56 protein-coding genes (2 of these 56 running past the window's edge) are annotated in these 57,671 nt (G+C 44.4%); 32 read left to right on the forward strand and 24 right to left on the reverse strand.

The window, feature by feature from the left end; genetic code table 11:
* Positions 1-1,365: the 3' end of a bifunctional proline dehydrogenase/L-glutamate gamma-semialdehyde dehydrogenase PutA gene (gene putA / locus JJQ94_RS19115; protein ID WP_099030185.1), read on the forward strand. The gene continues 2,439 nt to the left of window position 1, outside the view; the window shows 1,365 of its 3,804 coding nt (coding positions 2,440-3,804); the start codon falls outside the window, past its left edge; the stop codon is at positions 1,363-1,365.
* Between the two features lie 71 nt (positions 1,366-1,436).
* On the opposite strand, the gene JJQ94_RS19120 is transcribed toward putA, so the two are convergent.
* Complete coding sequence (locus JJQ94_RS19120; protein WP_010371972.1) at positions 1,437-1,691, reverse strand: helix-turn-helix domain-containing protein; 255 nt, start codon at positions 1,689-1,691, stop codon at positions 1,437-1,439.
* A 227-nt stretch (positions 1,692-1,918) separates the two neighbouring features.
* Between JJQ94_RS19120 and JJQ94_RS19125 the strand changes: the two genes are divergently transcribed.
* The 3 genes from JJQ94_RS19125 to JJQ94_RS19135 are packed head-to-tail and all read left to right on the forward strand — an operon-like array spanning position 1,919 to position 3,743.
* Entirely contained in the window at positions 1,919-2,602 is a 684-nt protein-coding gene (locus JJQ94_RS19125) for an XRE family transcriptional regulator (RefSeq protein WP_010371973.1), read from the forward strand.
* A gap of 5 nt (positions 2,603-2,607) precedes the next feature.
* The gene (locus tag JJQ94_RS19130; RefSeq protein WP_099030184.1) at positions 2,608-3,243 is read left to right on the forward strand and encodes a LysE family translocator; all 636 of its coding nucleotides are present in this window, start codon (positions 2,608-2,610) and stop codon (positions 3,241-3,243) included.
* A gap of 41 nt (positions 3,244-3,284) precedes the next feature.
* The gene (locus tag JJQ94_RS19135) at positions 3,285-3,743 is read left to right on the forward strand and encodes a methylglyoxal synthase (protein WP_099030183.1); all 459 of its coding nucleotides are present in this window, start codon (positions 3,285-3,287) and stop codon (positions 3,741-3,743) included.
* Positions 3,744-3,787: 44 nt separating this feature from the next.
* Here JJQ94_RS19135 and yegD read toward each other — a convergent pair whose 3' ends face one another.
* Positions 3,788-5,146, reverse strand: coding sequence for a molecular chaperone (gene yegD, locus JJQ94_RS19140; RefSeq protein WP_099030182.1), 1,359 nt, complete (start codon positions 5,144-5,146; stop codon positions 3,788-3,790).
* Positions 5,147-5,214: 68 nt separating this feature from the next.
* Complete coding sequence (locus tag JJQ94_RS19145) at positions 5,215-6,156, reverse strand: sensor domain-containing diguanylate cyclase (RefSeq protein WP_236596522.1); 942 nt, start codon at positions 6,154-6,156, stop codon at positions 5,215-5,217.
* Between the two features lie 287 nt (positions 6,157-6,443).
* Here JJQ94_RS19145 and JJQ94_RS19150 point away from each other — a divergent pair, with 287 nt between their 5' ends.
* The 9 genes from JJQ94_RS19150 (at position 6,444) to JJQ94_RS19190 (ending at position 13,642) form a co-directional block, all read left to right on the forward strand.
* A complete protein-coding gene (locus JJQ94_RS19150) occupies positions 6,444-7,226 on the forward strand; it encodes a sporulation protein (RefSeq protein ID WP_099030180.1) in 783 nt (260 codons plus the stop codon).
* A 289-nt stretch (positions 7,227-7,515) separates the two neighbouring features.
* Positions 7,516-8,454: a hypothetical protein gene (locus JJQ94_RS19155; RefSeq protein WP_099030179.1), complete on the forward strand. Its 939-nt coding sequence runs from the start codon at positions 7,516-7,518 to the stop codon at positions 8,452-8,454.
* A gap of 23 nt (positions 8,455-8,477) precedes the next feature.
* On the forward strand, positions 8,478-9,377 hold the full coding sequence (locus JJQ94_RS19160) for a DUF350 domain-containing protein (protein WP_010371990.1): 900 nt from the start codon (positions 8,478-8,480) through the stop codon (positions 9,375-9,377).
* Between the two features lie 87 nt (positions 9,378-9,464).
* Positions 9,465-11,117 (forward strand): polyamine aminopropyltransferase, encoded by a 1,653-nt coding sequence (locus tag JJQ94_RS19165; RefSeq protein WP_236596634.1) that lies wholly within the window; start codon positions 9,465-9,467, stop codon positions 11,115-11,117.
* An 80-nt stretch (positions 11,118-11,197) separates the two neighbouring features.
* A complete protein-coding gene (locus JJQ94_RS19170) occupies positions 11,198-11,611 on the forward strand; it encodes a DUF2170 family protein (RefSeq protein WP_010371994.1) in 414 nt (137 codons plus the stop codon).
* Positions 11,612-11,626: 15 nt separating this feature from the next.
* Positions 11,627-12,316 (forward strand): PspA/IM30 family protein, encoded by a 690-nt coding sequence (locus JJQ94_RS19175; protein ID WP_010371996.1) that lies wholly within the window; start codon positions 11,627-11,629, stop codon positions 12,314-12,316.
* A 65-nt stretch (positions 12,317-12,381) separates the two neighbouring features.
* Positions 12,382-13,020 (forward strand): DUF4178 domain-containing protein, encoded by a 639-nt coding sequence (locus JJQ94_RS19180; RefSeq protein ID WP_010606163.1) that lies wholly within the window; start codon positions 12,382-12,384, stop codon positions 13,018-13,020.
* A gap of 53 nt (positions 13,021-13,073) precedes the next feature.
* Entirely contained in the window at positions 13,074-13,343 is a 270-nt protein-coding gene (locus JJQ94_RS19185) for a hypothetical protein (protein ID WP_223193687.1), read from the forward strand.
* Positions 13,344-13,411: 68 nt separating this feature from the next.
* Positions 13,412-13,642: a hypothetical protein gene (locus JJQ94_RS19190; protein ID WP_099030177.1), complete on the forward strand. Its 231-nt coding sequence runs from the start codon at positions 13,412-13,414 to the stop codon at positions 13,640-13,642.
* A gap of 115 nt (positions 13,643-13,757) precedes the next feature.
* On the opposite strand, the gene JJQ94_RS19195 is transcribed toward JJQ94_RS19190, so the two are convergent.
* The 5 genes from JJQ94_RS19195 to JJQ94_RS19215 all read right to left on the reverse strand — a co-directional run bounded on the left by JJQ94_RS19195 (position 13,758) and on the right by JJQ94_RS19215 (position 20,668).
* Positions 13,758-14,237, reverse strand: coding sequence for an FKBP-type peptidyl-prolyl cis-trans isomerase (locus tag JJQ94_RS19195; RefSeq protein WP_099030176.1), 480 nt, complete (start codon positions 14,235-14,237; stop codon positions 13,758-13,760).
* Positions 14,224-16,653 (reverse strand): Lon protease family protein, encoded by a 2,430-nt coding sequence (locus JJQ94_RS19200; RefSeq protein WP_099030175.1) that lies wholly within the window; start codon positions 16,651-16,653, stop codon positions 14,224-14,226. The genes JJQ94_RS19195 and JJQ94_RS19200 overlap by 14 nt, the downstream gene beginning before the upstream one ends.
* A 71-nt stretch (positions 16,654-16,724) precedes the next feature.
* Complete coding sequence (locus tag JJQ94_RS19205; protein ID WP_099030174.1) at positions 16,725-17,183, reverse strand: zinc ribbon-containing protein; 459 nt, start codon at positions 17,181-17,183, stop codon at positions 16,725-16,727.
* 125 nt (positions 17,184-17,308) lie between these two features.
* A complete protein-coding gene (locus JJQ94_RS19210) occupies positions 17,309-19,444 on the reverse strand; it encodes a TonB-dependent receptor (protein WP_099030173.1) in 2,136 nt (711 codons plus the stop codon).
* Positions 19,445-19,624: 180 nt separating this feature from the next.
* The gene (locus tag JJQ94_RS19215; protein ID WP_236596635.1) at positions 19,625-20,668 is read right to left on the reverse strand and encodes a PepSY-associated TM helix domain-containing protein; all 1,044 of its coding nucleotides are present in this window, start codon (positions 20,666-20,668) and stop codon (positions 19,625-19,627) included.
* Between the two features lie 281 nt (positions 20,669-20,949).
* Between JJQ94_RS19215 and leuS the strand changes: the two genes are divergently transcribed.
* The 16 genes from leuS (at position 20,950) to JJQ94_RS19295 (ending at position 36,620) form a co-directional block, all read left to right on the forward strand.
* Positions 20,950-23,538 (forward strand): leucine--tRNA ligase, encoded by a 2,589-nt coding sequence (gene leuS, locus JJQ94_RS19220; protein WP_099030171.1) that lies wholly within the window; start codon positions 20,950-20,952, stop codon positions 23,536-23,538.
* Entirely contained in the window at positions 23,522-24,034 is a 513-nt protein-coding gene (locus JJQ94_RS19225; RefSeq protein ID WP_010606155.1) for an LPS-assembly lipoprotein LptE, read from the forward strand. Before leuS ends, JJQ94_RS19225 begins: the two co-directional genes overlap by 17 nt.
* A complete protein-coding gene (gene holA, locus JJQ94_RS19230; RefSeq protein ID WP_099030170.1) occupies positions 24,034-25,077 on the forward strand; it encodes a DNA polymerase III subunit delta in 1,044 nt (347 codons plus the stop codon). The genes JJQ94_RS19225 and holA overlap by 1 nt, the downstream gene beginning before the upstream one ends.
* Positions 25,074-25,709, forward strand: coding sequence for a nicotinate-nucleotide adenylyltransferase (gene nadD / locus JJQ94_RS19235; protein ID WP_099030169.1), 636 nt, complete (start codon positions 25,074-25,076; stop codon positions 25,707-25,709). Before holA ends, nadD begins: the two co-directional genes overlap by 4 nt.
* A 52-nt stretch (positions 25,710-25,761) precedes the next feature.
* Entirely contained in the window at positions 25,762-26,079 is a 318-nt protein-coding gene (gene rsfS / locus JJQ94_RS19240) for a ribosome silencing factor (RefSeq protein WP_010372036.1), read from the forward strand.
* Between the two features lies 1 nt (position 26,080).
* On the forward strand, positions 26,081-26,551 hold the full coding sequence (gene rlmH / locus JJQ94_RS19245) for a 23S rRNA (pseudouridine(1915)-N(3))-methyltransferase RlmH (protein ID WP_010372039.1): 471 nt from the start codon (positions 26,081-26,083) through the stop codon (positions 26,549-26,551).
* Between the two features lie 2 nt (positions 26,552-26,553).
* Positions 26,554-28,422: a penicillin-binding protein 2 gene (gene mrdA, locus JJQ94_RS19250; RefSeq protein ID WP_099030168.1), complete on the forward strand. Its 1,869-nt coding sequence runs from the start codon at positions 26,554-26,556 to the stop codon at positions 28,420-28,422.
* Entirely contained in the window at positions 28,419-29,525 is a 1,107-nt protein-coding gene (gene rodA / locus JJQ94_RS19255; protein WP_099030167.1) for a rod shape-determining protein RodA, read from the forward strand. Before mrdA ends, rodA begins: the two co-directional genes overlap by 4 nt.
* A complete protein-coding gene (locus tag JJQ94_RS19260; RefSeq protein ID WP_099030166.1) occupies positions 29,525-30,298 on the forward strand; it encodes a septal ring lytic transglycosylase RlpA family protein in 774 nt (257 codons plus the stop codon). The genes rodA and JJQ94_RS19260 overlap by 1 nt, the downstream gene beginning before the upstream one ends.
* A gap of 41 nt (positions 30,299-30,339) precedes the next feature.
* Complete coding sequence (locus tag JJQ94_RS19265) at positions 30,340-31,503, forward strand: serine hydrolase (protein WP_099030165.1); 1,164 nt, start codon at positions 30,340-30,342, stop codon at positions 31,501-31,503.
* A 424-nt stretch (positions 31,504-31,927) separates the two neighbouring features.
* Complete coding sequence (locus tag JJQ94_RS19270; protein ID WP_099030164.1) at positions 31,928-32,509, forward strand: hypothetical protein; 582 nt, start codon at positions 31,928-31,930, stop codon at positions 32,507-32,509.
* A gap of 130 nt (positions 32,510-32,639) precedes the next feature.
* Entirely contained in the window at positions 32,640-33,179 is a 540-nt protein-coding gene (locus tag JJQ94_RS19275; protein WP_099030163.1) for a hypothetical protein, read from the forward strand.
* 166 nt (positions 33,180-33,345) lie between these two features.
* Entirely contained in the window at positions 33,346-33,624 is a 279-nt protein-coding gene (ybeD, locus tag JJQ94_RS19280) for a DUF493 family protein YbeD (RefSeq protein ID WP_010606146.1), read from the forward strand.
* Between the two features lie 19 nt (positions 33,625-33,643).
* Positions 33,644-34,297 carry a lipoyl(octanoyl) transferase LipB gene (lipB, locus tag JJQ94_RS19285; protein WP_010372061.1) on the forward strand — a complete coding sequence of 218 codons (654 nt, stop codon included), beginning with the start codon at positions 33,644-33,646 and terminating at the stop codon, positions 34,295-34,297.
* Positions 34,294-35,259: a lipoyl synthase gene (gene lipA, locus JJQ94_RS19290; protein WP_010606145.1), complete on the forward strand. Its 966-nt coding sequence runs from the start codon at positions 34,294-34,296 to the stop codon at positions 35,257-35,259. The genes lipB and lipA overlap by 4 nt, the downstream gene beginning before the upstream one ends.
* A gap of 158 nt (positions 35,260-35,417) precedes the next feature.
* The gene (locus JJQ94_RS19295) at positions 35,418-36,620 is read left to right on the forward strand and encodes an aromatic amino acid transport family protein (protein WP_172439931.1); all 1,203 of its coding nucleotides are present in this window, start codon (positions 35,418-35,420) and stop codon (positions 36,618-36,620) included.
* Positions 36,621-36,645: 25 nt separating this feature from the next.
* Here JJQ94_RS19295 and JJQ94_RS19300 read toward each other — a convergent pair whose 3' ends face one another.
* The 3 genes from JJQ94_RS19300 to pomA all read right to left on the reverse strand — a co-directional run bounded on the left by JJQ94_RS19300 (position 36,646) and on the right by pomA (position 39,087).
* Positions 36,646-37,158 carry a hypothetical protein gene (locus tag JJQ94_RS19300; RefSeq protein WP_099030162.1) on the reverse strand — a complete coding sequence of 171 codons (513 nt, stop codon included), beginning with the start codon at positions 37,156-37,158 and terminating at the stop codon, positions 36,646-36,648.
* Positions 37,159-37,387: 229 nt separating this feature from the next.
* Entirely contained in the window at positions 37,388-38,317 is a 930-nt protein-coding gene (locus JJQ94_RS19305) for a flagellar motor protein MotB (protein WP_069022936.1), read from the reverse strand.
* A gap of 2 nt (positions 38,318-38,319) precedes the next feature.
* The gene (pomA, locus tag JJQ94_RS19310) at positions 38,320-39,087 is read right to left on the reverse strand and encodes a flagellar motor protein PomA (RefSeq protein WP_099030161.1); all 768 of its coding nucleotides are present in this window, start codon (positions 39,085-39,087) and stop codon (positions 38,320-38,322) included.
* A gap of 234 nt (positions 39,088-39,321) precedes the next feature.
* On the opposite strand from pomA, the gene xseB reads away from it, so the two are divergent.
* The 3 genes from xseB to dxs all read left to right on the forward strand — a co-directional run bounded on the left by xseB (position 39,322) and on the right by dxs (position 42,498).
* The gene (gene xseB, locus JJQ94_RS19315; RefSeq protein WP_010606139.1) at positions 39,322-39,561 is read left to right on the forward strand and encodes an exodeoxyribonuclease VII small subunit; all 240 of its coding nucleotides are present in this window, start codon (positions 39,322-39,324) and stop codon (positions 39,559-39,561) included.
* Entirely contained in the window at positions 39,561-40,460 is a 900-nt protein-coding gene (gene ispA, locus JJQ94_RS19320; RefSeq protein ID WP_099030160.1) for a (2E,6E)-farnesyl diphosphate synthase, read from the forward strand. The genes xseB and ispA overlap by 1 nt, the downstream gene beginning before the upstream one ends.
* A 166-nt stretch (positions 40,461-40,626) precedes the next feature.
* Positions 40,627-42,498 carry a 1-deoxy-D-xylulose-5-phosphate synthase gene (gene dxs / locus JJQ94_RS19325; protein WP_099030159.1) on the forward strand — a complete coding sequence of 624 codons (1,872 nt, stop codon included), beginning with the start codon at positions 40,627-40,629 and terminating at the stop codon, positions 42,496-42,498.
* 99 nt (positions 42,499-42,597) lie between these two features.
* On the opposite strand, the gene JJQ94_RS19330 is transcribed toward dxs, so the two are convergent.
* From JJQ94_RS19330 to thrA, 13 genes are all read right to left on the reverse strand, one after another.
* Complete coding sequence (locus JJQ94_RS19330) at positions 42,598-45,678, reverse strand: ligand-binding sensor domain-containing diguanylate cyclase (RefSeq protein WP_099030158.1); 3,081 nt, start codon at positions 45,676-45,678, stop codon at positions 42,598-42,600.
* Between the two features lie 24 nt (positions 45,679-45,702).
* On the reverse strand, positions 45,703-46,185 hold the full coding sequence (locus JJQ94_RS19335) for a phosphatidylglycerophosphatase A family protein (protein ID WP_010606135.1): 483 nt from the start codon (positions 46,183-46,185) through the stop codon (positions 45,703-45,705).
* 8 nt (positions 46,186-46,193) lie between these two features.
* The gene (gene thiL / locus JJQ94_RS19340; RefSeq protein ID WP_099030157.1) at positions 46,194-47,156 is read right to left on the reverse strand and encodes a thiamine-phosphate kinase; all 963 of its coding nucleotides are present in this window, start codon (positions 47,154-47,156) and stop codon (positions 46,194-46,196) included.
* A 43-nt stretch (positions 47,157-47,199) separates the two neighbouring features.
* The gene (gene nusB, locus JJQ94_RS19345; RefSeq protein ID WP_010372094.1) at positions 47,200-47,610 is read right to left on the reverse strand and encodes a transcription antitermination factor NusB; all 411 of its coding nucleotides are present in this window, start codon (positions 47,608-47,610) and stop codon (positions 47,200-47,202) included.
* 11 nt (positions 47,611-47,621) lie between these two features.
* Entirely contained in the window at positions 47,622-48,086 is a 465-nt protein-coding gene (ribH, locus tag JJQ94_RS19350; protein ID WP_010372096.1) for a 6,7-dimethyl-8-ribityllumazine synthase, read from the reverse strand.
* Between the two features lie 116 nt (positions 48,087-48,202).
* Entirely contained in the window at positions 48,203-49,315 is a 1,113-nt protein-coding gene (gene ribBA, locus JJQ94_RS19355) for a bifunctional 3,4-dihydroxy-2-butanone-4-phosphate synthase/GTP cyclohydrolase II (RefSeq protein WP_010606133.1), read from the reverse strand.
* A 28-nt stretch (positions 49,316-49,343) separates the two neighbouring features.
* Entirely contained in the window at positions 49,344-50,000 is a 657-nt protein-coding gene (locus JJQ94_RS19360) for a riboflavin synthase (protein WP_010606132.1), read from the reverse strand.
* Position 50,001: 1 nt separating this feature from the next.
* Positions 50,002-51,114, reverse strand: coding sequence for a bifunctional diaminohydroxyphosphoribosylaminopyrimidine deaminase/5-amino-6-(5-phosphoribosylamino)uracil reductase RibD (ribD, locus tag JJQ94_RS19365; RefSeq protein WP_099030156.1), 1,113 nt, complete (start codon positions 51,112-51,114; stop codon positions 50,002-50,004).
* A complete protein-coding gene (nrdR, locus tag JJQ94_RS19370) occupies positions 51,111-51,560 on the reverse strand; it encodes a transcriptional regulator NrdR (protein ID WP_010372109.1) in 450 nt (149 codons plus the stop codon). Before nrdR ends, ribD begins: the two co-directional genes overlap by 4 nt.
* Before the next feature lie 85 nt (positions 51,561-51,645).
* The gene (gene glyA / locus JJQ94_RS19375; protein ID WP_099030155.1) at positions 51,646-52,902 is read right to left on the reverse strand and encodes a serine hydroxymethyltransferase; all 1,257 of its coding nucleotides are present in this window, start codon (positions 52,900-52,902) and stop codon (positions 51,646-51,648) included.
* A gap of 257 nt (positions 52,903-53,159) precedes the next feature.
* The gene (gene thrC, locus JJQ94_RS19380; protein WP_099030154.1) at positions 53,160-54,443 is read right to left on the reverse strand and encodes a threonine synthase; all 1,284 of its coding nucleotides are present in this window, start codon (positions 54,441-54,443) and stop codon (positions 53,160-53,162) included.
* Positions 54,443-55,381 (reverse strand): homoserine kinase, encoded by a 939-nt coding sequence (gene thrB, locus JJQ94_RS19385; RefSeq protein ID WP_099030153.1) that lies wholly within the window; start codon positions 55,379-55,381, stop codon positions 54,443-54,445. The genes thrC and thrB overlap by 1 nt, the downstream gene beginning before the upstream one ends.
* 5 nt (positions 55,382-55,386) lie before the next feature.
* Positions 55,387-57,671, reverse strand: partial view of a bifunctional aspartate kinase/homoserine dehydrogenase I gene (gene thrA / locus JJQ94_RS19390; protein WP_099030152.1) — the 3' portion only. Its footprint extends 130 nt past the window's final position; the window shows 2,285 of its 2,415 coding nt (coding positions 131-2,415); its start codon lies beyond the right edge, outside the window; the stop codon is at positions 55,387-55,389.

The raw sequence follows: 57,671 nt of genomic DNA on the forward strand, positions 1-57,671 counted from the left end.
GGTCAACGCTGTTCAGCACTTCGTGTGTTGTTCTTACAAGAAGATGTTGCTGATGGTATCATTGAAATGATCCAAGGCGCGCTTAAAGAGCTACATATCGGCGACCCATCGCTACTATCTACAGACGTAGGCCCAGTAATCGACGAAAAAGCGCTGACCACTTTGACTAAGCACGTTGATTACATGAAGTCGAACGGCAAGCTACTATTCGAAGCTAAGATCCCTGATAACAGTGAGAACGGCGCTTACTTCTTCGCTCCGCGCCTATATGAGATTTCTGATCTATCCGTGCTTAAGCGTGAAGTATTCGGTCCGGTAGTCCACGTTATACGCTTCAAAGCAGATCAACTTGATAATGTGATCGATCAAATCAATGGTACAGGCTACGGTCTAACGATGGGTGTTCATTCACGTATCGAAGAGCGCTGCGAATACCTAGCTAAGATGTCGCGTGCGGGTAACGTATACGTGAACCGTAACATGATTGGTGCGATCGTTGGTGTTCAGCCATTTGGTGGTCGTGGCCTATCTGGTACAGGTCCAAAAGCAGGTGGTCCAAACTACCTACTTCGCCTTGTGAAAGAAAAAGCGTCACCAGACAACGTACAAATGACAGATCTGACGCCTGATGAGCTAGAGATCCACCACTTCCCAGGTGCCGTTGAGCAAGTTGAAAAACTGATGCAAAACTCTAAGCGTGATGAGAAGATCTGGCGTCGTACTGCGCTTAATGACCGTGTTTCGGCAGTGCGTCAGCTACTTGCAAAAGTGGCAACAGTTGACATCATTGATGAGCTGGCGGATGATTTGTCATTAACGCTTTCTGATGCGCGTGCTCAGCTAAACCGCTTAGAAAAGCGTATGCGTACTTACACAACGCTACCAGGACCAACTGGTGAATCGAACACGCTGCACTTAGAAGCGCGTGGTTGTGTAGTGGTATATGCCGATAAGAGTACTTCGTTCAACTTCTGGGCGATTTCAATTATCACAGCACTTGCTGCAGGTAACACAGTGATCACGGTAGCCTCTGACTTATTCTATGAAGAAGCATTGGCGTTTAGAGATAAGTTTATCTCAACTGGCGTTGCTGAAGGCGTATTCCAAGTAGCGAAGCAAAACCAGCTACAAGCGATTTTGGCACACCCTCACCTTGCAGGTGCTGTTGTGGCTGCGCGCTCTTCACGCCTTGGTTACTTCTCACAGCAACTTGCAGAGCGTAAAGGTGCTATCCTGCCTGTGATCAGTGCAGAGTACTACGATACGCTTATCAATCGTCTTGTGACTGAGAAAACCATCAGTATCGACACCACAGCTTCTGGTGGTAACACTTCACTGATGACGCTTGTTGAAGACGAAGAGTAAGAGAATATAAGTCGCTATGCTAGACATAGCGATTTTATTGAACGAAGCCAGCGTAAGCTGGCTTTAATTTTTTACGCAGCGCTTGATGTCCTTAATCCCACAATGACATTAACAATGTCCATTAAATAAACATCTTCAACCAAAGCAATCACATCATTCCATTTAGGGTTGTATTCGTTATTCTCCCAGCGCCTTAATGTTCGCTCCTCTATACCATAGCTTGCGGCTGATTCAGCTTGAGTAAAACCACGACTTTTACGTGCAAATCTAAGTATGGCCGCACCAAGCGGCGCGCGTTCAGAAATTAAAGGTTGGCTCATTAACATCACACTCATTCCTTAAAAAATTGCGCAAATATATGACGTTTAGAAAAATCACTTATTTACGCACTCACTGACTAAATGCATTCACTGCGTAATTTAATTAAGATGATAGATCTATTTTTTACGCACCACAACGAAAAAATGGATCTTTTTTGCGTCAAAAATGATTTTACTTCGCAAAAAATAGCCCATATAATGACGCACACGTATCATTATTTAAGAGGCAACGCATGGAACAAAGTCTCATGAGCCTAGCGGAGCGCGTAGAATATGCGATCAAGCCAGACAGTATTAGAGCTTTTGCGTTAAAAATTGATGTATCTGAAGGGACGCTGCGCAGAATATTAAAAGGGGAAGACCCAAAACTCAGTGTGATTGAACGCATTGCCAAACAGGCCAACGTAGATTTGATGTGGCTCGTTACAGGGATCCCACTTGATTGCAAAACCGAATCACCAATCATCCAGCAAAGTATTACCTTGGAAGACTTCAATGAGGACTTTGTTGTTGTGCCTGGCTACCATGTGTCTGTCAGCACGGGTTATGGTGCATTTAACCAAAGTGCCGAGGTTGCACGCTACCTTGCATTTAGAAAAAAGTGGATTGAATTTAAAAATCTAGATAAGTCACAGCTGGTCGTGGTGTTTGCCAAAGGCGACTCTATGGAACCCACTATTCACAATAACAATACAATTTTAGTGGATTTATCGGATAAAAAGTTAAGCGAAGGCCTGATCTATGTTGTCCGCCTTGGTGAAGAGCTTTATGCCAAGCGCTTACAACAAAACTTCGATGGCTCAGTACGCTTGATTAGCGATAATAAAGAATACCGGGAACAAGTTGTGATGCCGAATGAATTGGAGCAGCTGGAAATTCTCGGTAAAGTGGTATGGATTGGTAAAGATCTAATTTAATAACGATGCTAAATCTTGAATACTTATTCTCATTTTTAATCGCCAGCGCGGTAATTGCTGTGGCACCGGGTCCATCCAATGCGTTTTTAATGGCGCAGACCTTTACTAATGGCCGCGTAGCTGGCATGCAAAGCGCATTAGGCTTTGCGCTCGGAGGGGTGATCCACACACTCTTTGCCGTTGTTGGCTTATCGGCACTCCTAAAAGCTTCAGAGACCGCCTATACCGCAGTGCAATATCTTGGCGCGGCTTACTTGGCATACCTAGGTGTGATGACTATCAAAGCGACGCTTGGGAAGGGGCAAATAGCTTGCGAGGAAAAACCACACGTGAGCACCAAAAAGCCTAAAAACGTGATGTTCCAAGCAATGATGACGGAAGTCTTAAATCCCAAAGTCGCCCTGTTTTTTATTGCTTTTATTCCTCAGTTTGTCGATAGTAGCTTGGCGACCTCGACAACGATGCAACTGGCCATGTTTGGCTTACTTTATCCTATTTTAGCTTTTCCCATCGACTGCATGTATATCTACGGTGGTGATAAAATCGCAGGCTATTTTAGGCAGCATCCCGCAGCACCGGTGTGGATTGATCGTATTTCAGGCTTAATTTTTATCGCATTGGCAATCAATTTATTACTCTAAACGGTTACTCTAAACAGTCACGCAAAATAGGAGCAGTACACATGCAAAAACGTTCACAGCCACTGCCAGCTAAAAAGCATATTGCTTTGGTTGCACACGATGGCATGAAACCAGCCCTACTTGAGTGGTGTCAGACTCATTTAGATAGCCTAAAACAGCACAAACTTTACGCCACGGGCACAACGGGTAACCTAGTAGAAAAGCATACTGGTTTAGAGGTCACTAAGCTGTTTAGTGGCCCAATGGGTGGCGACCAGCAAATTGGTGCCAAAATCGCGGAGCAAGATGTTCATGTCTTGATTTTCTTTTGGGATCCGCTTGCGTCACAGCCTCACGATCCGGATGTAAAAGCACTGTTGAGACTCGCTGCTGTTTGGAATATTCCCGTCGCCTGTAATGAAGCGACAGCAGATTTACTGATGGCGTGCGATAAAATGAGTCAGCCAATCGCCAGACATTTACCTGATTATGAGCAGTACCTTGCTAGTCGCTTAGATTGATAAATAGAAGCGGCTTGTGACCGCTTCTTTGATTTTGACTTCGATTACTTAAATATTTTATCCGCCCACTTAGTCAAGCCTGCAGTAACACTACCAAAGTTATCCCCGTTCACCATTTCAATATCACCAATTTGCTGTGCAAGCGTTGCCTTGAGTAACGGTGATTGCGCGCTACCGCCAGTCAGATAAATTACATCGGGTTTTGATCCCGCTTGATGAATGGCTTCTTTCGCAAGCATGCCCATCTGTTCTAAGTTCGACATGACCGACTCGGCAAAATCTTGCTGCGTAAATTCAGAGGTTAACTGTGGCTCAATAAAGCCAAGATCGGCATTAAACTTTGCTTGCTCAGAGAGTGCTATCTTACCAAGTTCACCTTCACGAACCACTTGATGGGTAAGTTTGTTCTGTTGAATATGAAGTAAACGCGCCAGCTTTTGCGGCTCGGCGACATCTCGCAGCATGCTTTGCAATTCTCGCGCTAATTTATCGCTGTAGAAGTCTAGTTGAGACTGAATATCATTGATTTTACATGCCTGCCAATACAGTTGACTAGGCATCGGCAAACCAGAACTCATATTAGAGCCTAGACCACATAACGGCATTAATTGGTGATAAGTAAGCGCAATATCTAAGTCGTTACCGCCGATACGTTTACCCGTATGCGCTAAAAAGTCTTGCTGGCGCTCTGTGTTATTGCGATAGCTTGGCCCCATTCGGACAAACGAACAATCGCTAGTACCACCGCCGATATCAACTACCAGCACAAGTTTATCTTGCTGAAGACGGCTTTCGTACTCAATCCCCGCTGCGAGTGGTTCGAAGAGAAAATCCACTTCCTTAAACCCAGCTCTTTTTGCAGCGGTGGTCAGAATATTAACCGCTTGTTGATTACTTTCTTCTCCACCAACGGATTGAAAATTAACAGGTCGACCAATCACTGTGTCGGTAATGGACTGTTGCAGCTGCGACTCAGCACGGCGCTTAATCTCCACCATCATCGCCGCTGCAATATCTTCAAAGAAGGCGATTTGTTGAGGTTTAAGCCCCACCGCTCCAAAGAAGGACTTGGGTGATTTTACAAAAAAACCTTCTTCTGGAAATTCGATATACTCAGAAATTGCCGCTTGACCAAAAAAAACGCCCGCTTCATGTGCTTCTAAATCGAGATCGCGCTTAGCTTGCTGCGCTACCGTTAGCAGCCCTTGGCGAGACTGCGTATAGACTGGGTCTGGTTCACTCAGATGACGTTTAACAAATGCAGGAATTAACGCATTGTGCATCGCATACATAGTCGAAGGCAGGTAATATTTATCTTGCTCGAGACGCAGTAAGTCCACTTCACCATTTTGCACAACGCCTATCGCACAATTAGAACTTCCGTAATCAAACCCGACTTTCATTCTCTACCTCAAACTGCTGAAAAGTCGCGAAGTGTATCATGGTTGTCGTTATTGTCAGATGAATTTATCTAGGTTCCTACATCCTTAATTGACTTGTCGTGGAAAGCATAGCGCACACTGTCAGATTGCTTGGCTTGATACATAGCGGAATCTGCCTGTTGGATCCCAGTCTCGACGTCGAGGTTATTAAATAGACTGACACCGATACTAATCCGACAACTTAGCTTATTGCCTTCAAAGAGATATGGTTTATCTACCTTGTTGATTATTTGCTGGCAGATCCCAACCACATGAGATTCAGCTTGAGGCTGTTGTGGAGATAAGTGAGTGATTAAAATCACAAACTCATCACCTCCCCAACGGATCACCACATCATCCTGGCGTACACTTGCACACAAACGCTGGGCAACCGCCTTGAGTAGCTGATCCCCCACATGGTGGCCATGCAAGTCATTTACTTTTTTAAAATCGTCAAGGTCCAAAAACAAGATTGCGCTGTAACTACCAAACTGTTGACCTACACGAAGTTGCTCCGTCAACCCATGCTGGAGAACATGACGATTCGGTAATTCGGTTAATTGGTCATGATACGCCAGCTTCTCGGCTTCAAGATACTCCAACTTACGGTCATTGATATCCCGAGATAACACGATAAAACGTGTTTCTGCATGATTATCGCTTGCAGTCATAACCTTACGAGCGATAGAGACCTCAAACCAACGCTCACCAACAGGTGTAGACAAGTGAATATGGCTACCATGTGAATAGCCGTTAACTTTTGCTTCCTGTAATGCCTGCATCACTATTTTAGCGGCTTGCTCTGGCATCACTTCCGTCACCGTATGGCCAATCAATTGTTCTGCAGGCGCGACTAACAACTCAGGGCGGAGTATTCTGGCATCCCAGTGCCGTCCCTCTTCGTCCAGTTCAAACATCAAGTCCGGCATCGCACTTAATGTCGACGCCAATTCCTCATAGCTCGGTTGCGCCAAAGCTTGAGTGCGGGCCATACGACGCTCCTTAACCATGAGGCGTTGCAACATCCTGTTCCATAATTCTATAAACTTGAACTTTGCAATTTGAAACATGCCAATGAACACAGCTCATCTACGGCTATCGTTATAAAAATAATATACCAATTTTATGAATAATAGCTAATTACCGACTGCATCATAAAAAATATTTTCAAGTCATTGGCTTCGAAGGAGAAAAGCAATTGACGAATGGATAATAATTCCTATAATCGACACGGCAGCGCTTTCCATGATGGAAGGTCACAAGATATATAAGGATGACTATGTCTTTTTTCAAAAAAGCCCTTGGCGCAGTCGGTATCGGTGCAGCAAAAGTAGATACCATCTTTGAGACCCATCACGCCTCCCCTGGCGAAGAAATTTCTGGAACGGTTAAAATCATCGGTGGCAAAGTTGCTCAAGAGATCAACAAAATAGATCTTAACGTAATGTGCAACTACACGATTGAAAAAGAAGACAGTGAAGGTGAAACAACGACCATCACTAAAAACCACACCCTTGCTAAATTTCAAATCAACGAACGATTTACTATCGAACCCGGTGATGAAAAGCACATTCCATTCGCGCTTGACCTCGCTGAAGAAACCCCGCTTACTGTTGGACAATCCAAAACTTGGATCGCTACCAACCTTGATATTGATATGGCGCTTGACAAGTCAGATAGGGACTATTTACATATCGTACCTACCGAGCTACAACAGGCGGCTATCGATGCGATGGAAGCGCTTGGCTTTAAACTTTATGAATCAGACTGTGAAGGTATTGATGAAGTATCATTCTCACGCCTCCCATTCGTACAAGAACTAGAGTTTAAAACGGTCACAGGTGACTTCCATGGTCGCTTTGATGAGGTAGAAGTGGTTTTCTTTAATCGTGGTGAGCAACTCGAAATCATCTTTGAGATTGATCGCAAAGCGCGAGGCTTTAAAGGCTTCTTTGCGAAGGCGCTAGACCTTGATGAGTCAAAAGCCAGATTGTTGATAGATGAAGCAGATTTAGAAGACCTAGAAGATGCTATCTATGACATTCTAGAGGCGAATTGCTAAGGTATATTAACCTTATAGTATTGATAGATTTATATTGATGCTTTGGTGATCGTTGCATTCATACGAATGCAACTTCTATATGAACAAACTCTATTATTATCCCAGTCCACCTAACGCTATGGTTTATGTTAATACAAATGTTAAGGTGTATAGGTAATAACTTTCTAGACTGATTTATTGTTACAATTTAAGCCTCTTTAACATGCCGAGCACGGCACGTTTGAGTTGACTTAAACTCAATAAAACAGCACATTAAAACGAATGGTCAAGGTAGATTAGGTGACAATGAATGTCCAACTTTAGAATTTGGAAACTGGTTAGCCTACTGTGTGTTTTGAGCCTAATGCTGGGCTGCGAATCGAAAGAAGAACGTATCCAGCAAACCATTACACATACACTTCAAGAAGCTTCAACAGCGATAAATACGCTGGGAACCGCCCTTGATAAAAAGCAGGTGAGAAATGCCAACCTTTTGACTGAGTATGGCAAAGTACTTAGTCAGCAAAAACCTCAGCTCAGCGAAATTGCGAAAATTATTTCCCAAGACGCAACAAGCAGTGGAACCTTATATCAGAGTCTATTGACTCGTTATCAGTCCCTCAAGTCCCCCGCTCCAAGTATGAACAGCGACGACATTATCAACCAAGCAGTGTTGTTAAAAGAAGCAGCTTCCATCAGTTTGTTCAATGATGCGCTGACAGATCCAATCAATGTTTTAGCCGATATGTCGGATGGGAAGCTAGCGCGAGTCGGCGCAATCAGTCAGCAAGCGGAACAAACCGCAAATGGTCAGACCGGTGTCGGTAACCAGCTTGTTGGTAATGCCAACTATGGCGAATGGCAGACTAACTCTAACGGCACTAGCTTTTGGATGTGGTACGGCATGTATCGCATGCTTGGCGATATTGTTGGTGATGTTGAATATGGTCGCTGGAGTAAACACCGCAAATACAGTTACTACAGTGACTATGGTCGTCATAGATACACCAGTTATAAAAGCTACAAACGCCAAACTGAACTGGCCAAACGTACTCAACAATCGTATCAACGCCAAGGCAAACAGTTTACCAGTCCCTATGCCAAGAAAAAGTCTGGCGCGTCAGGGTTAAGCCGAAGTAGTAATACCCCATCAGCAGTAACTCGAAGCAGCTACTCTCGAACCTCAAGCTACGGCTCAGTTCGCAATAGCTCAAGTAGAACCTCCCGTGGCGTAAGCCGGGGCAAATAGCGCATATATAGCGGAGTTAACACATGTACCAATTTAACGGATTAACAGCTTGGACTTTTCAAGCATTGCTAATAGATATGGCGGTGATCGTCGCGTTGTTTGTTAGCTTAAAATACATCAAAGGTTGGGTATCCAACCTTCATGCAAACGATGAAATCACAGAAAAAGACAACTTTGCATTTGGCCTCAGTTTTGCTGGTGGTTTAGCAGGTTTGGCCATTGTGATTTCGGGCATTTCAAGTGGTGCTTTTGCCAGTTCTTTGGCTCAAGAAGCGCTACAAATGGCGGGCTATGGTATCGTTGGTATCATCCTTATCAAGCTCGGCCACTTTTTCCAAGACAAAGTCGCGCTACGCAAGGTGAATCTTCATGACGAAATCGTTAAAGGTAATGTCACCTCAGCACTGATTGATTTTGGCCATGTGGTGAGCGTTGCCATTGTGATCCGCTCAGCTTTGCTTTGGGTACTCACAGAGGGCTGGTATGGTTTACCGATTGTGGTTGCGGCCTTCATTATCGGTAATATTTGTATGCTGCTTGTGAGCCAATACCGAGTACAACTATTTAAGCGCACCAACAAAAGTGGCGACTGTTTACAGCAAGCAATCAAAGACAACAATATCGCGGTCGGGATCCGCTACGCGGGCTTTTTAATCGGCTCAGCACTGGCGCTGACTGCGGCGTCTGGTTTAGCGCCGTATGTAGCGGACAACATTAACTCAAGTCTACTGTACTGGAGTATTGCTGCACTGGGTAGCATTGTGCTTTTCATTGTCTTACACCTCATCATGATAAAAATTATTCTGGCGGGTAAAGATATTTCCGATGAAGTGAACAGACAAAAGAATGTTGGTGTTGCTGCAATCTCAGCCGCGCTTTCTTTTGCCATTGGTACGACTATGGCAAGTTTGTTAGGTGCATAACCCTTGAGCGCATCTGCACCACAAACTTCAGCAAGAGTGACCGGCAACTGGTCGTTGTTCGGTCACGACACTCTACTTATTGGCGTCATGGCCATTTTGGCCGGTTGCGGCCTAATCTACGAATATTTACTCTCCCATTATGCTGGCCGCGTTTTAGGCTCTGTAGAAAGCGCGATTTATGCCATGATAGGCACTATGATCGTGGCCATGGGCATTGGCGCATTTTTAGCACGCTGGTTCAAAGATCCTTTTACCGCTTTTGCATGGCTTGAAAGCCTAATCGCGCTACTCGGCATGAGCAGTATTTTGGTGATCGCCAGTGTTATTGCACTTACCTATACCCTGCCCCACACGCTTTCTAGCCTTTACAGCCTGCCTCCAGATAGTGTCTTAGATGGCATGCCATTTGCGCAATTACAAGCATTTGCCCGATTTTTACCTTATGTTTTCGGCCTCATCCTAGGCATTTTAATTGGCATGGAAATTCCGCTGATTGCTAGGATCCGTCAACAAGTGTATGGCCGCTTCCTTGAAAATAACGCGGGTACCATTTACGGTGCAGATTATATCGGTGCAGGTGTTGGTGCTGCTATTTGGGTCACGATTATGCTTGCGCTACCAATAATGCAAGCAGCCGCGTGGACTGCGCTATTTAATATCATTGCAGGACTTATCTTCCTATGGCGTTACCATGCTCATGTCCGTTTCGCTAAACTGCTGTTTGCTTGCCACTTTGTTCTACTTGGTATCTTTTTTGTCATCCTGAGTCATGGCTCTCTTTGGATGAAAGACCTCAGCAACGTGCTTTACAAAGACAAGGTGATCTATTCAGAGTCAACGAAGTATCAACATATTGTCATCACTGAGCGATTGAGCCGCGCACAACCGATGCCAATTAACGATTTATTCTTAAATGGTCGATTACAGTTTTCATCTGTAGATGAACAGATCTATCACACTATGCTCGTCTATCCTGCAATGTTGGCATCCAACCGTCGCGAAAAGGTATTAATCATTGGCGGAGGAGATGGTCTGGCACTTCGAGATGTACTGGAATGGCCTGTTGAAAATGCAACCTTGATCGATTTGGATGGACAACTACTTTCATTATTTGGACTACAAGGGCAGCCCTACCCTGCTAGACCACATATCACTAGTCAATTAACCCGCTTGAATGGCAACGCCTTAAACGATCCAAGAGCAACCGTCATCGTTGCAGATGCATTTTTAGAAGTAGAAAAAATGCTCGACCAAGGTAGACAATTTGACACTATCATTATCGACTTACCCGACCCTAATCACCCTGATTTGAATAAGCTATATAGCGACTACTTTTATAATCATGTGCGTCAATTACTGGCACCCGATGGCGCACTCGCTATTCAGTCAACGTCTCCCTATCACGCCAAAAAAGCGTTTATTAGCATAGCTAAAACGGTAAAACATGCCGGGTTTAAGCATGTTGAGCAGTACCAACAGAATATTCCCTCATTTGGCCAGTGGGGATGGACAATCGCAACGAGAGTAGGACAACCGGCAAGTGCTAGGATCAGGTCGGTCGAGTCTTTACCTGTCCCAAGTAACTGGATAAATAAAGAGTATTTACTCGCGACTTTCGCCTTCCCAAATCGCTTTTTTGATGGAGCAAAAGATATTGAAGTCAACCAGTTAGGAACAGGGAGACTATACGATTATTATCGCCAAGCATGGCAAACAGAAGATGAGTTGTATAAAAATTAGCGCACGGCCATTGACATATTATGTCTTACGTGCAACTCTTAACTCAGACATAATATGTCAAAACAAAAAGGTAAATGAAGATGGAATTAAATGAACTATCAATCAAATTAGCATCATTTGAAACGGAAGGTGCTAACTTCGAATCTTTCTTAATCGCCAATGAAGGCGAGCAAGATGTATTGCAAGTGATTGTTGACGGAAATGACGAATTACCAATTTTTGTGACTCAGACTGAAGAACAACTTGTATGCATTAGTTACCTATTTAAAGAGAATGAGGTAAAGCCTGAGTTGCTAAACGAGTTAAATGAAGCACTATTAAAACTGAATGTGCCGATCCCGCTGAGTGCGTTTGCTAAAATTGATGAGCAGTATGCGATATTTGGTGCTCTAGCCGTTTCCTCCTCAATTGATGAGATCACGCACGAACTGGTCACCCTTGCGGACAATGCAATCGAAGCATTAGATGCAGTGACTGTGTATTTGAATGAGTAATATTGGAGTTGTGAAATGAGTATTTTAAAGAAATTATTTACTGCTGTTCGTGGTGGCGCTAGAGAAGTTGGTGAGTCAATTGTTGACGCAAATGGCATTCGTATTTTTGAGCAAGAAATTGCTGACGCACAAAACGCATTAGCTAAAGCCAAAAAGAGCTTAACAGAAGTAATGGCGAAAGAGATGCAGACAAAACGCAAATTAGCTGCACTTGACGAAAGCATTATCGAACATGAAAACTATGCTGGACAAGCGCTCGAAAAAGGTAACGAAGCGTTAGCGGTAGAAATCGCAGAGAAAATCGGTGAATTTGAAGTTGAGCGCGCAGAGCATCAGCAAGTGCTAGACGGTTTTAGTAAACATGTGATCCTGTTAAAACAGCAGATCAAAGAAGCTGAAAAAACGATTAAAGAAAACCAACGCCAGCTGACAATGGTAAAAACCACAGATAGCGTTCAAAAAGCAACTATGGCAGTAAACAGCACGCTAAATACCAATGCGTCATCTATGGTAAATGCACGTCAGTCGCTTGAGCGTATCAAGCAACGCCAGCAAGATAGGCAAGATCAACTGGCCGCGGCAAAAGAACTTGAAGCCGCTGCAACGGGTGCAGATCTAAAAGCTAAAATGGCAGAAGCGGGAATTGGCTCTACGCAAAAGAGTAATGATATTCTTGAACGTATTAGAGCTAAACAAAGCAACTAATATTTGCTGATTAGAAAAAGGAGGCCTCGCCTCCTTTTTACCCTTTTTGATTATGTAGGTGCATTATGTTTGGCTTTTTTAAATCAAAAAAAACTCCTGAGCGACAACTTACTCATGCAAAAGATCTGCAAGTTGGGGATATGCTCACCATCATCGATTCGTTCGCTTACCCTAGCTGGCTCAAGGGACAAACCCTAAAAGTTGTTGGCGTACAAACTTACCAGTTTGAGCGCAGCGCTGCATATGAATTTGTTCTCGAAAGTGATTCAGGTAACATTACTTTTTTGCAAATTGAACAAAGTGACGGTGAGGAATACGCGAATTTCTCTATCAAAATCCAAAGAGAAGACGTCGATGCTATTTTTACGCTTGATGAATTTGCGCGTATTTTCGATGAAGAAGCACTGACCCACATCGACACCCACGCTACTCCAGAGATTTTCGAGCGATTTTTAGGTAAAAGCTATCAACAAAGTGAAGCGCCCTACGTTTGCTATTTTTACGATAGCGATTATCGCGGTCGCGCCTTGCCACGCTATCAAGATGAAAGTGGCGAAGTATGTGAAGTTATCGAGTTACTTAGTCCTGACGAAAAGTTCGCTATCAATATCGAGATCTGGGATGGGGGAGAAACTGACGTGTCACTAACCATGTGCCGCCCACTGAGCGATATTGTCGACCTATTTCCTGGAGCGAACTCGTGACCACAAGAGAAGATAAGTGGAAACGTCAAGAAGTGGCATTGAGGGCCACACAAATGGCCTTCGATTTAACCACTGAAGTACAAAAAAGCATTAAAAAACAGGCGATAGACGAAGAGCTAACGCCATCCGATATGATCAGAAAGATCCTTGATTTAGAAGTTAAATCGAAGAAAACTCGGCAACGCTTATCCTTCAATCTAACCGATGAAGAAATCGCACTACTGGCGGAACGTTTTGGCGTTGACCCCAACGACAAACGGGCCGTAAAGCAACAGGTCGCCAATATGCTACTCAGTCGCTACTCAGATAAAAGAAACAAGTAAGCAGTAATACCAATCCATTAATTCTCCAACTATTTTAAATAGTTAAAGCTACAACCTAAGAGGGAACGATGACAGAAGCAGAGATTAAGAAAAGTATTGATAAACATAGTGTGAAACCACTTATTTTCGTAGTCATTATGATGTTACTAATAGCATTATTGAATAACTACTTATTGGAAGATGACCCACTATCTCCAAACCTACTCATTTTCGGAGCATTAGCTGCTGGCATACACATCTTAAAAAATGTTCTCTGTGACGTCCTTGTCACAAAATCAGCACAGAATGGCTCTAAATAACCTGAGCTTAAATAACATCATTTCTCTCTAGCAGCCCACTTTAACAATTGTAGCGACGGTTAATCACGCTAGGGCAAATAAAGATAGCTGCTAGAGTCTCATCGCTTTGAGATCATCACTCTACCGCGAGCAGCTCAACTTCAAACACTAATAACGAACCCGGTTCGATTTTACCTGCTGCGCGGTCACCATAGCCTAAGTCCGGACCAATCCAGAAGCGGTATTTATCCCCTTCGCTCATCAACTGCACACCTTCTGTCCAACCCGGGATCACTTGATTAAGTCCAAAGCTGATGGGTTGGTCACGCAGTACCGAGCTGTCGAATACGGAGCCATCAAGTAAAGTGCCATGATAATGTACTTTGACTTTGCTCGTTGCATTTGGCTGTTTGCCACCGTCAGTTTGAGTGATTATTTCGTACTGAAGACCTGAGTCAGTTTTATGTACCTCTGTGCGCTTTTCGTTTTCTTGCAAAAAGTCAGCCGCTTGAATTCGATTAAACTGCGCAAGCTGCTTTTGTTTCTGACCGCCTCGAAAAAACACCACCGCAATCACCAATGCAACAATAACGAGGATAATATTAGTTGTCGTCATGGCTTTCTTCTCCTTTGTCGTCATCGCCGTTTACTACTTTTGCAATACGCTCAAGTTTCGCCATTGCAACTGCATTGATACTGTTTTCAGGATAGCCCTCTTCACTCAGCTCTCCTGCTGGTCTATCCATTAACAAGCTAAGCGCTTCATCCACCGTGGCAACGGCATAGACATGGAATAAGCCTTTTTCAACAGCTGCAATCACTTCATCATCTAACACTAAGTTGACCTTGTTAGATTCAGGGACGATCACCCCTTGCTTACCTGTGAGGCCTCGCATTTTACAGAGTTTAAAGAAGCCTTCGATTTTTTCGTTTACACCACCTATGGCTTGTACTTCACCGTGTTGGTTAATTGAGCCAGTGAGCGCTAATGATTGATCCACGGGGAGTTGCGTCACCGCCGATAGCAGTGCACAAAGCTCTGCAAGTGATGCGCTATCACCGTCAATAAAACCATAATTTTGTTCAATGGCGATATTTGCGCTGAGTGTCAGGCTAAAGTCTTGCGCATACTTATTACCTAGGTAACCCGTAAGCAGCATCACGCCTTTTGAGTGAATTGACTTACCTAAGTCTACCTCACGTTCAACGTCAATCACCCCGTCTGCCCCCGCGTATACCGTAGAGGTAATACGCGCAGGCGTACCAAAAGCGGTGTCACCAATATGCAGTACGGTCAGGCCGTTTACCTTACCAATTGCGGTGCCTTCAGTTGCAATCAAGGTATGCCCTTCTTGAATATCGCTGAGCATGTTTTCGCTTAATTGTCCTGTCCGATATTCTTTCCCAGCTATCGCCTCATCGATGTGATTAGCGGCAATTTGGTTTACGCCATCTTGCTTGGCATAAAAACTGGCTTCTGCCACCAGCTCCAAAACATCAGCAAAGCGCGCCGAAAGCTTACTGTGGTGCTCCGCTTGGCGATAGCTAAATTTAAGCATACGCGCCAGCGCCGCTGAGCTAAGCTCAATCTTCAAGGTATTATTACAGTATTCCATCACCTTAGTGATAAATTGATACTGCATTTTGTCCGAGCTTGGTAAATAGTAATCAAAATCAGCCAGCACTCTAAATAGCTCTGCAAACTCTTCATCGTATTCACCAATGGTGTAATACAGGTCTCGCGACCCCAAAAGAATAATTTTGACATCCAACGGAATTAACTGCGGCTTTAAGGTAAAACTGCTACCCACCGAATTGTCTTGATACGGTAGGTCATTTTTAATTTGGTGGGTTTTTAGCGACAGTTTAAGGCCATCCCACACTTGCGCGTTAGCCATGACCTTCTCAGCATCCATGATCAGATAACCGCCATTGGCGCGGTGCAATGCACCTGCTTGAATAGAGCGATAGCTGGTGATCAAATTACCTTGAGAGGTTGCATATTCCACCTTACCAAAAATATTACCAAAGGTCGGGTTTGGCTCGTACACCACAGGCGCAGGGTCGTCTTCTTTAAACTCAACCAGAATATTGGGCGCAAAAAAGTCCGTGAGCATTCCTTTAGAGTCAAAATCATCTTTGTTTTCGTCGCTGTTGCTACTATCGTCGTCTAGCCAATCTAATACCGCATCGACAATTTCAACCTTAAGATCTTTAAGATAACGCAGCACGCCAATGTGTGCGGCATACTTATGCTCAAGTGCTTTTAATAGCGGTTTGGTCGCCACTTCGATGGTGGTTTTTTTAAGATTACGCAAGCGCTCAGAAGATTCACGCTTCCACCTTGGCAGCTCAATAAGCGACTCAATTAGGGCATCTTCTAATGTTTCAATTGCCGTTAAAAAGTGTGCCTGAACATGCTCATCCAGTGCCGAAAACTCCGTATCACTGAGCTGCTTACCATCGACCACAGGAGCAAAGCCAACAGTCCCCGTATCTTCTATCAGTGCAACGCTCATATTCATAGCTTGCTGCTCAACAGCGGTGATCGCAGCATCGTATTTTTGTTCAAATTCTTTATCTAGCGACTTTTTCTTGCGTTGATAACCCGGATTGTCAAAAGCTGCAGGAAAAGTATCTAAGATCTCATCGATAAAGGCGTCAATATCAGCCTCAAGCTGCTTACTTTCACCCGCCTGCATAAATAGCGCGATGGGCTCTCGGTGATCGTCGTAGTTGTTGACGTACAACCATTCTTTAGGCGTTGGCTTAGTTTTACTGTGTGCCTCAAGCTTGTCTTTTACCATGGTAAAACGACCTAGCGCCGCTTCTCCCATGACATACACATTATAACCGGGTAGCTCCATTCCCAAGGCAAAGTCTAGCGCGGTTTGAGCGCGCTGCTGGCCAATAAACGGTAGCGCTTCTGGGTAAGGGTTTTGGATACAATTTTCTATGTGAGTCAACGAAACTGATGGCGCGAGCTGGCTCGCAGGCAGTGCTTTTTCAGACGACAATTTAGATTTGGTCATTCTAACTTCTTTGTATTATTCGCATACGTTAGCCTACTCAGCTTGGTGCTTCCAAGCTGAGCGCCCACACTTTAGGGCGCTAATGCTTTTCTAGTATATTCCCCATGCCCGCACTCGCTGCAAGCTGGGATCTTGATGGCATAATAAACATCTAATTTATAGCCACAATTCTTACACACTAATTGTCCCAAAGCTATCCATTCACCTTCTTTATAAATGCCTTGGTGTTCAAAATCTTTTAAAAGTGCGGACCACTCAAGTTGAGTTCTATCTTCTAATTGGGATATTTCAAATAAGATGTTAGCTTTGAGCTCGCTCCAAGCCGCTTCATCATAGAAGGATTTGTTTTCGAGAAGATGCTCCAAGTCACGTTTTAGATAGTAACTATAATCATCATAGGTTTGTTTGGTGTAGTCTTTCAGTGCACTCTGCACTTCCCAGAATCGCTTAGATAAATCGTCAATTTCATGTTCTTTGACGTCTTTGAGCCAATCGGAAAATTGATCCAGCCATTTTTGATAATCTGCCATTGCTACACTCCTGTTTCGCCAATAGATTAAGTGTAGACCAGATATACCATTCATTGTATTAGGGTTTGCTGAACTTGGTACTCAGCAACCCCATTTGGCTTCAGGTTATGAAGCCAAAAGTTAGCTTAGAAACGATACTTCACACCAACGGTTGCCGTCGTGCCAAGGCCTTTAATGTTATAGCCACCGTACGTATAGGCTTGTGCGCGAGCGGGGTAGTAGTCTGAGTTAAATAAGTTTTCAATACCAACAAAAGCTTGCCAGCTTTGGCCGAATTGATATTGACCACTAAAGTTAACCACGTTATAGCTGTCAATTGGACCTTGATCTCCAACATAGTTGCCTTTATCGTTCCGCTCAAAGCGTTTACGGTCGCCGACATGTAACCAGCTTAACGTCATCGATAGCGCATCAACTGGCTGCCAGTTTAGGTTTGCCGTAAGCTTTGGTGGGCTAATTTGCCTAGAGCCAAGATAAGTATCCGCTTTGGTATCTTTACCCTCTACATAGCTATACGTCGCAATGAGCTTTAGCGTGTCGTTGATCTTATAATCGACAAGTGCCTCATAACCCCATATTTTTTGTGGTGCTCGAACAGGCTCATAAACTCCGGTTACTTCATTGAATTTATTCGTTGTGCCAAACTCAGATGTACTTCTATATGCCGCAAATTCAAATCGTAACGTCTCAAATTGAGAGTTAAAACCGATTTCGTAGTTATCAACAATCGATGCTTCTGTTTGAATTTGACCAATGTCTTCTACCGTTGCACTGCGCAGCAGACGGCCAATATCGGAGATATCAGACCCCTGCGAATAACTGGCGAATGGGCTGAACTTTTCATTCGCGTTATATTTAATACCCACATTGTAAGTCGTGGCGTCATAGTCAATGGTGTCACCTTTCACGTTGAGTGGCACAGAGCACTGATCCGCTGAACGGCAAAGTTTTAGTGTTTGGTAATCTGCTACTGCAAGATCAATACTTTCTTGTCTCACTCCCGCTTTTAACACTAGGTCATCCGCAACAATCCACTTGGTCTGTAGGTAACCTGCGATGCTTTCCATGTCCATTTCTGGTACCCAAATACGACCATCGACAAGTGGCTGTGAGGTCACATCGTTCAACGCATCAATACCATAAATGAAGGTAGCTTGGACATTGTCAAAATCAACCAAGGTATTAAATGTCGCACGCGCGCCCTTTTTTTCTGAGCGGATGATAGATTGACCGCCACTGTACCCTTCATCAGGGTTTGCTAAGCTTGGAGAGAAGAAGAACACGTTCTCAATGTCTTGCATATACGCATCTAGCGTCATTTGTGTATTAGCAAAAACTTCTATATCGGTGTATTTCAACGTAATGTTTTCATTACCTTCTGGCCCTTGTGGCTTACCTTGTTTTTGCTGAGCTGGTGGCACGTGAATAGCGTAAGATTTTTCACCTAAATTGATGTTGCCAAACACATCACCTAGGTCCGTTTTTTGTTGTGAACTGTAGAAGTTGTAGCTAAATTGCAGTTGCTTGTCTTCATCAAAGTCATAGCCAAGCTTAGTAAAGTAGTTTTCTGTCACGGTATCCGACAGACCATACTGTAAACCTAGAATGTCGCCTTCAGCATCACGCTGAACACCGTTTTCTTCATAGCTTGCCGTGACTAAATAACTAAACTGGTCAACACGGCCATTAATCGCGCCCGCAATTCGAGCACCCGCACTCTCTGCAAGCTTTACTGCGCTAAAACGGCTAGATAGGCTAATTTCACCTTCTGGTTTGCCATCGCTTTTGGCCTGCTTGGTGATGTAGTTAATGATCCCGCCTGAAGCACCATTACCATAAATTGAGGTTGCTCCTTTGATCACTTCTATACGCGCGATGGCACTTGGATCGAGTGTTTTTACACCCAAAGAACCATTTCGCAGTGGTGTAGACTGAGGTACTCCATCAATCATCACCAGTGGCGCACGTCCACGCAATGATTGCCCTGTATTACTTGAACTACCCGTATCCGGAGCAAGACCAGGAACGATTTGAGATAACAAACTTTGTAGTTCTGGATTTACTTTTAAATGCTCTTCGATTTGTTTTTGATTAATAATCGTAATAGAGGCGGGCACTTCATCAATGCTTTCAAAAACACGACTGCCCGAGACCACGATATGCTCCATATCTGCAGCTTGAAGATCTTTAACATTGGTATCGTCTGCAATGGCTGCTGCGCTAACAGCCAACGCTACCATACTGAGAGTAGTTTTTAACATGGTTATCCTTGCTGGATTTAGAATAATAATGATGTAAAAAGCGGCAATATAATATTGCCAAACCTCAGTAAAAACAAGGCAAATGTGAATAGTTTGCATTACCTTTTACTAAAAAATCATTCTACTCTGCACCATTTTTTGCAATTATATCTACATAACAGCAACTTAGAGTGAAGTTAATTACCTCTTCCTACGATGACGTTGTAACCAAAAATACAGGCCGGATACCGTGAACAAGGTCGGAGCTAAGGCAAGCATTAACCAGACAAATTGCAAGATGGGACCGGCAAAATCACCAATATGAAACTTGTACTTAAAGTTCCAGACTTGCGTAGCGACTCCCGCTTTTGATGCATCATATTGCGCCACCACCTCACTGTTATAGGGATTTACCCAAACCCAGCTATAGGCGTGACTTTCGCCTGGGTTTTGAACTCTATAAGCGACGCTGTCCGACGCTTTGTCAGGCATATAAATACGGAACAGCTGACTGTCTGGGAAGGTAGATTTCGCGCGCTTTGTAGCGCTATTTAAATCATAGGGTAAGCCGTGAAAATTAACCGCAATAGTGGGCGGTTTTGGCCTTGCTTCGACCTCTCCAAAGCTCAACCACTCAACCACAGCCTTAGTTTGCGGCTGCCAGTTAAACGCTATACCACTGAAGGCAATGAGCAGTATAGGTAAAAGCAAATATACACCCAATACGGTGTGTAACTGATAAAGCAGGATCCTTAGCTTAGCTTTTGGTTTTATCACTAGCCGTTTCAAGCGATTTTTAGGCTTTACCCAAAGATAAAAGCCCAACACTAACTCAATAATGAGTACAAGTGCACAAATAGATACCCAATTTCTAAGCGGCTTTTTGTTGTCAGCATCTTCAAACAACAACCAACGGTGTAGCGCCATCGTAAAGCCGTATAGCGTAGAGTAATACTCGTAGCGATGAAGGATCTTGCCACTGTAGGGATTAACGCTAACATAATCACCGCTAGACAACTTCAGTTGCCATGCCAAATCCGGTTGCTGCTCAGGCATAAACAGTGAAACTTTTTCAGCGGTTGTAGATTCAACTGAGGTGACTATTTGCTCTACCCCAAGAGGCTCAGACTGCGGCTCAACTCGCCACAACTGAGGCTGAGTAAGATATTGAATGTCTTTGGCATAAATAAGCAGCGCCCCAGTTAAGCTTAAGCAAATAATAAATGCACCAGACACTAGCGCCATTACTAGGTGAGTACGGCGTAACCACAATTTTATCAAGGGAATTCTCAAACTTCTTTCGATATTTAGCAATAGTAAGTGATAATAACTCTTACTTGCAACAGCACAAAATTTACCCTTATACCGCAGCTTGTCTTCGCGTAATTTATCTCCACTTCGACACGACCTTTAGTCCGCAGCAATCGACTAAAATAATTCCACTTTAGGTGCTGTGATTGCAGGCCAATTTCGGGTATGCTATCGAGCAATTTTCTATTAATTTTGCCAGATGTTTGGAAACCTAGATGCAAGAGCAATATAACCCGCAAGATATCGAAGCCAAAGTACAGTCGTACTGGGAAGAAAACAATACCTTCAAAGTTGTCGAAGACGAAAGTAAAGAGAAGTACTACTGTCTCTCAATGTTCCCATATCCAAGTGGTCGCCTCCACATGGGTCACGTACGTAACTACACCATTGGTGATGTGGTTTCTCGTTTCCAACGCCTACAAGGCAAAAACGTTATGCAACCCATGGGTTGGGATGCGTTTGGTCTTCCAGCTGAAAACGCGGCAATTAAAAATAATACCGCACCGGCTAAATGGACCTACGAGAATATCGACTACATGCGCAACCAGCTCAAGTTGCTTGGTTTTGGTTACGACTGGGATCGTGAAATCGCAACTTGTCACCCAGAATATTATAAGTGGGAACAGTGGTTCTTCACTAAGCTTTACGAAAAAGGCTTAGTATACAAAAAGATGTCAACGGTAAACTGGGATCCAGTTGACCAAACGGTACTGGCAAATGAACAGGTAATTGACGGCCGTGGTTGGCGCTCTGGTGCCATTGTCGAGCAAAAAGAAATTCCACAATGGTTCATTAAGATCACCGATTATGCACAAGAGTTACTGGATGACTTAGACAAGCTTGACCACTGGCCTGAGCAAGTTAAAACCATGCAACGTAACTGGATTGGTCGCTCAGAAGGCGTTGAAATCGACTTTAAACGTGCCGACAACGACGAAAGCTTCACCGTATACACCACCCGCCCTGATACCTTTATGGGTGTGACTTATGTAGCAGTTGCGGCAGGTCACCCAATCGCTCAAGAAGCGGCAAAAAACAGCGATGCGATCTCTCGTTTTGTTGAAGAGTGCAAGAACACCAAAGTTGCCGAAGCGGATATGGCAACAATGGAGAAAAAAGGCATCGCAACTGGCTTTACGGCTATCCACCCAATCACAGGGCAACAAGTGCCAATTTGGGTAGCTAACTTTGTATTGATGGATTACGGCTCAGGTGCAGTGATGGCAGTACCTGGTCACGACCAACGTGACTATGAGTTTGCAACCGCTTATGGTCTTGAGATCAAACAAGTTATTCAGCCTCTAGCCGGCGCAGAAGTAGAAGCCAATCTGGCTGAAGCGGCATTTACCGAAAAAGGTACACTCATCAACTCTGGTGAGTTCGATGGCCTTGACTTTGAAGGCGCATTTAACGCCATCGCGACTAAACTAGAATCTCTTGGCGTGGGTAAACGTAAAGTAAACTTCCGTCTTCGCGATTGGGGTGTGAGCCGCCAGCGTTACTGGGGTTCGCCAATCCCAATGTTAAATAAAGAAGATGGTTCTGAGCTTGCTGCACCTGAAGACATGCTTCCTGTTCGTCTACCTGAAGACGTAGTCATGAATGGAGTAACTTCACCGATTAAAGCAGATCCAGAATGGGCAAAAGCAACAATAAATGGTGAAGCGGTATTCCACGAAACCGATACATTCGACACCTTTATGGAATCATCTTGGTACTATGCGCGTTACTGTAGCCCACGTTACGATGAAGGCATGCTTGAGCCAGGTGCTGCAAACTACTGGCTACCAGTAAACCAATATATTGGTGGTATTGAGCATGCTATCTTGCACTTGTTGTACTCGCGCTTCTTCCACAAGTTGCTACGTGATTTCGGTTTAGTGAACTCTGATGAGCCATTTGAGCGCTTACTTTGCCAAGGCATGGTACTTGCGGATACTTACTACCGCAAAGACGAGAAAGGCGGCGATATTTGGATCGCACCAACTGACGTATTAACTGAGACTGACGACAAAGGCCGCATCACTAAAGCGTGGCATAAAGAAGACGGCGAGCCGGTATTCTCTGCAGGCATGAGCAAAATGTCTAAGTCGAAGAACAATGGTATTGACCCGCAAACAGTTATCAAGCAATACGGCGCTGACACAGTTCGCTTATTCATGATGTTTACGGCTCCACCAGAGCAAACGCTGGAATGGTCTGACTCAGGCGTTGAAGGTGCGCACCGTTTCCTTCGTCGTATTTGGAAATACGCGGTTGACGTAAAGCAAGCTGGTACTGCCGAGCTTGATTTAAGCAAACTAAATGCAGCGCAAAAAACGCTTCGCCGTGATATCCACAAAGCCATTGCAAAAGTGACAGACGATATCGAACGTCGCCAAACGTTCAACACGGCAATTGCGGCGGTGATGGAGCTTTCAAACAAGCTTATCAAAGCGCCACTTAGCGATGAGCAAGACATTGCACTAGCAAACGAAGCTCTAGAAGCCATGGTGATCATGCTTGCGCCTATCACACCGCACATGTGTCACGAACTATGGACTGAGCTTGGCAAGGCTGGCGATATCTTGGATGCAGCGTGGCCTGTTGTCGACCAAAGCGCGCTAGTTGAAGATGAAAAGCTTATCGTTGTACAAGTCAACGGTAAACTGCGCTCTAAAATCACCGTGGCGGCAGATGCAACGCAAGAACAAGTTGAAGCGATTGCATTTAGCGAAGAAAACGTCACTAAGTTTACTGACGGCAAGACCATCCGTAAGGTGATCTATGTTCCTGGTAAACTACTTAATGTGGTTGCAAACTAAGATGCGTAGCCTATTTTGGCACACCAGCAAGCTAGCAGTTTTGCTAGCTTGCTTCTTCGTGGCGAGCTGCGGTTTTCATCTCAAGCAGGCCTCTTACCTTCCTGACGATCTAAAAGAAATCACCTTAAGCGGTGACGACAAGCGCTCAGCCTTGTTTGAACAATTACAGTCAGATCTTCAGCGTGCACAGGTATCCCTTACACCAAAAAATACCAAACAAGCTGCTGAGTTGTACTTGTACAATGACTCACTTGAACGTCAAACACTCAGTTTGTTCAAAAATGGTCAGGTTGCTCAGTATGAACTGGCGTATCGCGTGTCGTACCGTTTGAGTCGTCCGGGCCAAGAACCCGTTAAACAAATGTTCGAGCTGTATCGCAACTATCAGGACGACCCAGACAATGCGCTAGCAAAAGCAAAAGAGCTCGAGCTGATCCTAACTGAGATGCGCCGTCTTGCAAGCCAACGTATTATTCGTGAGTTGTCGCAGCTGTAATGCGTTGTTATGCCAATCAACTCTCCAATTACCTAAGTAAAGGGCTTGCCCCTTTTTATCTGGTCTTTGGTGAAGAACCCTTTCAGCAAGGCGAATGTGTACTTGCGATACGAACCGCAGCTAAGCAGCAAGGCTTTGACGAAGTCATTAAATTTGCTCTACTTCCGGGATTTGACTGGCAAGAGCTCAGTGCGCAGTACAATAGTATGTCTTTGTTCAGTGCACGTACGCTCATCGAGTTCGACTTTAATGAACAAAAAGTCCCTACACAAGGTGTCGCGGTTTTAAAGTCTTTGGCCGAACAAGTCAATCCAGATGTCGTTGTTATTTTTAAAGGGCTGGGTGCGGGTCAAGACATTCAACGAACCGCTTGGTTCAAAACATTAGAGCCTAAAGGCCTATTTGTCCCTTGCTATGCGTTAACGGGCCGTCATCTTGAACGCTGGTTTGATGATGAATGTAAGCGGCTGAAGCTATCTGTGTCACCTCAAGGCAAACGCGCCCTGCTCGTCGCCACAGAAGGCAACTTGCTTGCAACGCATCAGGAGCTCGAAAAGCTCTCCTTACTATTTGGTAAAAACCCGGTTGATGAACAGCAATTGCTGAGCGGCTTATTAAATCAATCTAAGTTCGATATCTTTGATTTAAATACCGGATTGTTAAGTGGTAACCCTAAACAAATTATCAAAGTATTGAACAAGCTCGCCAACGATAATGTAGAGCCCGCGAGTATTCTCTGGACCTTGCAAAACCAAGCACGCACCCTGCTGGGTGTTAAAACCTTGTGGCAAACCGGCACTACGCTTGCGGATGCCTATAAAAAGCATAATGTCTGGAAAAATCAGCAAACCATCACGCAGCAAGCGTTAGACAGATTAACGTTAGAGCAGATGAAACAGTTGCTCTGTATGATGGCAGACTTCGATACCGCATATAAAGAAGCAAGGCTCACTGCGCCATATCAAGCTCTCGCACACATTGCTCTGGCCTTTGCCACACCCATCGCAATGCCGTTACCAATTAGCCAGAGTGAGCATGTATGATTGCTTTGTTTGGTGGTACTTTTGATCCTCCGCATTTAGGCCATTTAAATATGGCGATGCGCTGCGTCGACGAGCTAAGTCTGGCTGAGTTAAAATTTTTACCTTGTGCCATACCGGTTCATAAACAAAAGCCCAGCATCAGTGACGAGCATCGCCTAGCGATGCTTGCAAATTTGCTATCAGGGCAACAAAAACTGGTTATTGATAGACGTGAGCTTGACCGACAAGGACCCTCTTACAGCCTGCTAACACTGCAAGAACTGCGTAACGAATATCAGGACCAGCCGATTTTATTTTTAATGGGTATGGACTCGTTTAATAGTCTGCACACTTGGTATCAATGGCAAGAAATCACAGAGCTGTGTCATCTAGTGGTGTATCAACGCCCGAACGAACATTGCTCACCAGATGCTAAAGTCTCGGCTTATTTAGCCAAAGCACGCACAGATAACTCAAATAAGCTCCAAACCACCAACGCTGGACATTGCTATTTCCTTCACGGTGAGCAAAAAGACATTGCATCGAGTACAATAAGGGCTGCAATTGCGCAACAAGATAAAGAATATTTGGAACATTGGCTGCCCGCTTCTGTCATAGATTATATAAATAGCCATGGCTTGTATGCTGATTAACCCCACAAAGCATGTTAAAATCGCCGATTATTTGAAATACAGAGACAAAAACTTGGATTCACAACAGTTATTAGATTTCGCGCTAGACAAAGTAGATGATATGAAAGCGCGTGATATTGTTAAGCTCGACGTTCGCGAAACTTCTTCAATCACCGATTATTTAGTGATCTGTACAGGCACCTCAAAACGCCATGTACAATCGATTGCCGATCATGTCGCAAAAGAAGCACGCCATGCTGGAGAAACACCTATTGGCCAAGAAGGTCAAGACGTTGGTGAGTGGGTATTGGTTGATTTGGGTGACGTTGTTGTACACGTAATGCAAGACCAAACCCGTGATTTTTATGATCTAGAAAAGCTGTGGGGCTAATGTGAAGATCCAACTCATTGCAGTAGGTACCAAAATGCCGAAGTGGGTTGAAACTGGCTTCACCGAATATCAAAGACGCTTTCCCAAAGATATGCCACTGGAGTTAATTGAAATTAGCGCTGGCAAACGGGGGAAAAACGCAGATATCAAACGCATTTTGCAACAAGAAGGTGAAAAAACCTTAGCCGCTATCCCAAAAGGCAATCGGATCGTAACCTTAGAAGTGACCGGTAAGCCATGGGATACACACCAACTTGCGAGCAATATGGAAAAGTGGCAGTTGGACGGTCGCGATGTTAGCTTACTGATTGGCGGCCCTGAAGGGCTTGCACCAGAATGTATTGCTGCGGCTGAACAAAAATGGTCATTATCAAACTTAACCCTACCCCACCCTTTGGTGCGTATAGTGGTTGCCGAGAGCTTGTATCGCGGCTGGAGTTTAAATAACAATCATCCTTACCACAGAGAATAATAATGATAAAAAAACGGCCGACGATTAGGGATCATTCTGCCGAGGCTAACCTCTTTGCGAGACGAGCCTTTGTCGGCTTTGTTTTTGTCGTCATTATTGTTGGGATCTTGTTTCACAATGTCTATAAGCTTCAGGTGACCGAACACGAGACCTATCGTACCCGCTCCAATGATAACCGTATAAAGGTCATTCCGGTTGCCCCTAATCGTGGTCTGATTTACGACCGCAATGGTGTCTTGCTCGCCGAAAACCGCCCTGTTTACAACCTTGAAGTGATCCCAGAAGACGTTGAGGATCTCGAAGCATCATTAGCTGCGGTACGTCAACTCATCGAGATTTCTGAGCAAGAAGTAGAAGATTTCAAAAAGGAAATCAAGCATAACCGCCGCTTCAAAAGCCAAGTACTAAAGGGTCGCTTGAATGAAGAAGAAGTCGCAATTTTGTCGGTTAACCAACACCGCTTGCCCGGCTTTAGCGTTGAAGCTCGCTTATCCCGTTATTACCCTTATGGTGATACCCTCACTCACGCCCTTGGCTATGTAGCAAAGCTCAATAAAGAGGAACTCTTTGACCTAGAACTAGAAGGCAAAGACACGAACTATCGGGCCACCCATGATATCGGTAAGCTCGGTGTCGAGAAGTTTTATGAAGAACAGCTACACGGTATTGTTGGCTCTCGTCGCGTCGAGGTGAATAATCGCGGTCGTATCATTCGCACATTAAGCATGGAAACGCCACAACCGGGTAAAGACTTGGTGCTAACGCTTGATATCGGCTTGCAACAAATCGTTCAGCATGTGCTTAAAGACACCCGAGGCGCTATCGTCGTTATGGATCCTCGCGACGGGGGAATTTTAGCGCTCTATTCCAATCCAAGCTACGACCCGAATCTGTTCGTTCATGGGATCAGCGGCAAAGACTACCGAGCGTTGCTCAACCCAGATAGGCCACTTATCAACCGTGCAACTCAGGGCCGTTATGCACCAGCTTCCACAGTGAAACCTCATCTCGCTGTGCTTGCTCTGGAAGAAGGTGTCGTCACCGAAACAACCAAAATTTGGGATCCCGGCTTTTTTCAAATTCCAAATGTAAAACATAAATGGCGTGACTGGCGTCCTTGGGGCCATGAGCATGTTGATGTATATAAGGCTATTGAGCAATCTTGCGACACCTATTTTTACGAAACCGCATATAAATTGGGCATAACCAAAATTAGCGACTTTATGAACCAGTTTGGCTTTGGTGAGCTTTCGGGTATCGATATACATGAAGAAACCTCCGCTATTTTGCCATCCGTTGAATGGAAAAGAGAACGTTTTAAAGAGTCGTGGTACCCGGGAGATACGATTTCTGTTGGGATAGGACAAGGCTACTGGACTGCGACCCCGATGCAGATAGCTAACTCACTGAGCATTTTGGTCAATAGAGGTATACACCGACAACCTCACTTAGTACAAATCTCTAAGCAAGACACTGAAGTAGAACAACTATTTACAGAAGAGAAACCACCCGTTGTGTTGAAAAACCCTTATCACTGGGATATTGCATTAAAAGCCATGCATAACACGGTAAAAATAGGTACCGCGAAAAATGCGTTTAAGGGCGTAACTTATGACCACGCAGGTAAAACAGGTACCGCGCAAGTTGTCAGTATTGCTCAAGGCGAAAAATATAATGCCGAGAAACTAAAAGAAAAACACAGAGACAACGGTATCTATGTTGGTTTTGCACCTTTTGATGATCCTCAAATTGTTATCACTGTGGTTGTAGAAAACCAAGGTGGTGGTAGTGCTATCGCAGCGCCAATGGCAAGACAAGTGATGGACTATTATTTTTCGGCCTACCCGCTTGAGAAGGAGCAACAGCAATGAGCCCGCTGAATAAGCCGCGTTCGCTATTCGAAAAAGTCCATATCGACCTACCGTTATTTGCAGCCTTGATCACCATGATGGTTGCTAGCCTCGCAATTGTGTATAGTGCTAGTGGACAAGATATGGGCATGATGATGCGCCATGGCACACGCATGTTTGGTGCATTAGTCGCCATGTTATTTATGGCGCAATTCTCCCCGAATACGCTTAAGCGTGTGGCTATTCCCGTTTACCTCTTAGGTCTTGGCATGCTCGTTGCCGTGCTGTTCTTTGGTGTCAGTAGTAAAGGAGCTCAGCGCTGGCTCGACTTAGGCGTTACACGCTTTCAACCTTCTGAAATAATGAAGTTAGCAGTGCCCATGACGGTCGCTTGGTTTATCGGTCGTTCACACTTACCTCCTAGTATTTTGAATTTAACAATCGGCTTTGTGATTGTGTTAGTACCAACCATTCTGATCAAAGAGCAGCCGGACCTTGGTACCTCTATCTTAATCGCCAGCTCTGGTATTTTTGCGCTCTTTTTAGCTGGGTTAAGTTGGCGTTTAATCGGCTCTGGTTTATTACTCGCGGTCCCCGGTGGCTATGCGTTTTGGCATTACGGAATGCATGCCTATCAAAAGCAGCGTGTACTGACCTTTTTAGATCCAGAAAGCGACCCGCTGGGCTCTGGTTACCATATTATTCAATCGAAAATTGCGATAGGCTCTGGTGGCGTTGAGGGTAAAGGCTGGCTGCATGGAACGCAATCTCAATTAGAATTTTTACCCGAGCGCCATACCGACTTTATCTTCTCGGTGTTGAGCGAAGAATTTGGCTTGTTGGGTGTCACCATTTTACTCAGCTTGTATCTTTTTATAATTGGTCGTGGATTGTATATCGCAGTTCAAGCACAAGACGCTTTCAGTAAACTGCTTGCGGGAGCACTGACTTTGACCTTCTTCGTCTATGTCTTTGTAAATATCGGAATGGTTTCTGGTCTCTTGCCAGTAGTCGGTGTACCACTGCCCCTAATTAGCTACGGTGGCACATCGATGGTGACCTTAATGGCCGGTTTTGGCATTATTATGGCAATCGCAACAGATAAGAGGATGTTGTTAAAATAATGACAGTTCGTATTACCCTGATTTCAAAATTGGTTTTAGTATTTGCCCTGTTAAGCCTGCTCAGCGCTTGTGGTAGCCGTTATCATATTCGCCATGATAAAGCGCCACTGCGCGAGCCTACCGAACTGGAAATGCAGGATGCCATTGTCACCAACGAGAAAAAAAGCGTCAGTGCCAATCGCCCCTACACGGTACTTGGAAAACGTTACACGCCAATTTCGGACGAGCATGGATATCAGCAACAAGGCATCGCCTCTTGGTACGGCCGTAAATTCCACGGCTACCACACCTCCAATGGTGAAATTTTTAATATGTTCGATATGACAGCGGCACATAAAACGCTGCCACTACCTAGCTTTGCCAAAGTAACAAACTTAGACAACGGACGCTCTGCCATCGTTAGAATTAACGACCGAGGTCCATTCCACGACGATAGATTAATCGACCTATCTTACGCTGCTGCCTTCAAGCTAGGCTATCACCTTCAGGGTACAGCGCGCGTTAAGGTCGAAGCCATTACTCTATCGCGCGAGTCTCCAAGGCTAACCTATGTACAAGTTGCTGCTGGTAGTAAACTTGAGAACATACAGTTATTAGCAGGTCAGTTAAAACAAGAATTGGGGTTAGGTACACCCATCACGTTTGAAAACAACCTGTACAAGCTTAGAGTCGGCCCAATTACCGACGACAATCAAGCACAATCTCTACTAAAAACCTTACAACAAGGTCAATTTAGTCGTGCTTTCTTGCTTTACAGTGAGCAGGAACTTTAGAATAACCGCAATGAATGCCGATAAACAAAAAAGCGAGCATAATGACTTCTATCAAACCACAAATCGTTAAAAAAGTCCTTGGACTGGTGTGCACTTTCTCTATTATGAGTGCCAGCGCACAAATTATTCCTTCGCCGCCGCAGATCAATGCGAAAGGCTATTTCCTTGTAGATTTCACTACTGGAAAGGTGATTGCAGAGGGTGAAGCCGATACTAAGCTAGCGCCAGCAAGTTTAACCAAAATGATGACCAGTTATGTTATTGGTACTGAAATCGCGGCAGGTAACATTAGCCCATCTGATCAAGTCACCATTAGTGAAAAAGCGTGGGCTAAGAATTTTCCTGGTTCATCGGTAATGTTTATCGAAGTGGGTAAGCAGGTCAGTGTTGATGACTTAAACCACGGGATCATTATTCAGTCAGGCAATGATGCTTGTGTTGCAATGGCCGAGCACATTGCCGGCAGCGAAAGTGCGTTTGCTGACCTGATGAATGCGCATGCAGAAAAGCTGGGCATGACCAATACTCACTTTATTAACAGCCATGGTTTGGATACTGATGAGCATTACACCACTCCAAGAGACATGGCGACTCTTGGTGCCGCGCTTATTCGTGATGTACCTGATGAATACGCTTTATACAAGAAAAAGTCTTTTTCATACAACGGTATAAAGCAATATAACCGTAACTCACTACTTTGGGATGCAAGCCTTGAAGTGGATGGCATTAAAACAGGCCACACCTCGGATGCAGGCTACAGCCTGGTTACTTCAGCGGTTAAAGATGATATGCGTCTTGTTGCCGTAGTCATGGGCACAGAGAGTGAGCGCGCACGTAAAGTTGAAAGCAAAAAGTTGCTTAACTACGGCTTCCGTTTCTTTGAAACCATTACCCCTTACCAAGCTGGTGACGCTTTTGCCGATCAGCGCGTATGGATGGGTAACAAAGAAACCGTATCGCTTGGCATTATGGAAGACACGCCAATTACTATCCCACGCGGTCAAAGCAAGAATCTAAAGGCTAACTTTGAGTTAGATAAAACACTCGAAGCGCCGCTAGCGAAAGGCACTAAAGTTGGAACTTTGTTCCTACAACTTGAGGGTGAAGACGTAGCACAATACCCGCTGGTTACGCTTGAAGAGATCCAAGAAGGTGGATTCTTTAGCAAGATCTACGACTATCTACGTTTACAGATCTCGCAGTAATTCCTTATCTGATAGGCCAGCCGAGACAGACTGGTTGGCTTATCTTTTCTATAAAGCTTATTTATTTCCCTTCGCTTCCCAGACATTCATACTTTCTAATCTAAGACCCCTTTTCAACATATCTCGCGCTGAAAACCCACTCAAAGTTTACAATTTAGAAACACCGTGTCAAAATACATTTGAGGTACAAAACTCAACTTATAAATATAAGGATATTTAAATGATGATGGCGACAATAGCTGTACTAAATTGGGTGGAGTTACATAGAAACTCCTTATGACTGAGGAAATAATGACAGCGGTCCCAGTAGCTCTTCGGAGATTTTTGTTCAGTAGAATATTCTGTCTGTACAGGTGGTGGCTGTTATGAGTGGGAAGAAGTAGAGAGATGTTAATCTAATAGGTGATACACAAAAGGCTTTCCTATGAACTACATGGATCATATATACCTAAAACCAAGCTTACCAGTAGCCAAGTTGACTATTGCAGTATTACTGCTTTTCTCTGCTATTTTATACAAATCAAATATACTTTTGTATATTGGTTTTTATATGGCGCTAATTATAGTTGCTTGGGATTTGCTATCCGTAGTGGCAAAAGAACAAGGAGCTTGTGCAAAAGTTACGCTCATAGCTTACTGTAAACAGCACTGGATACAGTTACTACTTATGCTAGCGTTTGCTTGTATAGGTATTGCCGGGCTACACCTTGAATACCTACTACTCACACTTTTTAATATTGCATTCGCTATGTTATTAGCAGCCCATGTTATAAGAGTTGTGTATAAAATAAGAAAACTGTCCGCTATTGACGCGATAAAGGAGAGGTTAAAAACCAAGTCGAGGTTTATTCTTTCTGTTAACCTGCTACTCATTTTTGTTATGTGTGCCATACCATTTCTAACAATGTCTTTAGGAACGTGGGCTGCTAGTTATATGGTTATTTTTAGCTGCTACATACAGTACTTAAACCATATCATTAGTGAGAATATTTTTGCGCCTGATTAAACTAGTTTGAGTTCTCGCAATAATCTATTTAGATAAAAGTCAATCAGTGGTTAAATACTGATTGACTTTTTACACCCCAAGCAACAATTTCCAAAGTCGCAGGGAAAGCGAGAAAAAGGGAAACGACGCAATGGCCATTACTCAATACTTTAAAGAATCTCCTACCTATATCCACATTAGCATGGCTGTATTTATTGTCTGCTTCATACTAAGTGACTATTTAAATAAACCTGTACTATTGTATCTTGGTTTTTATATTGCTCTGTACGGTGCACTTTATCAACTTGCTACGCAGCTTAACAATACCCAAGCAGAAAAAGCCGATATGAAGCATTTGGGATACATTCCAATATTTATTCTGCTATTGGTTAGTATTGTTACTCTCTCACCTCCCTCAATGCTTATTACCGGCATCAATCTTGCCGTAGTTAGTATCATCATTTATCAGCTGGTACGAATGCTTAGCGCTAGAACCAAGCAGTCTAAAAGAAACATAGTAAAGACCTTGAAACGCAACAAAACAGCGCTTTTGATACTACTATTAACAACGACTGCATTGCGACTTTTCTTTGACTCGGAAGGCTTAGCAATTAGCAATCACTGCTTCCTTCTATTAGCTACTTTAGCAGTTTTTGATGATTGTAAAGACGTAATCAATAGTGAAAGCTAGCTTCAAAATGACTCAACAAAAACGTCCTTATCGTGGACGTTTTTTTTTGCGCCAAAAATGATAGAATGCGGCCAATCAATGACGACCTTGGCAACTCAAGGCTTGAAAGAGCCCCTAAGTGACCAAATACAGGCGTCAGCAAGTAGTTCGTTGTGAGGATACCGTCGTGGTAAAACCAGTTAAAAATACTAAGTTTGATGAATACTTAGAATTTCCTTGCCCATTTACATTCAAGATTATGGGCCTAGCAAATGTCAATTTGACGGATCAGATCCTAGCCAAACTGCAGGTTATTGCACCGGGTGATTATGCACCAAAGGTTAAACCAAGCAGCAAAGGCACCTATGAAGCCGTATCTCTTGTTGTTACTGTAACCAGCAAAGAGCATATCGAGCAGATTTATACCGAGATCGGTGGCATTGAAGACGTCCGTTACATCCTGTAGTTGGTAAGGACCCCTAGTTATGGAATCTCGTAAGTTAATTGTGCGCCAACTCGGCCTTTGTAGTTACGAGCCAATTTGGCACAAAATGCAATCTTTTACCGATGAGCGTGATGACACCACAGCGGATGAAATCTGGCTGGTGGAACATGAGCCTGTTTTTACGCAAGGTCAAGCCGGTAAAGAGGAGCATGTCTTGGCGCCAGGTGATATTCCTGTCGTAAAAGTGGATCGCGGCGGTCAAGTCACCTATCACGGTCCCGGGCAACAAATGCTTTATGTGCTGCTCAACTTACGACGATTGAAAATAGGGGTACGTGAGCTCGTCACTTGGCTAGAAGAAAGCATTATCGACTCCCTTAAAGAATATGGGATAGAGGCTTACGCTAAAGCCGATGCACCGGGTGTATACGTCAACGATAGCAAGATAGCATCTCTTGGACTTAGAGTCCGCCGTGGCTGCTCGTTTCATGGACTCGCACTCAACGTCAATATGGACCTAGGTCCATTTTTACGGATCAACCCTTGTGGTTATGCGGGCATGAATATGGTGCAAAGTAGCGAAATTAATGGACCTCAAACCGTCGCTGATGCGGGGGCTGGTCTGGTAAAACACATGCTAAAACGCATTAATGCTGAGCATGTCGAATACACTGAAGGGTTTGAAAACGTATGAGTAAACCAGTCAAAATGGAGCCCGGGGTAAAGCTCCGCGATGCTGAAAAAATGGCATTGATCCCAGTTAAAGTCATGCCAACAGAACGCGAAGAAATGCTGAGAAAGCCTGAGTGGTTAAAGATCCGTTTGCCAAAATCAAGTGAACGTATCGATGGCATCAAACAAGCAATGCGTAAGCACGGCTTGCACTCTGTTTGTGAAGAAGCATCCTGCCCTAACCTTTCTGAGTGCTTTAATCACGGTACAGCAACCTTTATGATTTTAGGTGCAATTTGTACTCGCCGCTGTCCATTCTGCGATGTGGCCCACGGTCGTCCGCTAAAACCTGACGCCCAAGAGCCGGAAAAGCTTGCACTTACCATCAAAGACATGAAGTTGAGCTACGTTGTTATTACCTCTGTTGACCGTGATGATTTACGCGACGGTGGTGCACAGCACTTTGCTGACTGTATTCGTGAGATCCGTAAGCACAACCCAGGTATCACAATCGAAATTCTCGTGCCTGATTTCCGTGGTCGTATGGATAGAGCGCTTGAAATTTTGAGTGAAACACCACCGGATGTATTCAACCATAACCTTGAAACTGCACCAAGACTTTACAAGCTAGCGCGTCCAGGAGCCGATTATAAGTGGTCACTCGAATTACTACGCCGCTTTAAAGAGGCGCATCCAGAAGTAAGGACTAAGTCAGGCCTGATGGTTGGACTAGGCGAAGAAATCTCTGAAATTGAAGAAGTCTTAAGAGACTTGCGCGAGCATAACGTAGATATGCTTACCGTAGGCCAGTACCTGCAACCTTCTAAGCACCACTTGCCAGTAAAACGCTACGTGCCACCGGCAGAGTTTGATGGGCTAAAAGAGTATGCCGACGAAATAGGCTTTAGCCACGCAGCTTGCGGACCATTTGTACGCTCTAGCTACCATGCGGATCAGCAAGCTGCGGGTAAAGAAGTAAAATAAACAGTGTCATTAAATTCACTGTTTTGAAAGCCGTATTCCTATACGGCTTTTTTGTGTCCGCAATTCCCCATCTAACGACCATTAACAGCAAAACGGTTTCAATTCCGCGCTATTCGTTATATCTTGCCTCACCAGATAATAATAATCAGGGGCAAAACGTGCTTAAGAATAAAACTTTGGGCAGCATGCTGATTGTAGCAGGTACTACAATTGGTGCTGGTATGCTCGCCCTCCCTATTGCATCCGCAGGACTTGGCTTTTCTACCGCCATCGTGTTACTCGCAATCACGTGGCTGTTAATGACTTACACCGCTTTACTTATGTTAGAAGTGCATCAGTACGCAGATCAAGACGCAACACTAAATACACTGGCGAAAAACTTACTTGGTAAAACGGGGCAGTATGTCGCAAACTTTTCAATGGTATTTTTGTTTTATGCATTATGTGCAGCTTACATCGCAGGTGGTGGCGCACAGCTTCAAACCAAGCTTGTTGGTATGATGGGCGACGGAATAACCCCTCAACTAGGCTCTGTACTGCTTGCTGTTATCATAGCGACCATAGTGACATTAGGCACAAGTACCGTCGATAAGCTCAATCAGTTACTATTTACCATCAAAGTTATTGTGCTTGCCAGTCTGTTCTTTATTTTAACGCCTTATGTTCACGGCCAGCACCTAATCGATATGCCAGTAGAGCAAGGGCTAGTAATTGCAGCAATTCCGGTAATTTTCACTTCCTTTGGCTTTCATGGCTCAATCCCATCAATCGTTAAGTATGTGGGCGTAGATATTCGTCAACTACGTAAAGTCATGATGTTTGGTGCTTCTCTGCCCCTTATCATCTATGTGTTCTGGCAGTTGCTCAGCCAAGGCGTTATGGGACAAGAGAGTTTAATGGCAAGTGAGGGGCTGCCGGGTTTTGTCACCCGTATTTCCTCTATCGCACACAACGACAACGTACAGTTATTTGTGACGATTTTTGCAGATCTTGCTCTCGCGACTTCATTCTTAGGTGTTAGTCTCGGCTTATTCGACTTTTTTGCAGATGCCTTTAAAAAGCAAGATACTAAGAAAGACCGGATCAAAACGGCGTTCATTACCTTTTTACCACCGCTTGGCTTTGCCCTCTTTTATCCAAAGGGCTTTATTATGGCACTGGGGTATGCAGCAATTGCGCTCGTGGTATTGGCGGTATTTCTACCAGTTGCTATGGTATGGAAACAGAGAAAAGTTAGAGGTAATGATGGATATCAGGTTAAAGGTGGTACGCTTGGACTAGGACTTGCCGCCATTTTCGGTGTGATGATCATCACCTCTCAGCTAATGCAAATGGCTGGCCTTATTCCAAGTTTAGGGTAAGCATTATCAAGACGACGTAGGTCTATTAACGGCCTACTTCGATACTCTCCAGCGCACCGTCTTGCATTCGTTTATGTTTCAGTTGAAAATAAGCAATTACAGGTACAAATGCTAAGCATAGAGTAGCAAAGTTAACAATTGGGATAATTGTGACGTAGAGATAAGACGAATAGCTAAGTTCCATTAAATGCCTATCAACCAAACGGAACATCTGTAAGATTGGTGCAGGTATAATAATGAGTTGAGCAATTACACTCTGCCACATATAAACTTTGTCCTTAATAGCCCAAACAGCAATTATAGCCATAAACACAATATCGTTAAATGCCCAAAATATATAGCGATAAACCAACTCATCGTCTATCGCTCTAATAAAATCACCAGTAAAAGAGCCAATAATATAAAATAAAGCAATCAAAATCGCATAACGAGCGGCTTTTATATCTCTTAAAACTAAACAGGAAAACACTGCAATTAGCGATAGTGGAATGCTGTATTGGATATAAAAAAGCCTAACCGACTCCCAAGCCTCTAACATATTTACTCTTCTAATTATTAGTTAAGATGATTTTTTAATGGGTCAAGTAATTATTACAATCGGTTACGGTTAAGACGGCTTTTTTTCCGCCTCTTCATCACCGCCTTCACCATTACCGCCAGGTAGTCTAAAATTTTGAAGTTTTTTTATTGAAATCATTCTATTTCTCCTTTAAGTAGAACCAAACGGAACAATAGCGAATTCCCTGTAACTTGGCAATAAACTGTAATTAATTTTGCCTCACTTCAATAGGATCTGACTCTTTAGGTTTACCCTGTAAAATCGAGATTTCAACGCGCCTATTGCGGCGTCTATCAGCATCACTGTCATTAGGAACAAGCGGTCTAGTGTCTGCATGACCAACTACGACCATTCTGTTCTTATCAAAACCACGAACGCGCTCCATCACAGTCGCAACAGCGACCGCTCTCGTCGCCGATAAATCCCAGTTATTGGAGTAGAGTTCGTTAGTGACCCTAAAATCGTCTGTGTGACCCGAGACAGTAATTTCACCGGGTACATCTTTAAGTAGTTCTGCAATTTCGGCAATCACAGGTTCAAACTTAGGTTGTAAAAACGCACTGCCTGCAGGGAAAGAGCCATTCTCTTGGATACGAATAATGATTTGCTGCCCTAGAGACTCAAGCTCAATCGCACCATCCATTATTTGCTTCTCTAGCTGCTGCGCAATCTTTTTAACAAGCTCATTAACTTGTTCTTGATCTGCGGATGCGATTGCTTGAGTTGACGCCATTTCTTGAGCAGTACTGGCTGATTCACCACCACGCTTATTACCCCGTTGCTCTTGTCGACCACCCGCAGATGATTCATCACCAGCCTGAAACTCAAGCATCTGTTGCGTCATTTCTACGGTTTGCTGTTGGATAGTTTCAATTGGTGTTGGCTCTGGCTTACCAGGAGTAAATTCCATCGCAATCACACTGGTACCTTTTGGGATATCCTTTACTTCAATTTTGTTTTGCACACCAAAAGCAAACTTCATCGACCCTGCGATTTGCTTAAACTTCAGCACGTCCATTTCAGAAAATGCCAGTAGCAGTACAAAGAAGCACATCAGTAATGACATCAGATCAGCAAATGTCCCCATCCAGGCCGGAAGACCTGGGGGAGGACATTTACATTCGTTCTCGTCTGACATGGTTATTCCTCAGCCTCAGCGCCACGTTTAGACTCAGGCAAATAATTTTTCAAAATGCCCTCAATGACTTTCGGGTTTTGGCCATCTTGAATACCTAAGATAGCATCTAAAATGAGCCGCTGGTTTCGCTCTTCTTCATCTTTACGAAGCTCAAGCTTAACCTGAATTGGGATAGCAACCACGTTAGCTAAGAATGCACCATACAAAGTTGTTAAAAGTGCAACAGCCATGGCAGGCCCGATTGCTTTTGGGTCATCCATGTTAGACAACATAGCTACTAGGCCGATGAGTGTTCCGATCATCCCCATCGCAGGCGCAATATCGGCAAGGGATTTAAATAACCCGGCGCCCAACTGGTGTCTTGAAGACGTCAGGGCAATATCTTTTTGTAGCGTGGCACGCACAACATCAGCGTCATGACCATCAACTAGCATATCGACGCCTTTGCGCATAAACTGGTTGGGAATTTCAGCTTCTTCTAACGCTAAAAAACCACCTTTACGCGCAGAATCAGCAAGCTCAACGGCTTTTTCAATCAACTCTTCTGGAGTTTCAATCTTGAACATAAAGGCCTTTGCGGCCACTTTACCAATCCCGAAAAATTGTCCAAGCGTAAAGTTAGACAATACGATAAAGATTGAACCACCAAATACGATAACGACGGAAGGCGTGTTATAGAACATAGCGATCTGGCCATCACTACTTAGTACCATGGACATTACAATCAAACCTATGGCACCCAGGATCCCTATTACCGTTGCTAAATCCACATGTCCTCCGGGGGAAGTTATTTGTGATAAATCACGCAGTTATTATTGTTTGAGTTATCGGCAAGTTTTTCTACAACTTGACACTATTATATTAAAAAGTGTTTAAAATGCGAGTTTATAGCAGATCTTGTAATGCCGATACTCGGTCAGATCAAAAAGTCTCTGGTTTTTTTGACCTTGACGCGCAATCCCCCTAAAATTGCCACACTTTTACTTTACGGGTCAGCGTGACATATGGCGGTAAAAAAACCTGATAACTTGAGCTTTGAAGAGGCCATGCAAGAGCTGGAACAAATCGTTGCGGACATGGAAAACGGTAGCCTACCTCTAGATCAAGCACTTAAACAATTTGAGCGTGGGATAAAGCTCGCAAAAGCTTCAAACCAAAAACTTCAGCAAGCTGAGCAGCAGGTCGCTATTTTAATGGGCGAAGATGAGCAAGCACAATTACAGCCATTTGATAACGAAGCCTGATGTCAGAAAAATTACAAGAAAAGCTCCAGTTTGCTAAAACTCGTGTAGAGAACACCGTTTTACACTATTTTGATAATGTGCTTGATACTGAAGAGAATATCAAAGCCGCAACGCGCTACAGTATAGAAAATGGCGGCAAACGTCTGCGGCCATTTTTAGTGTACTGCACTGGTGAATTATTTGGTGCGGCTCCAGAAGACTTAGACAAGGCCGCTGCAGCAATAGAATGCGTGCATAGCTATTCGTTGGTGCACGATGATTTACCCGCGATGGATGATGATGAACTTAGGCGTGGTCGTCCAACTTGCCATATTCAATTCGATGAAGCGACAGCTATCTTAGCCGGTGATGCCTTACAAACTCTGGCTTTTGAGCTATTAAGTGAGCATCAATTCGCAGTAAACCACCATGCACAAATAAAAATGATTTCTGCACTAGCCAAGGCATCAGGTCTACAGGGCATGGTTGGCGGTCAAGCGCTTGATATAGCCGCTACCGATCGTTCAATTACCATAGATGAACTCGAACGTATTCATAAGCTAAAAACAGGTGCACTGCTGAGCTGTGCTGTAGAGCTTGGGATCTTATGCGGCAACCCGGAACGAGTTACGGAGCAAGCATGTAAAGCAATACGCACTTATGGTCGTGCAATTGGTCTTGCATTCCAAGTCAGAGATGACATTCTTGATGTAGAAGGTGACACGACAGTACTTGGTAAGCCACAAGGCTCTGACATAGAACATAATAAGTCTACCTACCCTGCGTTGTTAGGTTTAGAGCAAGCAAAAGAAAAAGCCGAACAGTTGATAGATGAGGCACTGGATGCGCTTACGGCAATAGATGGTGACACAGAAATACTTGCAGATTTAGCAAAATACATCATAGATCGAGAATATTAAGCTGACGTATAAAATAACTACGCCAAGCTAAGAAAATATTCACAAGTACTTTGTAATTACTGGCGAACATAATATTATGGTCAGTTGGTGAAGAATTTTAATAATTATGAAGTGAGCTGCGCGAGTAAGCACTCAGCAAAGACTCACTAGGACTCTGATAAATACCATGAAACTTGATAGTAGCAAGTATCCCTTACTCGCGTTAATTGACGAGCCAAGTCAACTTCGTCAATTACCCCAGCACAAGTTAACCGCGTTTAGTGATGAGCTTCGCGAGTATTTGCTGAACTCAGTCTCTCAAAGTAGCGGTCATTTTGCCTCTGGCTTAGGCACTGTAGAGCTTACCGTGGCGTTGCACTATGTGTATAACACACCAAGCGATAGGCTAGTTTGGGATGTAGGTCATCAAGCCTACCCACACAAGCTACTGACAGGCAGAAGAGATCGGATGCATACTATTCGCCAAAAGGATGGTTTACATCCTTTCCCTTATAGAGAAGAAAGCGAATACGATACGTTTAGCGTAGGCCACTCTAGTACCTCAATATCAGCGGCACTTGGTATGGCAATTGCTGCTGAAAAAGAAGGCGTTGGACGTAAGACTGTCGCCGTTATTGGTGATGGTGCAATGACCGCTGGCATGGCATTTGAAGCAATGAACCACGCCGGCGACATCAATCCGGATATGTTAGTGATCCTAAACGACAACGAAATGTCTATCTCGGAAAACGTTGGCGCACTTACCAACCATTTCGCGAAGATCCTCTCTGGTAGCTTTTACACCAATATTCGCGAAGGCAGCAAAAAGCTGCTGTCTGGCGTGCCTCCAGTTAAAGAGCTTGCAGGTCGCATGGAAGAGCATTTAAAGGGGATGATAATCCCTGGTACCTTCTTTGAAGAGCTAGGTTTTAACTATATTGGGCCAATTGACGGACATAACGTAGATACTTTGGTAGATACGCTACGTAATATGCGAAATCTAAAGGGTCCTCAACTGTTACACGTTAAAACCCAAAAAGGGAAAGGCTATAAACCAGCAGAAGCAGATCCAATTGGTTATCATGCAGTGCCGAAGTTCGATCCAAGCGTGCACAGCTTACCCAAATCAAAACCCAGCGCACCGACCTTTTCAAAGGTGTTTGGTGATTGGCTCTGTGATATGGCGGCACAAGATATTAAGCTCATGGCTATCACGCCAGCAATGCGTGAAGGCTCAGGCATGGTGCGCTTCTCTAAAGAGTACCCAGCTCAATATTTTGACGTTGCCATTGCTGAGCAACATGCTGTGACGCTTGCTGCGGGTTTTGCTTGTGAAGACTTGAATCCTGTTGTTGCTATTTATTCAAGCTTTTTACAACGTGCTTATGACCAATTAATTCATGATGTTGCACTACAAAACCTGCCAGTACTTTTTGCTATTGACCGTGCAGGCGTCGTTGGTGCGGATGGTGAAACACACCAAGGGGCTTATGATCTAAGCTTTTTGCGCTGTATTCCTAATATGGTGATTATGGCACCAAGCGACCTTAATGAGTGTCGCCAAATGCTCTATACTGGCCACCGCCTAGATAAACCTGCAGCGGTAAGATACCCTAGAGGCAGTGCGGGAAGTGCAGAGATTAGTGCAGAAATGAACGAACTGGAAATTGGTAAGGGCAAGGTAGTAAGAGAAGGTGAAAAGCTGGCTATTTTAAGCTTTGGTACTTTGCTTGAAAACGCTCAAGCCGTTGCCGAAGAGTTAAATGCCACGCTTGTGGATATGCGCTTTGTAAAACCTTTAGATACAGCTCTTATCGAAGAGTTAGTGGTAACTCACGAGCGCTTTGTAACACTTGAAGACAATGCGATTGCTGGTGGTGCAGGCTCTGCGGTGAGCGAATATCTAATAGCTCAAGGCCATCTAAAGCCAATCAAGCTACTAGGTCTACCTGATAAGTTTATTAAGCATGGTTCACAAACTGAGATCCACGCCGAACTGGGCTTAAGCAGCGAAGGAATAAGTCAGCAAATTAAGGCTTGGCTAAATCCACAGTCTTGACTCTGAGCAGTTCTAAAAAAGGCTTCCATTTGGAAGCCTTTTTTATTCTTCGTCTCTGGTCCTGAAATACGTTAACCGTTTAAGAACTAGTGACGAGCTTCACCTCATCCACACTCTCACTTCCGCAAGTCCATTACTTTGCAGAAGTTGTAACTGAGACTCTATGTTCGCGCTTTGCTCAAATTCGAATGCATCCAATTGATCGTCAAAGATAATTGTCGCAGCACCATCACCGCCACGTTGTTTGACCTGATGTAATGCGATATCAGCTAGGTTCACAGATGATTCCCAACCAATGACCTTACCACCTAGTAGTGGCAATGGATAATAAGACCAACCCATCGACACCGTCAATTTAGTTGTTTTACCATTCGGTAAGCGGTAATCCGTTTCAGCAATCGCCTTACATAAGTCGCTGACATACTCTTCGATATAGTCTCTGCGAAAGTCGCGCAGTAGTAATAGGAATTCATCACCGCTCCAACGGACGACATAATCAGAACCTTGCGTTCGTGTATTGAGTAACGTCGCTAATTGCTGCAAACAACTATCACCGCCAATTGGACCATAAGAATCATTAATTTTGCTGAAATCATCAATGTTCATAATCATCAATACCAAACTCTTATTTTGAGCCTGTAGCGACTGTGCATTGCGCTGATAATGCTCGACATCTTTTGGTAACTGATCAAAGAGGAAGCGACGACTACGTAGCCCCGTCAACTCATCTGAGTGACTTACAAGCTTAAGCTGAGTATTGACCTGGTTGAGTTTTTCATTTGCTTTTCTGAGTTCTGTTGTACGCTCTGCTATCAACGCTTCTAGCGCGGCTTGCTTCCTTCTTTCTTGTGCTCTAAATACCCAGAAAATGAGATAGAACATAAATATAAACGCACAAGTGATAAACAGCCTAAAGTAAATAGTCTCATCGAAACGGCGCGGTAACGTAATGGATAAGTTAAGCACCTTCGCCTGCTCCCAATCTTGCCCTTGGCGCTTAACTTCTAAAACAAAGGTGAAGTTGCCTGGTGGTAAATTGGTATAAATTGCTTCGCGGCGTGACTGAGCATCACGCCATTGCGTATCGTGCCCTTCTAGCTTGTATCTAAATTCAATGCTATGCGGCGCGTAAAAATCAATTGCAGTATAATTAATGGTTAGATCACGCTCAGATGTATCAAGCTGGATCACTTGATTTAATGATTCTGTACTAAATACTCTATCGTGGGTAGACAATGACTCTAGCCTTGGCAATAAATCTCCACCACCAAAAAGCTGGACATTTTTAGGGATTTCAACAACGCCTTGTAAGCTGGGGTAAAAAATAGCTGACTCGGTTTCAATCACGGCATCATGCCCAAGTCCTGAACAACATTGGCTTGGTCTGCCATCAAGCTGCCTATCGAATGGGCTTATTACTTGTTCAACTTGCAAACTCTCTATAACGTGACCAAATTGCGCAACGGGCATGCGATATACCCCTTTCATTGTGCTCACCCAGATGAGCTGATTGCTTTTGTCATAATGCAGCGAAAATATCGATCCGTAAGGCAATCCATTTGAAGCATCAAGCTGATACCAATCACCGTCTGAGGTACGATAGAATAACCCATCGTTGAGAGAACCAACTAAAGTCGTCACGGTATCCAAATGCAAAATACTGGTGATATAAGCGGTATCCAACGACGTTTGAGAACCTATTTTTTCGATCCCCTTATCATTGTAACGATAAGCCCCTTTGTTTGTACCAATGAAGCCGTATCTAGGGAAGTCTTCAACAAAAGTGACGAATTGGCTACCGAGAAAGGCATTATAGGCAAACGGCGTTATCCCCTTGTAATCAAGACGATACAAGCCCCTGCCAGTACCAAACCACATCCCCCCACGATTTGAAGGGCTGAGAGAAAATACCGGATTTTGCCTGAGCTCACGCTCATTTAACTTTTGCAGTGTGCCATCTTCATAGATAAGCGCACCACGATCAGTGCCAAGAATAAGCTTTTCACCGATAAATTCTAAGTCGTGTATTACAGAGCGATTTAACTGAGCACTGGTGAGCACGGGCTGATAACTATCATTTAACCCGATAATACCAAGACCTTCTCTGCTTGCTACCCACAATTGACCATTGGGGCCTTGAGTAATGGCTGAGATAGCTTGATTTGTCCGTTGACCGATATGATGACGCTCAACCTTACCTGAATGAGCAAGCCAAAGCCCCTCATTTAAACTAGCGAGCCAGATATTATTATCGTTATCCATAAAAATATCAGCAAACCAGATGCTCTGATCTAGTTGAATTGGCTCAACAGCTTGCCAAATGCCATTATTTTGTCGGTATAACAATCGCCCATAAGTGGAAACCCACAGGCCACCTTCTTTATCGTTAAGAAACTTATATACCGCATTGTTACCCACTTCTTGGTAACGACGTAGTACTTCATCAATATCTAGAAAATAGGCGCCCAGCTCTGATGCTAAGAACAACTTACCATCGACCCAAGCTAAGTCATGTATGATGGTTTGCGCTAACTGTTCAGGTAATGACACTTTACTTGCCAATTCAAGCCGAACCCCATCACCAGTGCGATTGCTTGATTCGCTGATTTTAAGTAAGTGACGCTCATTTACCAACCAAATACCATCTGGCACCAGCGCCATTTTAGTCACTGAACCTACAATTTGATTGATTTGGGTAACGTCTAACGTACTTTGTTCGATGTTATTGGCGGCTAACGTCAGCTTTTTCGCAGAAACATAATACAGACCATTTGCAGCAATCCAGATCCCGCCGTCTTCATCTTGCAAGATATCTCGTACAGGCCCCTGCAGATCGAAACGTCGAGCTTCTAAGGTTTTGGGGTTGAGTCTTAACAGCCCTCGACGCGTGCCAACCCAGAGCATGCCAAATCGATCCACCACCAATTTATTAATGGCATTGCTATTTAAAAATTCGGTATTTTGGGTGTTGAAATTTTGGAATTGATGACCATCAAAACGACTTAGGCCAAACTGAGTTCCGAGCCAAATGTAACCCTGGTTGTCTTGAACAACACTCTTAACGCTTTGTGACGGTAATCCACTTTGGATATTCCACTGTTTAACTACGTAATCATCTATCGCCGCAAAGCTCGTAATTGGTAGCAGCAAAGTGAAAATGAAAAACAATAGCCTTGTCATCTCGATTCCATCACATCAGCACAGTTAGACTAAAATGCCAGTTTTAAACAAAGCTTGCACGCAAATCAATGAAAAAATGCCAGCTAATACATCATCTAGCATAATCCCCGAGCCACCGTGCAAACGTTTATCGAGCCATCTTATCGGACCCGGTTTCAAAATATCGAAAAAGCGGAACAAAATAAACCCAACGATTAATGACTGCCAGCTAAGTGCCGCCCCTATCATGGTTATATAAAAGCCTGCCACTTCATCCCAGACAATGGCTGGATGGTCATGAACATTAACATCGTCCGCTGTTTTACCACACACCCAAATCCCAAATAACGTCATGACAATCGCGACAAGACATTGCAGCCAAATTGGTGCACCTTGGGTTGCAAAAATAAACGGTAATGCGGCGAAGGTGCCGAAAGTACCAGGTGCTTTTTTTGCTAAACCAAGACCAAATCCGAGTGCAAAGAATTGGTGCGGCTTCTTTAAATTAAATACATACTGCTTAGCCAAACCAACTCCTAGCTAAAATGCTCAAAACCAAGCCCTGCGAGCTGGTAAGGTTGACCTTTTTTGAGCAATTGAATTTCACCATTATTAGCCGTAATTTGGCCAATACAAACTGGCTCAACGCCATATTGCTTTAATCTGGTTTCCACGGCATTTTTGTTATTATCATTGACTGTGAAGAGTAATTCGTAGTCATCACCAAAACCGAGCGCGAGCCGCATGCGTGCGTCTTCATCAAGACTTGAGCGCAGCGCATCAGACTGTGGGACTTTATCGGCATTTATCTTAGCGCCAACTAACGAGCTACGTAAAATATGCTTAAGATCCGCAAGTAGACCGTCTGAGATATCGATTGCAGAGGTGGCAAGCCCTCTAAGTACTTGGCCCGCAGCAACCCGTGGCGCTGGGTAATGAAACTTTTCAAGCGCCGCTTTGTAGTGTTTTGGCTCAAGCGTCCAGCCCTGCTTTCGCGCTTCAATAGCAAGCCCTGCGTCACCAAGCGGACCTGTTACATAAATCCAATCACCCACTCGCGCTCCTGAGCGCTTGAGTGCTTTACCGGTTGGTACAATACCTTTTGCACATACGGTGATAGTCAATGGACCTTGCGTTGTATCGCCACCTATTACCTGTACGTTATAGTACTCAGCAATTTCATGCATGCCCTCAGTGAAGGCTTCTAACCACTCCAAGTCAGCGTTGGGTAACGTTAAACCAAGCGACACCCAAGTAGGCTCAGCGCCCATTGCAGCTAAGTCGCTAAGATTTACCGCGATCACACGATGGCCAAGCGCCCGAGGTGGAATATCTTCAAAAAAGTGCACACCCGCAACTAGCGTATCCGTTGTTACCGCAAGCTGATTGCCAGCAGGAACTGAAACTAAGGCGCAGTCATCACCGATCCCAAGCTCTACATCTCGACGAATAATGCCACGGCCTTTAAAGTAGTGATTGATTAGCTCAAATTCTTTCATACACAAAAAAGCCGGCCAAGGCCGGCTATTCCTATAGTAAAGCTTATTTGCGAATAAACTTAACCGCTTTGTCTAGTACACCGTTAACGAATTTGTGGCTTTCTTCAGCGCCAAACATTTTCGCTAACTCAATACCTTCGTTGATAGCCACTTTGTATGGCACATCTTCACGGAATTTAAGCTCATAAGCACTAACACGTAACACGGCAAGCTCAACCATATCCAATTCTTCAAGTGGACGAGCTAAATGCGGACGAATTGCTTCGTCTAGCTGCTTTTGGTTAACAACAACACCACGCGCTAAGTCTTTGAAGTATTCTACATCGACTTTCGTTACGTCGTTTTCGATCAGCATTTGCTGTTCGATATCGGCAATTGGGTTACCACTTAGCTGCCAAGAATAAATAGCTTGTAAAGCAAGTACACGTGCTTTGCGTCTAGCTGCTGGTTTCACTGAGATTCCTCTTAAATTTGCTCTAGCACGTTCACCATTTCTAGAGCTCCAAGGGCGGCTTCTCCCCCTTTGTTGCCCATTTTAGTGCCCGCGCGCTCGATAGCTTGCTCAATGCTTTCAGTGGTAAGTACACCAAAAGCAACAGGGATGTCATAATCTAATGAAACGCTAGCTAAGCCTTTGTTAGACTCGTTAGCAACTAAATCGAAGTGTGGTGTACCACCACGAATAATCACACCTAGCGCAATAATCGCGTCGTGCTCTTTTTTCATCGCAACGCGTTTTGCTGCTAGTGGTAGTTCAACCGCTCCCGGTACATATACAACCGTGATGTCTTCATCGCTAACACCACCGGTACGCTTTAATTCATCTACAGCGCCTTCAAGTAAGCTGCTACCGATAAAATCGTTAAAACGTGAAATGACAATGGCAAATTTTTTGCCAGGAGCGTATTTATTACCTTCGATTACTTTCATTAGATGTTCCTAATCTGTATGAGCAATTGCCAAATTGAGGCGCATGATAGCACAGTAATGTGGCAATCGCCTACTATCTGAATATAGGCGATTGCGATCAATTTGGCATTTTGGAATTATTTTGGTTCGACGTATTCAACCACTTCTAAGTGGAAACCAGACAGTGCATGATATTTTTTAGGTAGACTCATTAGGCGCATTTTCTGAATGCCTAAATCAGCCAAAATTTGCGACCCCACACCTACGGTGCGCGAAGTACCTTGGAATTTACGGTAGTTCACCTGTTCACCCGCATCTTCCGCAGCAAATGCCTTAACCAGCGCTTCCATCTCTTCGCTGCGTTCTTGCTTACCAAGAATGACTAATACACCTTCGTTGTCGGCGATGTGCTTCATGGCGCTTTGCAGCGTCCAGCTTCTATCCGCACTGCGATCTGAATGAAGAATATCGTTAAATGTGCTTTGCAAATGCACACGTACTAAATTGGCTTCTTCCGATTTGATCTCGCCCTTTACCATCGCATAGTGAAGTTGATTATCAATGGTGTCTTTGTAAGTAACGAGGTTAAACTCACCAAACTCAGTAGGAAGTTTACACTCTGCTACTTTTTCGATGGTGGTTTCGTTTAAGTTACGATACTCAATTAAATCAGCAATGGTGCCGATTTTAATATCGTGTTCTTTTGCGAATACTTCTAGTTGTGGGCGACGTGCCATAGTGCCGTCTGGATTTAGAATTTCAACAATCACAGATGCAGGTTCCAATCCCGCCAAACGTGCTAAATCACATCCAGCTTCAGTATGGCCTGCGCGCGTTAAAACGCCGCCTGGTTGCGCCATGATTGGGAAGATATGACCTGGTTGTACAATATCTTCAGGCACAGCACCTTTGGCAACCGCAGCTTGCACTGTACGAGCACGATCTGCTGCTGAAATTCCCGTCGTTACGCCTTTTGCAGCTTCAATAGACAAAGTAAAGTTGGTAGAGAACTGAGCGCCATTGGTTTTCACCATTAGTGGTAAGTTCAGCTGCTCACAGCGCTCCTGTGTCATGGTTAAACAGATTAACCCGCGACCATATGTTGCCATGAAATTAATTGCATCTGGTGTAATGTGCTCTGCTGCAATGATCAGATCACCTTCATTTTCTCGGTCTTCATCGTCCATCAAAATAACCATTTTACCGGCTTTAATGTCCGCGATGATTTCCTCAGCACTATTTAAACTCATAGTTTTCCCATTTTTACTTTGTCTGTGGCTACTTTATAAAGCCAGCTTTCGCCAATAGACTGGTTGTGAGAGTGGACTCGCTGGCAGCGCTTGGCTCACCCTGAATTAGTCTTTCGAGGTAGCGGGCGATTTGATCAACCTCTAGGTTTAGCTTTGACCCGACTTGAAAACCTGCAATCGTCGTTTCTTGCGCCGTATGTGGCACTATGGTCAATTTAAAGCGATTTTGTTCCACGGCATTGACCGTCAAACTGATACCATCAATGGCAACTGAACCTTTATACGGAATATACTTCATTAGCGATGACGGCGCGGCTAACCAATAGTCAGTCGCTCTGGCATTAGCGGTTATCTCAACCACTTCAGCAATACCATCCACATGGCCTGACACCAAATGACCGCCTAGACGTGAAATCGGCTGCAGTGCCTTTTCAAGATTGACCTTTTGGCCTTGTTTGTACTCGGCAAAACGCGTCAAACTTAAGGTTTCGTTAGAAACATCGGCTTTGAAGCCATCATGAAACTTCTCAGTTACAGTCAGGCAAACCCCGTTCGTGGCAATACTATCACCCAAGTTTACATCGCTCATATCAAGAGATGTCGTGGTCACACGAACAATTAAATCGCCGCCCTTGAGCTGCAATTGAGTTAATGTTCCTGTTGCTTCGATAATACCTGTAAACATTTTACTTCTCTTTAGTCGCGATAAGTTTGAGATCAGGCCCCACTTGGCAAACGTCGCCAAACACTAACTCTGGTATTTGCGACATGGCACTCAGTGGCGTGGTGTTAAACAGCCCTTTTCCAGCGCCAATTATTTTCGGTGCCAAATAGACTATATATTCATCGATTAGCCCTTGTTCATGCATTACCCCCGCAAGGGTGGCACCGGCTTCTAGCCAAACATAATTACAGTGCTTTTCAGCCAGCTTGTTGAGCACGGCTTTTAGGTCGAGCTTACCGTTGATTTCAGGCACGACAATTTGCTCTACGAAATGAGGCCATTGCGCTGAATTATCAATAGTACGGCGAAAAATAATCACAGGAGATGCAATTTTAAATAGCGCAAGATCTGGTGTCAGACGATTTTGTGAGTCAATAATCGCACGTATCGGCTGGCGTAGCTCAGATTGGGGATAATCGGTGTCTTGCAAAAATTCTTCACGAACATTGAGTCTTGCGTTGTCTACCATAACCGTATCAGCTCCGGTCAAGACCACGCAGCTTTGCGCGCGGTGGCGCTGTACGTCCAAGCGCGCTGCCGCTGAGGTAATCCACTTGCTCTGGCCATTGTTTAATGCGGTTTTACCATCAAGAGAAGCGGCAAGCTTACAAGTCACGAATGGCAACCCATACTCCATTCGCTTCAAGAAACCGGTATTTAGTGCCCTTGCTTGTGGCTCTAGCAAACCAAAAGCCGTTTCAATTCCCGCGGCCTCTAACATCGCCAATCCACGCCCTGCAACTTGTGGGTTGGGATCAACCATGGCTGCAACCACTCTGCTGACGCCTGCGTCAATCAGACCTTTTGCGCACGGCGGCGTTCTGCCATAGTGACTACATGGCTCAAGCGTTACATAGGCAGTTGCACCAGCGGCTTTAGCTCCAGCTTGCTTAAGCGCATGCACTTCAGCATGGCCTTCACCTGCTTTTAAGTGCGCGCCTTCGCCGACTATTTCACCGTTTTTTACGATCACACAGCCGACGTTTGGATTTGGTGTTGTGGTGTATTTACCGCGCTTTGCAAGCGTAATGGCGCGGCTCATGTAATCATGGTCTTGCGTTGTGAACTGGCTCAATCTCCCAACCTCGCAATTTCTTCACCAAACTCACGAATATCTTCGAAAGAACGATATACCGAAGCAAATCGCACATAAGCCACTTTATCGAGCTTTTTGAGGGCTTCCATAATACATTCGCCAATCATGTCGCTTGGTACTTCACGTTCGCCAGTACCACGAATTTGAGATTTAATCTGATGTACTACTTCTTCTATTTGTTCTGTGCTGACGGGACGCTTTTCCAGCGCTCGGTGCATGCCATTGAGTAGCTTATCTTCATTGAAAGGCTCTCTGGTACCATCTTGCTTTATTACGCGCGGCATTAAGAGCTCAGCGCCTTCAAAAGTGGTAAAGCGTTCGTGGCATAAAATACACTCACGACGGCGACGGACTTGGTGGCCGGAAGCAACCAAACGTGAATCTATCACTTTGGTATCTTTGGCTGTACAGAATGGACAATGCATAGACGCTCTCGTTGACTCAAAAACAAAAAAGGCCGCTTGAATGCGGCCTTAATCATAACAAAAAACTGCTTTTTTGTGAGCGAAATTATGCGTAAACAGGTAATTTAGCGCAAATTGCTTTTACTTTTTCTTTCACTTGTGCCTGTACAGACTCATCATTGATGTTGTCTAGTACGTCACAGATCCAGCCAGCAAGCTCTTTCGACTCAGCTTCTTTGAAGCCACGACGAGTGATCGCAGGAGAACCAATACGCAGACCAGAAGTAACGAACGGTGAACGTGGATCGTTTGGTACAGAGTTTTTGTTTACTGTGATGTTTGCACGGCCAAGCGCTGCATCCGCATCTTTACCTGTGATGTCTTTATCAATCAGGTCAAGTAGGAACAGGTGGTTTTCAGTTTTGCCAGAAACCACTTTATAACCACGCTCCTGAAGTACCGCAACCATAGCTTGTGCATTTTTAACCACTTGCTCTTGGTATGACTTGAACTCTGGCTGTAGTGCTTCTTTGAACGCAACCGCTTTCGCAGCGATAACGTGACATAGAGGACCACCTTGACCACCAGGGAATACCGCAGAGTTTAGCTTTTTGTAGATTTCTTCATCATCACAAGCAGAGATGATAAGACCACCACGAGGACCCGCTAGTGTTTTGTGCGTTGTTGTTGTTACAACATGTGCATGAGGCACTGGGCTTGGGTAGATACCAGCGGCGACTAGACCTGCAACGTGCGCCATATCAACAAGTAGGTAAGCGCCTACTTTGTCAGCGATTTCGCGGAACTTAGCCCAGTCAACGATACCTGAGTACGCAGAGAAACCACCGATGATCATTTTTGGCTTGTGCTCAAGTGCTAACGCTTCAACTTGCGCGTAATCGATTTCGCCAGTTTCTTCGTTTAGACCGTACTGGATAGCATTGTACGTTTTACCTGAGAAGTTTACGTGTGAACCGTGCGTTAAGTGACCACCGTGAGCAAGGCTCATACCTAGCACAGTGTCATGTGGCTGAAGTAGCGCTTGGAATACCGCCGCGTTTGCTTGTGAGCCAGCGTGAGGCTGAACGTTTGCGTAAGTCGAACCAAATAGCTCATTGGCACGGTCAATCGCAAGTTGCTCAACCACGTCTACGTGCTCACAACCGCCGTAGTAACGCTTACCTGGGTAACCTTCAGCATACTTGTTTGTTAGCTGAGAACCCTGCGCTTCAAGTACACGTGGGCTACAGTAGTTCTCAGAAGCGATAAGCTCGATGTGCTCTTCTTGACGTGAAGTTTCGGCTTCAATCGCTGCAAATAGTTCTGGGTCAAAATCTGCAATATTCATGTTACGTTCTAACATGGTTTCTCCTAGGTAAACGTAAGGGTATTTTTAAAGACAATCTAGCATCACAAGATAACCAGTTTGCCTATGAAATCAGCATGGGCATATTTAAGCAAGGATTGAATTTATTTCACACCCCTATCGCGATGATATTTTTTTATTTAAACATTAATATTTTAAATAAGACAACCTAAGTTGCATTTGAAAAGCTAATATAGTCTTGTAATTGACCTTATCTGAGTAGGCGTTCTACCCACTCAGATAGGCTCTCTGATTTAGTTGAGTTTTGCTAATATTGCTGCCTTCAAAGCATCATAATCTGCACTAAGCGGCTCTGCCAAACATGGTTTTTGCAATGCATCGGCCAACGGTTTTGGCATATCAAGCTGCTGATTTAAAACACCTTCTACAGATTCCTTAAACTTCGCAGGATGTGCAGTGGCAAGGAAAATTCCGATTTCATCCGCTTGAGAGTCCAGCGCTAATCCCTCGTAGGCTATCGCAGTATGCGGCTCAGCCAAGTAACCTTTATCATGTAATTCTTGCATTACCGACTGAGTCCGAACTTCTGACACCGAACGTGAATAAAAGTCATGTTTGTTAAAATCCCCTCTATCTAGCATGATTTCAACACGAGGCCAGTTATTAGGTTTACTCACGTCCATCGCATTAGAGAGTGACTCCAAAGTGTCGTTTGGTTGCCACTCACCCGAGGCAATGTAACGGGGCACAGTATCATTTTGGTTTGTCGTGGCACTTAATTTGGCAATAGGCAGTCCAATCGCGGCCGCAATCATCGCCGCACAGACATTACCGAAGTTACCACTTGGCACTGAAACATGCACTTTATCACGCTGAGATTTAGGTAATTGCGCTAGCGCTTCAAAGTAATAACACACTTGCGCCACTAAGCGGCTGATGTTGATGGAGTTTGCCGAATTAAGACCAAGCTTTTGTTTTACTTCGTCATCAAGGAATGCAGACTTCACCATCGCTTGGCAGTCATCAAAGCTGCCATCTACAGCATAACAATGAATGTTTTTCCCAAGTGTTGTAAACAGCTTTTGTTGGGCAAGCGAAATTTTGCCATGAGGATAAAGGATCACAACATCGACATTTTCTTTTTCGTAAAATGCATGGGCAACGGCGGCACCAGTATCACCACTTGTTGCCGTGAGGATAGTCACGCGCTCACCTTGATTAAACATGCTAATGCATTCCGCCATAAAGCGACCGCCAAAGTCCTTAAACGCCAGCGTTGGTCCATGAAAAAGCTCTAAACAATGCTGATTTTTAGCAACTTCGACTAACTTAGCTGGGAAATTAAAGGCGCGTTTTACCATCGCATCGAGCGTATCTTGTGGTAGTTCATCACCAATAAGGTGATGTAATACCTTGGCACTACGCTCAGCAAAAGGTAATTCAAGTAGTGCATCAACATCCGCAATACGCTCAAATGTAGGAGGAAAAAAGACCCCTTGGTTACGACCTAAACCGATTTTTACCGCTTCAACGAATGAGACTATCTGCTGTTCGTCTTTTAAATTCACTAATTTCATTACTTTTGATCCTTTAATTCTCTTGTGCCAAGCTTATCTAATCGGCAAATATGGCTAAACCCAGCTTCATTTATATAGTTTTGTTGCAGCCATTGCTGCACTGCATTTGCCTGTTGCTCTGACTTACAAATAGCAAATAGTGTGGGCCCTGCCCCTGAAATACTCACCAGTTCGGCACCTAGGGCTGGTAGCGCGTCTTTTGCTTCATTAAAGCCAGCAATGAGTGGCGCTCTCGCTTCTTCGGCAATACTGTCTTTCATCATCGACAGTGCTTTGTCAAATTGACCTGACTGCATCAATAAACAAAAGCCTGACAGTCGCTGGGCAAACTCCACCGTATCATGCAAAGAAAACTGCTGCGGTAGTGCTTGCCTTGCTTTCGCTGTATTCAATGCAAAGCCAGGATATGCAATAACATAAAACCAGCTTTCATCATGCGCTACACTGATTGCTTTACTTGGAATGCAGTCTGCCGTCAGTTGTAGTCCACCAAGGTAGCATGGCGTGATGTTGTCGTAGTGACGACCGCCACTGACCTTTGCTTCAAAGTCGGCCATCAATTCAATGAGCGCCTCTTGGCTTAATCGCGTATTGGCAAAATCATTGAGTGCAGCAAAAGCGGCAACCACAGAGCAAGCGCTAGAGCCTAAACCAGAACCAACAGGAAGGCCTTTATATAAGGTCATGGCAACCGCAGGCATGTTTGGTGCCACATGCTGTTTGAAGTGCTGTAAACACTGAAACGCCAAATTGTCTTTAGGATCGGCGGAGAGCTTTTCAGCATATGGACCAATACAATTGAACGTATCACGCTCTGCGGCTTCAACACTGACCTGATCACCCAATAAACTGCCATCAATAGGCTGGAGTGCGGCGCCAAGGGCGTCAAAGCCAACACAAAAATTGCCCATTGACGCTGGTGCATAAAACGTTTTCATAACTCCTACCTCGACAGCGTTTTTAGGATATCAGCAAATACGCCTGCAGAGGTTACTTCTGCGCCCGCGCCATAACCTCTGATCACAAAAGGCTTTGGTTGATAATACTGACTTAAGATAGCCAGTGCGTTTTCACCATCACGAATATCGTACAGAGCGTGCTCTTTGTCTACGGCTTCAATGCCAACGCGGCATTTACCGTCAACGATTGAACCGACATAGCGTAGCACTTGGCCTTGTGCTTTTGCCGCAGCAATACGCGCTGCGAAAGCATCATCTAATTGCGGTAATTGCGCCATAAATTCATCAACACTGGCGCCCTCAGCAAACCCTTCAGGTAATACTGATTCAACTTCAATATCACTGAGCTCCAACGGCAGCCCCGATTCACGGGCAATGATAAGCAGCTTACGCGCAACATCCGTACCAGATAAGTCATCGCGCGGATCTGGCTCTGTAAAACCACTTTGTTTAGCTTTCTCTGTCGCTTCCGATAGCGATAAACCATCCGACAATACGCCAAAGATATACGATAACGAGCCAGACAAAATACCACTGAATGAAAGCAGTTCATCTCCTGCGCCAAACAGCAATTTAAGGTTATCTAATACAGGGAGTCCGGCGCCAACGTTGGTTTCGTATAGAAAGTGACGGCGCTTAGCAAGTGCAGCCTGTTGTAGTGACTGATAATACTCATAGCTGCCAGTATTGGCTTTTTTGTTAGCCGCAACGACATGAAAGCCCGCATTAAGAAAGTCTAAATAGCCATCGGCAACAAACTGAGCCGCACTACAATCGACAATCACAGGGTTAATCAAATGATTTTGTCTAACAAACTGGCTCACCTGTTGTAAATCAAAGCCCGACTCCGCTTTCTCAAGCGCCAGCTCCCAGTTATCAAACGGTACGCCTTCTGGGTCTAAGTAACACTTACTTGAGTTTGCAATGCCATAGAGATTCAAACGGATATTGCGTTTTTCAAGCCATGCTTGCTGCTTATGAAACTGCTTCATTAATTCTTGACCCACTAGACCGCAGCCAATCAAGAAAACATCGATGGATGGCACGTGCGTGAAGAAGTTTTCGTGACACACTTTTACTGCATCTTGGCAAAGTTCACCGTCAACCACCGCCGAAATAGAACTCTCCGTTGAGTCCTGCGCGATGGCAACAATATTCACCTGAGCCTGTGCAAGTGACGCAAAGAATTTGGCCGCAAGACCTTTGTGCGCTTTCATGTTGTCGCCAACCAAAGTAACGATAGCAAGGTTACGTTGCACTTCAATTGGGTCGATTAAACCTGCTTGCGTTTCAAGCTCAAATGCCTGTTCAAGCGCAACCAGCGCAAGTGTTAAGTCTTGCTCATGGACACAGAAACTGATGCTGAATTCACAAGAAGATTGCGTAATAAGTACGATGGATACATTATCTGATGCCAGTGCGGAAAAGACCCTAGCAGCCATGCCAACCTTGCCTTTCATTCCAGGCCCTGCCACGGTCAGCATAGCCAGTTTATCTAGACTCGAAAGTGCTTTTACTGGAGCTTCTCCGCCGCCCTGAGCACAAATCAGTGAGCCCGGCACTTCAGGGTCATGAGTATTTTTAATTTCACAAGGCACATCGGCTTTGGCGCAAGGTAAAATGGTTTTTGGGTGCAGCACTTTAGCGCCAAAATAAGATAGCTCCATGGCTTCTTTATAAGATAGCACGTCGACCTTAGTCGCTTTCTTTATCAGGCGAGGATCTGCACTGTAGACTCCATCAACGTCAGTCCAGATTTGGCAGATTTCGGCTTCAAGACACGCAGCAGCGACTGCCGCAGAGTAGTCAGAACCATTGCGACCAAGTGTTGTCAGCTCGCCCGCTTCATTGCTTCCAGTAAAGCCCGCCATGATATAAAAACGCGACGCTTGGGCACGCACTAACTCTGCAAAACATAATTTACTTAGCTTAAGGTCAACCTCGGCATCGAGATACCCGCCCTGCGTTTTTACACAAGCGTCAGCACTAAGCGCTACGGAGTCTGATTGCAGCATGGTGTCCATCAGCGCAACGCTAATGCGTTCGCCAAAACTAATCACATAGGCTCTTGCTTGATCTGGGCAGTGTCCCAGTAACTTGGCGCCATCTAATTTATTCTTAAGTAATTCAAAGTCAGGCCAGCCTACAACACCGCCGTACACCGCTTGCACTTCATCGTGTAAGCCTTGGCTGCGGGAAGTAAATGACAGCCACTGGGAGTCCAACGCTTCTCCTCGTCCAGCCAAATCAGCAAGCTCAACGAGCTGAT

It is taken from the genome of Pseudoalteromonas sp. GCY, from assembly GCF_016695175.1.
GTDB lineage: Bacteria > Pseudomonadota > Gammaproteobacteria > Enterobacterales > Alteromonadaceae > Pseudoalteromonas.

Bases quoted from the DNA above. Each gene is read 5' to 3' on its own strand.
- JJQ94_RS19120 (WP_010371972.1), bottom strand. From the start codon at position 1,691: ATGTTAATGAGCCAACCTTTAATTTCTGAACGCGCGCCGCTTGGTGCG.
- JJQ94_RS19125 (WP_010371973.1), top strand. From the start codon at position 1,919: ATGGAACAAAGTCTCATGAGCCTAGCGGAGCGCGTAGAATATGCGATC.
- JJQ94_RS19130 (WP_099030184.1), top strand. From the start codon at position 2,608: ATGCTAAATCTTGAATACTTATTCTCATTTTTAATCGCCAGCGCGGTA.
- JJQ94_RS19135 (WP_099030183.1), top strand. From the start codon at position 3,285: ATGCAAAAACGTTCACAGCCACTGCCAGCTAAAAAGCATATTGCTTTG.
- yegD (WP_099030182.1), bottom strand. From the start codon at position 5,146: ATGAAAGTCGGGTTTGATTACGGAAGTTCTAATTGTGCGATAGGCGTT.
- JJQ94_RS19145 (WP_236596522.1), bottom strand. From the start codon at position 6,156: ATGGCCCGCACTCAAGCTTTGGCGCAACCGAGCTATGAGGAATTGGCG.
- JJQ94_RS19150 (WP_099030180.1), top strand. From the start codon at position 6,444: ATGTCTTTTTTCAAAAAAGCCCTTGGCGCAGTCGGTATCGGTGCAGCA.
- JJQ94_RS19155 (WP_099030179.1), top strand. From the start codon at position 7,516: ATGTCCAACTTTAGAATTTGGAAACTGGTTAGCCTACTGTGTGTTTTG.
- JJQ94_RS19160 (WP_010371990.1), top strand. From the start codon at position 8,478: ATGTACCAATTTAACGGATTAACAGCTTGGACTTTTCAAGCATTGCTA.
- JJQ94_RS19165 (WP_236596634.1), top strand. From the start codon at position 9,465: ATGGCCATTTTGGCCGGTTGCGGCCTAATCTACGAATATTTACTCTCC.
- JJQ94_RS19170 (WP_010371994.1), top strand. From the start codon at position 11,198: ATGGAATTAAATGAACTATCAATCAAATTAGCATCATTTGAAACGGAA.
- JJQ94_RS19175 (WP_010371996.1), top strand. From the start codon at position 11,627: ATGAGTATTTTAAAGAAATTATTTACTGCTGTTCGTGGTGGCGCTAGA.
- JJQ94_RS19180 (WP_010606163.1), top strand. From the start codon at position 12,382: ATGTTTGGCTTTTTTAAATCAAAAAAAACTCCTGAGCGACAACTTACT.
- JJQ94_RS19185 (WP_223193687.1), top strand. From the start codon at position 13,074: ATGGCCTTCGATTTAACCACTGAAGTACAAAAAAGCATTAAAAAACAG.
- JJQ94_RS19190 (WP_099030177.1), top strand. From the start codon at position 13,412: ATGACAGAAGCAGAGATTAAGAAAAGTATTGATAAACATAGTGTGAAA.
- JJQ94_RS19195 (WP_099030176.1), bottom strand. From the start codon at position 14,237: ATGACGACAACTAATATTATCCTCGTTATTGTTGCATTGGTGATTGCG.
- JJQ94_RS19200 (WP_099030175.1), bottom strand. From the start codon at position 16,653: ATGACCAAATCTAAATTGTCGTCTGAAAAAGCACTGCCTGCGAGCCAG.
- JJQ94_RS19205 (WP_099030174.1), bottom strand. From the start codon at position 17,183: ATGGCAGATTATCAAAAATGGCTGGATCAATTTTCCGATTGGCTCAAA.
- JJQ94_RS19210 (WP_099030173.1), bottom strand. From the start codon at position 19,444: ATGTTAAAAACTACTCTCAGTATGGTAGCGTTGGCTGTTAGCGCAGCA.
- JJQ94_RS19215 (WP_236596635.1), bottom strand. From the start codon at position 20,668: ATGGCGCTAGTGTCTGGTGCATTTATTATTTGCTTAAGCTTAACTGGG.
- leuS (WP_099030171.1), top strand. From the start codon at position 20,950: ATGCAAGAGCAATATAACCCGCAAGATATCGAAGCCAAAGTACAGTCG.
- JJQ94_RS19225 (WP_010606155.1), top strand. From the start codon at position 23,522: ATGTGGTTGCAAACTAAGATGCGTAGCCTATTTTGGCACACCAGCAAG.
- holA (WP_099030170.1), top strand. From the start codon at position 24,034: ATGCGTTGTTATGCCAATCAACTCTCCAATTACCTAAGTAAAGGGCTT.
- nadD (WP_099030169.1), top strand. From the start codon at position 25,074: ATGATTGCTTTGTTTGGTGGTACTTTTGATCCTCCGCATTTAGGCCAT.
- mrdA (WP_099030168.1), top strand. From the start codon at position 26,554: ATGATAAAAAAACGGCCGACGATTAGGGATCATTCTGCCGAGGCTAAC.
- rodA (WP_099030167.1), top strand. From the start codon at position 28,419: ATGAGCCCGCTGAATAAGCCGCGTTCGCTATTCGAAAAAGTCCATATC.
- JJQ94_RS19260 (WP_099030166.1), top strand. From the start codon at position 29,525: ATGACAGTTCGTATTACCCTGATTTCAAAATTGGTTTTAGTATTTGCC.
- JJQ94_RS19265 (WP_099030165.1), top strand. From the start codon at position 30,340: ATGACTTCTATCAAACCACAAATCGTTAAAAAAGTCCTTGGACTGGTG.
- JJQ94_RS19270 (WP_099030164.1), top strand. From the start codon at position 31,928: ATGAACTACATGGATCATATATACCTAAAACCAAGCTTACCAGTAGCC.
- JJQ94_RS19275 (WP_099030163.1), top strand. From the start codon at position 32,640: ATGGCCATTACTCAATACTTTAAAGAATCTCCTACCTATATCCACATT.
- lipB (WP_010372061.1), top strand. From the start codon at position 33,644: ATGGAATCTCGTAAGTTAATTGTGCGCCAACTCGGCCTTTGTAGTTAC.
- lipA (WP_010606145.1), top strand. From the start codon at position 34,294: ATGAGTAAACCAGTCAAAATGGAGCCCGGGGTAAAGCTCCGCGATGCT.
- JJQ94_RS19300 (WP_099030162.1), bottom strand. From the start codon at position 37,158: ATGTTAGAGGCTTGGGAGTCGGTTAGGCTTTTTTATATCCAATACAGC.
- JJQ94_RS19305 (WP_069022936.1), bottom strand. From the start codon at position 38,317: ATGTCAGACGAGAACGAATGTAAATGTCCTCCCCCAGGTCTTCCGGCC.
- xseB (WP_010606139.1), top strand. From the start codon at position 39,322: ATGGCGGTAAAAAAACCTGATAACTTGAGCTTTGAAGAGGCCATGCAA.
- ispA (WP_099030160.1), top strand. From the start codon at position 39,561: ATGTCAGAAAAATTACAAGAAAAGCTCCAGTTTGCTAAAACTCGTGTA.
- dxs (WP_099030159.1), top strand. From the start codon at position 40,627: ATGAAACTTGATAGTAGCAAGTATCCCTTACTCGCGTTAATTGACGAG.
- JJQ94_RS19330 (WP_099030158.1), bottom strand. From the start codon at position 45,678: ATGACAAGGCTATTGTTTTTCATTTTCACTTTGCTGCTACCAATTACG.
- thiL (WP_099030157.1), bottom strand. From the start codon at position 47,156: ATGAAAGAATTTGAGCTAATCAATCACTACTTTAAAGGCCGTGGCATT.
- ribH (WP_010372096.1), bottom strand. From the start codon at position 48,086: ATGAAAGTAATCGAAGGTAATAAATACGCTCCTGGCAAAAAATTTGCC.
- ribBA (WP_010606133.1), bottom strand. From the start codon at position 49,315: ATGAGTTTAAATAGTGCTGAGGAAATCATCGCGGACATTAAAGCCGGT.
- JJQ94_RS19360 (WP_010606132.1), bottom strand. From the start codon at position 50,000: ATGTTTACAGGTATTATCGAAGCAACAGGAACATTAACTCAATTGCAG.
- nrdR (WP_010372109.1), bottom strand. From the start codon at position 51,560: ATGCATTGTCCATTCTGTACAGCCAAAGATACCAAAGTGATAGATTCA.
- glyA (WP_099030155.1), bottom strand. From the start codon at position 52,902: ATGTTAGAACGTAACATGAATATTGCAGATTTTGACCCAGAACTATTT.
- thrC (WP_099030154.1), bottom strand. From the start codon at position 54,443: ATGAAATTAGTGAATTTAAAAGACGAACAGCAGATAGTCTCATTCGTT.
- thrB (WP_099030153.1), bottom strand. From the start codon at position 55,381: ATGAAAACGTTTTATGCACCAGCGTCAATGGGCAATTTTTGTGTTGGC.